Genomic DNA, 56,730 nt, shown 5'->3' on the forward strand with positions numbered 1-56,730 from the left:
GACCCCGCTGCCCCTCCACCACCCGCTGCGCGGGCGGTCCCCCTCCCCCAGCAAGCTGGGGGAGGATTGGTTGCGCTCATTCCTGCGGCAGGCCGTCGGCGATATCGTAATAGTCGCCCTTGTGCGCGGTGAAGATATGCACGTGCAGATGCGTGTCGGTGGGCGCATCGAACGCGCCCATCGCGATCGCCATCGAATCGCGATGCGGCGGGTCCCAGAACAGGAAGCTGCCACAGGTCCCGCAAAAGCCGCGCCGCACCTTGGGGCTGGACTGGTACCAGCGGACATGCTCCTCGCCGGTGATGGCAAGGTCGCTGCGCTGGACGTCGGTCGAGGCCCAGTAATGGCCCGATTGCTTGCGGCACTGGCCGCAATGGCACGCATCGGGCTCCTTGAGCGGGGCGGAGACGGTGAAAGCGATCGCACCGCACAGGCATGATCCGGTGTGCATGAAAGGGCTCCGTATCTGCACGCAGGCGCACCCAGTCCCGCTCAGCCTGAGCTTGTCGAAGGCCTCGTGATGTCGGTTGCCGGATATAGCCCGTTAGCCTCGTCAAAGGCAAAAGCAAATGCTGCCGCAGGGCGCGGGGCCTTCGACAGGCTCAGGCTGAGCGGACGTGGTTAGCGATGGCCCGCATGAAATCCTCCCCGAGACAAGCTCGAGGAGGATTTTTTAGCTTATAGCATATCCTCGAGCATCAGCGTCGCGGTCGCCTTGGCGCTGCCGACCACGCCCGGAATGCCTGCGCCCGGATGCGTGCCCGCGCCGACGAAATAGAGGTTGGGGATCGCATCGTCGCGATTGTGCGTGCGGAAGAACGCGCTTTGCGTCAGCAGCGGCTCGAGGCTGAAGGCGCTGCCAAGATGCGCGTTGAGATCGGTGCTGAAATCCTGCGGCGTATAGTGGAAGCTGGTGACGATCCGCTCGTGAATGTCGGGGATCAGCCTGTGGCCGATCTCGTCGAGAATGCGCTTCTCGTAGATCGGGCCCATTTCCTTCCAGTCGATCGGCAGCTTGCCCTGATGCGGCACCGGCGAGAGCACGTAAAAGGTGCTGTGCCCCGGCGGTGCCATCGAGGGATCGGTGACGGTCGGGTGGTGCAGGTAGAGCGAGAAGTCCTTGGCCAGCACGCCATGATCGTAAATGTCGTCGAGCAGCCCCTTGTAGCGCGGGCCGAACAGGATCATGTGGTGCGGAATGCCGGGCCAGTCGCCCTTGATGCCGAAATGCGCGACGAAAAGCGAAGGCGAGAAGCGCTTGCGCTTGAGGCTCGCCGCCGCGCGCTTGCCCCGGCCCGACTTGCCGAGCAGGTCGCGATAGCTGTGCATGATATCGGCATTGCTGGCGACCGCGTCGAAGCTTTCGCGCCAGCCGCTCTTGGTCACCACGCCGGTGACCTTGTCGCCCATGGTCTCGATCTCGGTGACCGGGTCATTGAGGCGCAGCGTGCCGCCGATCCGTTCGAAATGCCTGACCATGCCCGCGATCAGCCGGTTGGTGCCGCCTTTGGCGAACCAGACCCCGCCGTCCTTTTCCAGCTTGTGGATGAGCGCATAGATCGAGCTGGTCTTCATCGGATTGCCGCCGACCAACAGCGTATGGAACGACAGCGCCTCACGCAGCTTCTCGTTCTTCACGAACGAGGAGACGATCGAATAAACCGAGCGCCAGGCCTGATATTTCATCAGCGCCGGTGCGGCCTTGATCATGCTGGCAAAGTCGAGAAACGCCTTGTGGCCGAGCTTGAGATAGCCCTCGTCGTGCACGCCCGCGCTATAGTCGAGGAAGCGGTCATAGCCGGCGACATCCTCGGGGTTCAGCTTGGCAATCTCGGCGCGGAGACTCGCTTCGTCGTTCGAATAGTCGAAATTGGTGCCGTCGGGCCAGTTCAGCCGGTAGAAAGGCATGACGGGGACGAGGTCGACATCCTCGCTGATATGGTGGCCGGTCAGCGCCCAGAGTTCCTCCAGGCAAGGCGGATCGGTGATCACGGTCGGGCCGGCGTCGAAGGTGAACCCGTCCTTTTCCCAGAAATAGGCACGGCCGCCGGGCTTGTCGCGGCTTTCGATGACGGTGGTGGCGATTCCGGCGGATTGCAGGCGGATGGCGAGCGCCAGCCCGCCGAAGCCGGACCCGATAACTGCAGCTTTTTTCACTAGGTGTAAGGCCCCTGATTGCGACCCGAATGCGCGGGCAGATTGTGCGGCACTATAGCGTTACGTTTGCAATGTGCCAGCAGATGCGCGCATCGGGGGCAAAACCGCCTCTATTGCGCCGCAGCCGCCATCGCCGCGCCCACCGAGGCTGCGATTTCCTCGGGCCGCGGATTGCGCCTGAGCGTCAGCCCGCCATTGGCCTGGATGTTCTGCCCGGTCACGAAGGTACGATCGTCGCACAGCCACAGCACCGCGTGCGCGATATCGTCGGCGGTGCCGATCCGGCCCAGCGGATATTCCTTCGCGAACGCCGCCTCGAGCCCGGGCGTCGCCACGGCGGCGGCCGCCATCGGCGTCGCGGTCAGCCCCGGCGAGACCACATTGGCGCGGATGCCCATCGGCCCGTACTGGTTGGCAAAGCAGCGGATCAGCGCCTCGGACCCCGCCTTGGTGCCGATATAGGCGGCATGGTCATGGATCAGGCATTGCGTCGTGGCCGACGATATCTGGATCACCGATCCGCCGCCCGTCATGGTACGCAGACAGGCGTTCAGCATATGGTGCACGCCGGTGAACTGCAGCGCGACCATCGCCGCCAGATCCGCGTCGGTGACATCGGCCCAGGGCTTCATCAGCCCCCAGCCGGTGGCGTTGATCGCGATATCGACCTGGCCATGGCGTGCCGCGACGCCATCGAACAGCGCATCGACATCGGCGCGCGATGTCAGATCGCAGGACACCGCCTCGCCGCCGATCTCGCTCGCCAGCGCTTCGAGCGGGTCGCGCTTGCGGCCCGAGACGATTGTCTTCGCCCCGGCGGCGGCGAGCGCCCGCGCGATCACCTGGCCCATGTTATGATCGCCCGCGGCACCGATGACGATCGCGGTCTTGCCCGTGAGATCGGTCATGCTGCGGCCTCGCTCAGAAAGCGTGCGGTGGCGACGCCATCGGGGCCATAGGCGGGTTCCTTCAGGTCGAACCGGTATTTGCGCGTATCGGCATTGAGGATCGTGAACTGCGACAGATGCCCGAGCATGCCGCGATAGGCCTCGCCCTCGAGATGCGCCTGCAACTCGTCGGCGCTGTCCCATTCCTCGAACACATGCACCCGGCCCGGATCGTGCGGATCGGCGCTCCAGGCATAATGGCGGCAGCCCGGTTCGGCGAGCGCCATATCGATCAGGGCTCTCGCGCCCGCCAGCGCCGCATCGCGGTTCTCGGGAGGGAAATCGACTTCGCCTGCAATCACGATGCTCATTTCGCCTGGGTCTCCTTGAGGATGCTGAAATGCCGCTCGGCAAAGCGCCAGCCTTGGGCGGTGCGGGTATAGACATCGAGATACTGGCCGATCGGACGGCTGACCGATCCGTCGGCAAGTTCGAGATATTCGTGCGTGTAAACCCGGCCCGTGGCATGATCGCCGGTGATCGCGAGCTGACCGATCTGCGCGAAAAAGGCCACGAAGGGAAAGCCCGCCATCGCCTGGGTCCACAAGCCGACGATCGCCTCGCGCCCGCGCACCTCGGTGCCCATCAGGTTCCACAGCGCATCTTCGGCCCAGGTCGCACCCCAGGCCTGCGCATCGCGGCGGAACACCGCGTCACTATAGCTGTCGATCAGCGCACGGATCGCGATCTGGTCTTCTGCGGGGCCCTGGAAGGTCATTCAAATCTCCGTTTGTCCCGAGCCTGTCGAGGGACCTTTCACAACCCTCTCCGAATACGTCCCTCGACTTCGCTCGGGACAAACGGAGGTGGGGCGTTTGGGGGCTTGGAGCAGTGCCGCCATTTTCAAGGCAATTGCCCCGCCAGATACTTGTCCATCGTCTGGTGAAACTGGCGAATTCGCCCCTCCTGATAGCGGCCCAGCTCGACGCGGTTGTTGGCAGACGCGATCAGGCCCTCCTGCACATAGGGCAGGTTCTCCATGTCCTGGTCGAACACTTCGCCCAGCGCGCCCCATTCGGTGACCGTGGCCCACGGCTCATCGGGGGTGAGGAAGCGCATTTCCGCCGCTTCGGGCATTGCGCCATCCTTGGGCTTGCGGCCCAGCAGGCGCACCTCCATCAGTGTCGCATTCTGGTCGGGCCAGGGCCGCCAGCGATAGACGATATTGGGCACGAACCCGCCCCAGGGCGAGAGGTTGGGGAAGATGTTGTAAGTGAACGCGTCGAGCATCTCGCTGTCCGAAATGCCCGCACTGTCATAGCCCAGCGCATCGAGGAAATTGGCGCGGTTGATCTCCGCCATCGCCTTGCGCGCAGTCTCGCCCTGCTCGAGCTTGCGCCCCTCCAGCGAGGCCGAGCGGCCCGAGGTGCGGCTGAACGCGGCGATGATATCGTCTTCGGACAGGTTGTCCGCCGCCAGATGCGGGCTGGGCAGGCCGAACGGGGTCAGCGCGAGGTTCGCATGGTCGCCCCACATCGAATAGCGGGTATTGGCATCGCCGGTATAGGGCAGGATCTGCGGGTGGGTGACGATCGAGTGCCAGGCCTCCATGAACGCCTCGGACACCGCCTTCCAATTGGCGTTGATCACCTTACCGACCCAAAGGGCAGTATAGCATTCGTCGAGCCGCCAGCGCGCGAACCGGTCATAGACTTCCGCGCCCATATAGTCGCGCAAGCTCACCTGCTTGCTGCTTTCGGTGACGAAGATGAAGCCCTGCCAGCGCTCGACGCGCAGCTCGGGCAGGCTCATGTCGCGCTCCTTCAGATGCTGGAAATCCCATTCGCATGGGATGTGCTTCAGGCCGCCATCGGTCTTCCAGGCAAAGCCGTGGAACGGGCAGGTGAAATCGTCCGCCGATCCGCTTTCGGTGCGCAGCTTGCGGCCGCGGTGCAGGCAGACATTGTGAAAGGCCTTCACTGACCCGTCATCCTGCCGGACGATCAGATAGGAACGCCCGACATTGTTGTAGACGACATAATCGCCGGCTTGCAGCAGCTCGTCCTCGCGCGCGGCCATCTGCCACACGTTCGGCCACATGTGCTTCTTTTCCGCCTCGAAGAACGCAGCGCTCGTATAGCGCTCCGCGGTGACCGGCTCGGTGCCCAGATCGCGCCAGCTGTCGCCGCGCACCTCGGGCGGTACCTCGCGGCTGTCGAGATCGAGAATCTCGTCGACGGTGATCGCTGGGCAGCGGTCGGCGGGGTAGGGCCGGCTCGCATCTTCCATGGGCTTGCTCTCCTGTTTCATTTTTGCCGGTCCCCCGCCTTCGCGGGGGACCGGATAAGTGGACTACAAAGGCATCCCGATCGCCTCTGCAATATGCTGGTGCACCGCTTGGGGTGCGCTTTCGTTGGCGCCCAGCACGACGTGGAAGTCCGCAGGTGCCGTCAGCAGATTGGCATAGCCGTGGCTGGCGACGCGATAATCCTCGGTCTGCACCACGGTGGCGGTGGCATCATAGGCCATCTCGCACACGCCGCGATAATCCTCGTCGATGATCCCGAACGGCGCATACACGCCAAACTGGCAGCGCGTCTTGCCGACGCCATCGGGAAACAGGCGGAACACCTGCGTGAAATAGACGCCGGGGGTCACCGCGCCGAAGAAGATGACCGTGTTGGGGAAGAGATATTGCACCCCGCCATATTCGGTATCGGGCCATTCGGCCTCATCCTTGCCGACCAGATCGCCGATGGTCTTGTCGGGAAAGCTTATGCGGTGATGGCGGCCGAAGCGTTCGAGCACCGAAATGTCGTTATAATGCGTCTGGCCGATGGTCGAGCTGTGCAGCGCAGCGAAATGATAGCCCTCGCCATAGGTGTCGAGCGCGAATTTCCAGTTCGAATCGGCGGTCAATATGCCCTTTTTCACCGGCACTGCGCGGGTGAGCTCGATCAGCGCGAGCTGGTCGGCAAACTCGCCCAGATGTGCCGCGGCATCGATTGGCTCGCCCTCGGACGCGCACACGAAGATGAGGCCCAGATATTCGCTGCACGGCAGTTCGAGCAGGTCGCGCGCGCCGATGGCGCAATCGGCAAAGCCTGGCTTGCCCGGCTGGCCGACGAGCCTGCCCAGATTGTCGAAGGTCCAGGCGTGGAACGGGCAGGAGATGCGGCTGGCCTTGCCGGTGAACGGCTCGGCCTGCTCGACCAGCTTCGCGCCGCGATGCGTGCACAGGTTACGGAAAGCGCGGACGACGCCGTCCTTGCCGCGAATGACCAGCATCGAGGGACCGGCGGCATCGAACACCAGATAGTCGCCGGGATCGGGAATGTCGCCGGAAAGCCCCGCGACGAGCGGCTGGCCCAGGAACAGATGCTCGCGCTCGGCTTGAAAGCGTGCCTCATCGATATACACCGATTTGTGCAGCGGCAGCGGCGCATCGGCCATGTCGGTAGTTCGGTTCGCCACATTGGCCACGATCTTGCGGCGGATCTCGCGCGCCCGCAGCTTGCGCGACGCCGCCCAGTCCGGAGTCAGGCTGTCGGAAGGATCGCGTTCGGCCATCGGGGCCTCCCAATTTGGACAATGGCAATTGCGGGCACCATGCCAGAAGAGGGAAGGCCAAGGACACTATTGGTTTAGTGAGGGGAAGGAGTGCCACCATGCGCAACGCCACGATCGCCGCGATCGGCAAGCCGATGCAGATCGCCTTCGTGCCGGGTGATTTCGATGCGGCGCTCCGCCACTGGACCAGCAACATCGGCGTGGGACCGTTCTTCGTGATGGAACGGATTCGGCTGGAGGACGCGCGCTTCATGGACGAACCGTCCGACTGCACCTTCACCATCGCGCTCGCGCAATGGGGCGATGTGCAGGTGGAGCTGATCCGCCAGGACAATGACGCGCCTTCGATCTACCGCGGCGATTACTGGCCGGGCGGGCAGGCGATGCACCATGTCTGCCTGCTCACCGATGACATTGCAGCCGCGCGCGCGGCGGTCGAATCGGGCGGCGGGCTGGTGCTGGTCGAAGGCAAGGTGGGTGCGGACGGCGCGGTGATCTATGCCGATTGCGGCCCCGCCGCCACACGGCCCAATGCCGGGGCCATCGTGGAGATATTGCAACCGGCGAGCGGCAGCGATGGCTTTTTCGGGATGATTGCTGAAGCGGCGAAGAGCTGGGACGGAAGCGACCCGGTGCGGGTGTTGGGGTGATGCAACATAAAATCCTCCCCCAGCTTGCTGGGGGAGGGGGACCGCCCGCGTAGCGGGTGGTGGAGGGGCAGCGGGTTTGCGCAAGTCATAGGCAAATGTGCCATCCCGCTTCCCCTCCACCCCGACCTTCGGTCGGCGGTCCCCCTCCCCGAGACAAGCTCGGGGAGGATTTGGAAGGCTAATCGCTCGCCCCCAGATAGCCCAGCTGCCCGGCCTTGAAGATCGTCTGGCTGCGGTTGACCGCGTCGAGCTTCTCGCCCGCGCGGTGGATGTGGTAGCGGATAGTCGCGTGGCTGCGGTCGAGGATCATGCTGATCTCCTTGTCGGTCTTGCCGATCGCCGCCCAGCGCAGGCATTCGACCTCGCGCTTCGACAGCATGCAGTCCGCCGGCATCCGCCGCTTGGTGCGCATCACCATCACGTAACCTGCGATGAAGCGGCGGGTCATCGAGGCCATGAGGTCGGCATGCTTTTCGAACAGTTCGGATAGGTCGGTGAGCGACCGGTCCATCGGCGTGAAGCTGACCGCGGAGATCTGGCCAAAGGGCAGGTGCACCGGCACGACGATCGCGGCATGCACCAGCGAGCGCTTGCGGAAATCAGAGAGGTCCATTTCCTCGAGATATTCGTTGCGCCAGCGGCCGTACATGCCGGTTTCGTTGCACCAGAAGGGCTCGCTCTCGTAGCGACAGGCGCGCGGCAGCGGCGAGTTGAGCGCGAGCCGGGTATCCTCCCACCAGCGTTCGCCATCGGCCATCCAGCCGAAGATCTCGCCGTTGATGATCGCGCCATCGGCATCGACCATCGGTTCCTTGGACGAGATGTCGTCGCAGGCTGCCACCCGGAACCCGCGCGCCTGCGCCATTTCGTGCAGCGCGATGGCGGCGTCGCGGATATCCTCGACCCGGCGTATGGTGACCCGCTGCGCCAGCGTGTTGAACGGGCTGTTGCGAGCCTCCAGATTCTCGCTGAATTTGGCATGTGTCTCGATCATGGTGTTCCCCTTGATTCGATCCGTCTCTCCTGTGGGTGAGACTAGGTGAGGATGCGGGCTAACGCTACGGATTGCGAGGCAGACGGGTGCTTTTTGCGGCCAGTGTGACAAAAGGTCCGCACCGGCCTTATCCTGTCGTCCGCGCTGCCTTGTCCTTGGCGTTCGCGCCGCGGATCATCGCCGCCATGTCCGCCCATTGCTGGTCGTCCATGCGCGAGAGGCTCTGGTAGAAATTGCCCGAATTGGCCTGATAGCCCGCGCCGTCGATGGCGATGGTCTGGCCGTTGATATAATCCGCGCCGCGTCCCATCAGCAGCACCGCGAGGTTCGCCAGCTCGTGCATCTCGCCCACCCGGCCCATCGGGTTGCCGCGATCGGCATTCTGGCCCTGCAGCCCCTGCGAATTGCCGGGCGACAGCCGCTCGGTCATGCCCTTGGTGGGGAAAGTGCCCGGCGCGATCGCGTTGAAGCGTAGGCCATAGCGGCCCCATTCGGTGGCAAGGCTTTGCGTCATCACGTTGATCCCCGCCTTGGACATGGCCGAGGGCACGGTGAAGGGCCCGCCGTTCCACACCCAGGTGGTCAGGATCGCGAGGAAATTGCCGCGAATGCCTTCCGCGATCATCCGCTTGCCGACATTGTGCGTGATGTAGAACGTGCCGCGAAACACGATGTCCGAAATCGCGTTGAAGCCATTGACGCTGAGGTCCTCGGTACGGCTGATGAAATTGCCCGCGGCGTTGTTGACGAGGCCGGTGAGCGGCCCATGCTGCGACCAGATGGCGCTCACCATCGCATCGATCGAAGCGGCGTCGCGAATGTCGCAGACATGCGCAGCCACGGTGCCGCCATGCTTCGTCATCAGCTCGTCCGCCGTCGCTTCCAGCACCGCGCCGCGCCGCCCGCAGATATGCACCTCGGCCCCCAGATAGAGGAACGCTTCGGCCATCACCTTGCCCAGCCCCGTGCCGCCGCCGGTGACGAGGATGCGTTCGCCCTGCATCAGGCCGGGGCGGTACATGATCTGCGTGATGTCCATTCAGGGGCTCTCCTGTTTGTTCTTGTCTGCACTCAACACCGCTCAGCCTGAGCCTGTCGAAGGTCACGCTAGATGGGCAGCGTGGTCGCGGGGCCTTCGACAAGCTCAGGCTGAGCGGAGGGGTTTGGGCGAGTGTGGCACGCCTGGGTGCCGCCTCACAACCCCAGCACGTTCACGGGCCCAGCACGTTCACAGGCCCAGCACGTTCACAGGCCCAGCACGTTCACAGGCCCAGCACGTTCATAGGCCCAGCACGGTCTTGGCGATGATGTTCTTCTGCACCTCGTCCGACCCGCCGAAGATCGTCCAGGCGCGCGAATTGAGATAGCGGCCCGCCGCCATCTGCGCCTCGACGCTGCCCACCGGCTCGGGCGCTTCGTTGCCGTAGAGCGGGCGCTCTGCGGGCAGCTGCAACCCGGCGAGCCCGTGGATTTCCATCGCCAGCGTGTCGAGCTCCTGCCTGAGATTCGCCGAGAACAGCTTGACCAAAGAGGTCTGCGGACCCGGCGGGCGGCCCTTGGCGATCTCGGCCAGGATGCGCAGTTCGCTGATCTCGAAGGCGCGCGCCCGCAGCCGCAGCGAGGCGAGCTTGCGCGCAATCTCGGTATCGTGGATCAGCGCACCATTGGTGCCGCTGGGCACCTTGGCGGCGGTGAGCGCGAGCTGGTCGATATCGGCGATCAGCTTGGGCGCGAAGCATGATCCGCCGCGCTCATTCTCGAGCAGGAACTTGGCGATCGTCCAACCCTGGCCCTCGTCGCCGATGCGGTTGCCGACATGGCTTTTCGCATCGTCGAGGAAAACCTGGTTGACCTCATGATCGCCCGCCATGGTGACGATCGGGGTCACGGTGACGCCAGGCTGGTCCATCGGCACGAGCAGGAAGGTGATGCCGCGCTGCGCCGAGACCTCTGGATCGGTGCGCACCAGGCAGAACATCCAGTTGGCGTAATGCGCGTGGGTGGTCCAGATCTTGGAGCCGTTGATGCGGTAGCTATCGCCTTCCAGCACCGCGCGGGTCTTCAGGCTGGCAAGGTCCGATCCCGATCCAGGCTCCGAATAGCCCTGGCACCAGTAATCCTCGGCCGAGAGGATGCGCGGCAGGAAGCGCGCCTTCTGCTCGGGCGTACCGAAGCGGCAGATTACCGGACCGACCAGCTTCAGACCCAGCACCGCCAGCGCCGGTGCGCCCGCCAGCGCGCATTCCTTTTCGAAAATATAGCGCTGCACCGGGGTCCAGCCGGTGCCGCCATCCTCTTCCGGCCAGTGGATGGCGAGCCAGCCCTTTTCGTGCAGGATGCGCTGCCATTCGAGGCCGATATCGGGTTCGACGAACACGCCGGGGGTGCGTTTCGCTCCCTCGATCAGCCGCGCGTTCAGATGCGATGCAAGGAAGCTGCGCACCTCGACCTGAAAGGCAAGCTCGTCGGGGGTGAAGTCCATGTCCATCAGTCAGATTCCGCCAGTTCCGGTCGCCCAGGCGATGCCGCGGCGCAACAGTTCGTAGTAAACGGGATAGTTCCACGCGCATTTTTCCGGATGCGGGTAGAAGTCCTGCATGCCCGGCAGGTCGTAATGCCCGCGGCAGTGGCCGAGCGTATTGTACAATATGCCGCCCTGGCCGATCGCGCGGGTATAAATGACGGGCACCACGGTCTCGGGCCAGTGTGCATCGACAAAGCCGGTGGCCTCGCCCGCGAACCGGGTCTGCGCGAGCGTGCGGATGTCGCTCATCTGCTTCATCAGGTACAGCTCGTCGACCACATCGAAATCGTCGATCCCGCGCGTCACGTCATGCTCTGCATCGACGATCTCGACGGTGAACGGCGCGCCGATCGGCGGGTGCGCCTTGAACTGGGTGCCCAGCATGTCCATCACGTCGGGCCGCTCTTCGGGGCTGTCGACACCGGCATCGGTAAAGCGCAGGATCGAGTTCGTCCCGTGCAGCGCCAGCCAGCGCCCGCCGCGCTCGAGAAAGGCGCGGATCGCCGCCGCTTCGGCCTCGCTGGGCATCAGGTCGCAGGTATAGGTGACCAGAAAGCGGCAGCCGGCGAGCCGCTCCTCGACGCCGTGATAATCATGCGCCACCGTGGTGCGGATATGGTCATGCTCGGCGAGCAGCTTGAGCACCTCCAGCCGGGCGAAGTCGATATCGTGATATTTGCCCGCCGCGACGAAATGCGCATCGATCCGTTCTGCCATGCTGCGCTCCCTTAGCTGCGGAAATGGCCGCCGCCATCGACGGTGAAATCGACCCCGGTGGTGAAGCTCGCCTGATCGGAGAGCAGGAAGACAATCGCATTGACCACCTCATCTGCCTCGCCGACGCGGCCCATCGGATGATTGGCGGCAAACATCGCCTCGACCTCGTCCGCCGTGCCGGGAAGAGCCTCGAGATAGCGTTCGAACATCGGCGTGCGGATCGCGCCGGGGTGCACGGTATTGGCGCGGATGGGCAGGCCCTTTTCGGCGCAGTCGAGCGCGATCGTCTTGGTGAGCGCCGTCACCGCCGCCTTGGACGCGCAATAGGCGGCAAAGCCGGAGCCCACGCGCAGCGCCAGCATCGATCCGATATTGACGATCGCCCCCGGCTCGTTTGCTGCCGCGATGGCGGGGATGGCGACACGGCAGCCGTTGAACGTGCCGTTCAGGTTGATGTCGATGGTCCGCTGCCAGCTGTCGAGGTCAACATCGACCACCGCGCCCGGCTCCGAAATGCCGGCGACATTGACCAGGTGCGTGAGCTTGCCGAAGGTCGCCTGTGCGGCCTGGACGGCGGCTTGCCATTGCGCAAGATCGCGGACGTCGAGCGAGACCGCCATCGCGCGTTCGCCGAGGTCCGACGCCAGCGCCTTGGCCTTTTCGAACTGCACATCGCCCAGCACGACGCTGCCGCCTTCCTCGACGATCCGCCGCCCGGCAGCGCCGCCAATGCCTTCTGCCCCGCCCGACACCAGCGCGACCTTGCCCTGCATCAATCCCATATCCTAACGCTCCAGTATCGCGACCGCGGACAGGCCCGGCGCGCCATAGACATGGCTGTAGGCGGTCTTCGGATTGCCCGGCACCTGCCGCGCAGCCCCGCGCCCGCGCAGCTGTACCACATTCTCATAGACCTGCCGCAGCCCGGACGCCCCAATCGGCTCTCCGCAGGCCAGACAGCCGCCATCGGTATTGACCGGAAGCTGCCCGTTCAGCTCGGTACGGCCTTCTGCGAACCATTGTTCCTGCTCGCCATCCTTGCAGAAGCCGTTCTCGGCCATGTGCATGATTTCCGCGCCCGATTCGGTGTCCTGCAGCTGCGCGACATCGATATCCTCGGGGCCGATGCCTGCGGCTTCGTACGCCGCCTGGCTCGCCAGCTCGGTCGGCTTGCCGCCGCGCTCGACGCTGATTGCAGGCGCGAACACCTCGAACGACCCGGGCGGACGCGTGCGCACCGCAATGCTGGCGATCTTCACGCCGTCCGCGCCCAGTTCGCGCGCCTTTTTCTCCGACGCGATGATCAGCGCGACCGCGCCCTCGGCGGGCGAGCAGAACATGTATTTGGTCAGCGGATCGTTGACCATTGGCGCATTGAGGATCGTGTCGAGATCGACCGGCGAGCGCCGCCAGGCATGGTCGCACAGGGTGCCGTTGCGGAACGCCTTTTCCGCGACCTTGCCGAGCGTCTCGCGGCTGATGCCGTGCAGCTGCATGTAGCGCTGGATCTTGAGCGCGAAGAATTGCGTGGTCAGCATCATGCCCGTTTCGCCATACCATTCGGGCAGGCCCCAGTCGCCCGGCTTGGCGTTGAACGCGCCGCGCGGGTGCTTGTCGAACCCGACCGCGAGCGCGATGTCGCACTGGCCCGAGGCGACCGCATTGCGCGCCGAGGCGAGCGCACTGCCCCCCGTCGCGCAGCCGTTCGACACGTTGATGAAGGGAAGGCCGGTCAGCCCCAGCTCGTTGACCATGATATCGGCATTGCCCGCCGCTTCCGAGCCGCCATAGGCGCATTCAATATCGGTCCATGCTAGCCCCGCGTCGGAAAGTGCCCGCTGCACCGCAAACACGCCCTGATCGCGGCCCGAACGGCCATCGGTGCGACCGAACGGGTGAATGCCTGCGCCGATTATGTGGACTTGGGTCATGGAAAGAGGGCTCTCGAGCTTTTCCGCGTTCGGGACAAACGGGAGGTGGTGGGCTGGATCATGCGGAAGGCCTGAACGCGAAGGTGGTCCGCCCCGGCGCGAACTCGGTCAGCACCAGCTCCATCGGCATTCCCAGCCTGAGATCGCTGAGAACCGCGCCCTCGATTCGCGTCTCGACGATCACCTCGCCGGGCAGCTCGACATAGCCGATGAGGAAGGGCACGAACTGCTCCGGTCCGGCGTAAGGCGGCGATTTGGGGCGGAAATCCTGGCTGGTCCACGACCACAAGGTCCCGGTGCGCGAGAGCGGCACCGGCGCAAAATGCTGCGCAGCATCGCCCCCAGGCATCGGAAAGACGATCTCCCCAGTCTGCGCATGGCGACCGCCGATCAGGCGCGGCTGCGGCTCGTCGGTCCACAGACCCTCGGCGACCGGAACCGCACTGCTCATGCTGCAGCCCTTGTCGCGACCTGCACATAGGCATCGAGCCCGCTCGCTGGATCGCCCAGCCATTGCGACAGCAGAAGGACGCGCTTGTGCGCATGGCCGATCTCGAGCTCGTCGGTGGTGCCCATGCCGCCGTGCAGCTGCACCGCCTCGCGCCCGATGGCCAGCGCGGCCTCGGCGACGATGGCTTTCATGCCCGCAATCTCGCGGGCCTCGCCCGATGTCACCGCCGCGATCAGCGCGCTTTTCGCCTGATCGACGCGGGCATAGGCCTCGACCATGCGGTGCTGGATCGCCTGAAACCGTCCGATCGGTTGGCCGAATTGCTCGCGTTGGCGGACATAGGCGAGTGTATCGTCGAACAGCCGCTGCGCCAGCCCCGCCATTTCGGCGGCTGCGACCAGCTGCGCGGTGGCGAGCGCGGCCTCGACCGCCTCCCATTCGAGCGCCAGCCGTGCCTTGGCTCCAACTTCGCAGCCCAGCAGTCGCACTTCCGCCGCCTCGTTGCCGTCGACCACGCGATAGCCTCGCCGGTGCACGCCGGGCGCATCGGAAGCGATCAGAAACAGCGCGGGTCCGCTCTCAGTCGCGGCGCTCACCAGCAGCCAGTCCGCCGCCATGCCCCCCAGCACGAAGCTCTTTTCGCCTTGCAGCACGAAGCCGCCGGCAGTGGTCTTGGCGGTCGTGCTGCGCGGCAGCGTGACATGCCGCCCCTCGGGCTCGAACAGCGCCAGCGCGGCAATCGCCCCGCCCGAGGCGAGCGCGTCGATCCGCGCATCGTCCCGAGCGAGGCCTGATCCTGCCAGCAGCATCGGAAGAACGGCGTTTTCCAGCCAGTTGTCCGAAGAGATGCGCAGGCCGAAGCTTTCGCCCACCGCGACCAGATCGAGCAGGCTGCTGCCGAGACCGCCCTTGTCCTCGGCGAGCGCCATGGCGGTCAGCCCCAGCTCGGCCATGGCCTGCCAGCGCGCACGGTCGATGCCGCCTGGCGCCGCGCGCTGCGCCTTGCGCGCAGCAATGTCGCTGCCCTCGAGAAACCGCTCGACCGAGGCGCGATACAGCAGCTGGTTCTCGTCATAATCGAAATTCATGCGCGCGGCTCGAAACGTACCGGCACGGATACGGGTCCGCGCAGCATCATGTTGGGGGGATAGGCGATGGCCGCCTCGTCGGTCAGCGTGATGCCCGAAATACGCGGCAACAGCTCCTCGAACGCCACGGTCATTTCCTTGCGGCTGAGCATATTGCCGACGCACATATGGATGCCGCGCCCGAAGGCGAGATGCGTGCGGGCATTGGCGCGGTCGGCGAGGAATCGGTCGGGCTCATCATAGCGTTCGGGATCGCGGTTGGCCGCAGCATAGCGCATCATCACCATCGCGCCCTTGGGCAGGGTCACGCCGCCCAGCTCGGCGTCCGCTTTCATCACCCGCCAGATGCCGGACGAGGCGCTGGCCAGCCGCAGCATTTCCTCGATCATGTTGGGTATGATCTTCGGGTCCGCCTTGGCCTTGGCGAGTTCGGAGGGATTGCGCGCGAGCAGGATGATGCCCTCTGCAAGCGTCGCGGTGGTCGTCTCGTTGCCCGCAACCAGCAATTGCTGCACGATCGAGAGCAGCTCGCCATCGTCGAGCGGGCGTTCGCCGTCGATCTCGGCATGGACGAGATCGGAGAGCAGATCGTCGGTCGGACTGGCGCGGCGCTGGTCCATCTGCGCCTTGATCGCGTGCTGGAATTCGACCACCTCGCGTGCGCATTGCAGCTCGCGCTCCTTGGGCACCATGCCGCCGAGCCGGTCGACAAAGGCATCGGTCCAGCGCTTGATCGTTTCCGGCGGCACATGGGTGAGGCCAAGCTGTTCGGAGATCATGCGGATCGGCAGCGGCATCGCGAAATCGCGCACGAACTCGATTTCGTCTTTCGCCAGCATCCTGTCGATCAGGTCTCGCGCGATCTCGCGGATATGGGCCTCGAGCTTGTTCACGCGCGGCGCGGAAAAGGCGAGGTTGACCAGCTTGCGAAAGCGCGTGTGCACCGGCGGATCGGCGGTCAGCAGCGTATCGACCTGCGGCCAGCCTTCGTCCAGGATCGCCTTGACCTCAGGGTCCTCGGACCGCGCGCCCGAAAGCACCGCCTGGAAATTGTTGGAGAATTCGTCCGTCCGCGACGTCGCCTCGCTCACCAGTCTGTGGCTCAGCACCAGATACAGGCCGGTCGCCTTGTCGTGATAAACCGGCTCGGTCGCCAGATGCTCCTGATAGAAGGCGAAGGGGCTGGTCAGCACTTCGGGATGGAAAAAGCTCTTTTGCTCCGCCGCCACCGTCATGCCCTGCTCCCATGGTGCTGATGTGCCATGAAACCGTCATAGCCCGCGCTCGCCTGCGCCCGCGATAGTCGAAAATGCTAGGGCGGTCTGTGCAAGCCGCGATAACGAAATTTGTGCATTTTATGTTATCGTGCTAATCTTGCGCGTCTCTGGTGCAAGGAGGAACTGCGATGAACGTATCGATCGGCGAACGCTGGGAAGGCTATGTCGAGGCGTTGCTCAAGACCGGGCGCTATGCTTCTGCGAGCGAGGTGATCCGCGAAGGCCTGCGCCTGGTCGAAGAGCGCGAGACGAAACTTGCGGCGCTGCGCGAGACAGTTGATGCAGCGATTGCCGAAGACAAATGGTATTCGCTGGAAGAGGTTGAGGCTCAACTCGAAGCCGATCTGGAGGGTTGAACAACAGGCTGCGGAATGATGCGGACGCTCCGCATCAGTGCGCGAGCGCAGCGACAGCTTCGAGAAATTTCAGCCTATATTCTCCGCGAAAGCGGGCATCGTGAAGTCGCGACGGCCTTTCGCAGGCGATTGGTGGCCAAAGCACGTCAACTGGCCGAGCTTCCAGGCACGCTCGGAACCGCGCGCCCCGAATTGGGTCCGGGCATCCGGAGCACGCCGATGGGCAATTACATTCTTGTGTTCCGGTACGCGCAGGGCACGGTGGATCTGCTCGCCGTGCTCCACGCCAGCCGCGATGTCGCCAGCCATTTCGACCCCGACTGACGACCGCCGTTCCGCTCAGCTGTGCGTCATCACGCCGCCATCGGCGATGATGCCCTGGCCGGTGATGAAGCGCGCGTCGTCGCTGGCGAGAAAGGCGATGACATCGGCAATGTCCTCGGGCTGGCCGAGCCGCTTGAGCGCCGATTTCTCGCGATAATATTCGGCCGCCGCGCCATTCTCCAGCATGCCGCGCGTCATCCCGGTGACGATGCAGCCGGGCTGGACGCAGTTGACAGTGACGCCATAGGGGCCAAGCTCCATCGCCAGCGATCTGGTGAAACCGAGGATCGCATGCTTCGACGAAGCATAAGCGCCAAGCCCGGCATCGCCATAGCGCGAGAGGATTGATCCGGTGTTGATCACCCGGCCCGCCGAGGACGCCTTGAGCAGCGGCAGGCAGGCCTTGGCGAGACGCGCAGGGGCGAGCAGATTGACATCGAGCCCGAACTGCCACTGATCGTCGGTCAGGTCCTCGAGCGTGCCCACCGGGCAGACGCCTGCATTGTTGACCAATATGTCGAGCCCGCCGAGCTGGCTTTCGGCGGCGGCGGCGAGTAGCGTGATCGCCTGCGGATCAGCAAGATTGGCGACATGGTTGAAGGTGCCCGCCATGCCCTCGCCGCTGATATCGCAGGCGAGCACCGTCGCGCCGTCGGCGAGAAGCCGCGCCACCGTCGCCGCGCCGATGCCCGAAGCGGCCCCCGTCACCAATGCCTTGCGTCCCTTGAGTCTGCTCATGCCTGCCTGTCTCCCATTCCTTCCGGTGTAACGTAATCGAGCGCATTGGCCAGAACTTGCCGCACATGCGGATTGGCATAGGCCGCCGGCCCGTCGCCGAATTGCAGATAGACCAGCTGCCCCGCTGCGACCGGCTTCGTCCAGCCGATCAGATGGCTTCCGGGCGAATGCGGCCATTCCGAATTGTCGAACATCCGGCCTGCCACGGCATGCGCGGCAGAGTAAAAATTGTGCGCAGCAAATTCGTGATCCGCTGCGATCAATGGTGTCACCTGCTCGGCGAAAATCTCGGCAAGATACAGCTCGTCGACCATCGCGAAACGGGCGGGCAGTCCGCGCGTGACCGGATGGTCCGCGAGCACGACCGCGTCATAGGCGACATCATGCCGATAGCCCGAATCGAGACATTCGCGGTCGCGCAGCGTCTCGCGCCGATAGAGGAACTTGCCGCCAAGCATCTCTGCCCATTCGGGCCAGTCCGCCCATCCCGCGAGCGCATGGTGCAATGCCACTGCGCCCCTGCCACGCGCAAAATGTGCCTTGATCGCCGCGATGAAGCCGGGCGATGGGGGCCGCGTCGTTACCATATCGTCGGCAAAGGTGAAGCCGGGCATGTCGTAGAACAGCAGCGCATCGGCTTTCTCCGCCGCGCCATCTGCCACCGCCGCTTCCGCCTCTGGATGCATCAGATGCTCCACCCGCCAGCCACCCAGGCTGGCGAGCAGCGCGGCAAAGGGCGTGGCCTCATAGGGATGGCCGCCCGACAGGACCAGCAGGTGCCGCACGCTCAGGCGATCTTCAGGATCATCTTGCCCTGGTTCGACCCCTCGAACAGCCGCAGAAAGGCAGGCAGCGCATTGTCCAGCCCTTCGTCGATATGCTCGTCGACGATCAGCTTGCCCGCTGCTGCCCATTCGCCCAGTTTCGCGCCGCCCTCGGCAAAGCGCGCGACATAATCGGCGACCAGCAGGCCCCGGATCGAGGCGCGGTGCACGATCAGCTGCCACAGGTTGCGCGCGCCGACGGGCTCTGGCGCGTTATACTCGCTGATCAATCCGCACAATCCGATGCGCGCGCCGTGCCTCAGGTTCATTAGACCTGCGTCCAGTATGTCGCCGCCGACATTCTCGAAGATCACGTCGACGCCATCGGGCGCGACCGCGCGAATTGCCGCGTCGAGCGCGCTCACATCCTTGCCGCGATAGTCGATCGCATGGTCGAAACCATAGCGTTCGGTCAGCCGCGCGCATTTTTCCGGGCCGCCGGCGATGCCGATCGCGGTGCAGCCCAGAATTTTCGCGATCTGTCCGACCAGCGATCCCACGGCACCGGCGGCGCCCGTCACCAGCACGACATCGCCTGCTTCGGGTTCGCACACGTCGAGAAAGCCGAAATAGGCGGTCATGCCCACCGCGCCGAACAGCGAGAGGTAATTGGTCACCTGCGGCACCGCGTGCGGGTCGATCGGCTGGGTGAAGCCGCCCAAAGTGCCGACCGAATAGTCCTCGATCGCGTTCAGGCCCATCACCCACTGGCCCTTGGCAAAGCCCTCGGCGCGGCTTTCCTCGACCACGCCGATCGTGGTCGCGCGCACCGGTGCGCCCAGGGGGATCGGCGGCATGTAGCTGTCCGCATCGGACATCCATCCGCGCTGCGCGGGATCGAGCGAGGCATAATGGTTGCGGATCAGAAACTGGCCTTCCTCCAGCGCGGGCAGCGCGGAGGTTTCGAGCGCGAAATCCTCGGCCACCGGCGCGCCATCGGGGCGGCGCTTGAGGATGAACTGGCGGTTCTGGGTCATGGGATGGGTCTCCGTGGAGGGAATGGAAAAAGGATCAGTCCGCACCGCGTCCGCCATCGACCAGCATCGCGGTGCCGGTGACCATGCGCGAGGCCGAACAGGCGAGGAAAGTGGCGGCGCTGGCGATATCCTCGGGCGTGCCGACGCGCTGCAGCGCGTTGCCGTCCATCACGAAGGCTTTCACCGCATCATTGTCGCCATAAGCGCCGGTGATCATCTCGGTATAGATCACGCCGGGGTTGAGCGAATTGACACGGACCTTGGGGTCCATCTGCGCGCCTTCCAATGCGGCGACCCGGCTGAAATGCGTCACCGCCGCCTTGGCCGCGCAATAGGCGGCGCAATCCTCCAGCCCGATCAAGCCGGCGAGCGAGGAGATGTTGACGATCGACCCGGCGCTCCTGGTATCACGCATCATGCGAAAGCCGTATTTGGTGCCCAGCACGACACTCTCCACATCGGCGGTCCATAGCTCGCGGAAATCCGCGAGCGTGGTGTCGGGCAGCGCTTTGGTGAAGAACGATCCGGCGGAGTTGATCAGCGCATCGACCGAAGCATGACGCGCGGTCACCGTCTCGGCGAACGCGGCCCAATCGCTTTCCGAGGTGACGTCGAAGCTGTGGAACTCGGCACTGCCGCCCGCCGCCTCGACCTGGCGGACGGTCTCTGCGCCGCGCTCCGGATTGCGGCCAGTGGCGATGATGTGAAAGCCGGCCTTGGCGAGACGGATGGCCGTGGCGCGCCCGATTCCCGAGGTCGCGCCGGTGACGATGGCGGTCTTGGTCATGTCAAACTCCATCCGCCATCGACCACCATCTGCGTCGCGGTCATGAACGAACTCTCCTCGCTGACCAGGAACAGGATGCTCTCGGCCATGTCTTCGGGCTCCTGCGGCACGCCCAGCGGCACGTCGGTCCAGTGCGCGGGATCATCGAGCGCGCCCGGCGGCATCGCGCCTTCGAGCAAAGGCGTGCGCGTCGGGCCGGGGCAGAGCGCGTTGACCCGGATCATGTCGCCCTTGCGGCCCAGTTCCACGCCGACCGCGCGCGCCATATTGGCCATCGCCGCCTTGGCGACCGCATAGGCCGAGATCGCGGGCGCGGCGCAATTTGCCATGACCGATGCGGTCAGCACGATGCTGCCCGTCGCGGGCGCGCCGCCGGCCTGCGCGCGCATCTGCGCCACCGCCTTTTGCAGACCCAGGAAGCTGCCTTCGACATGCACCTGACTGAGCTTGCGGAAGCGCGCCATGTCGAGATCGATGATCGGTTCGTAATTGACGATCCCCGCATTGCTGACCAGCGCATCGAGCCGCCCGTAATGGTGCACGGCAGCGGTGATCGCATTGTCCCAGTCGTCGCTCGAGGTGACATCGTGCTTCAGCCCGATGCACTGGCAATCGGCGGCGACGCCCTGAATGCGCTCGCCGTCCACATCGGTCGCGATCACCTTCGCGCCGCGCGCTGCCGCCAGCCGCGCGGTGGCAGCGCCGATGCCCGAGGCCGCGCCCGTGACCAGCACCACCTTGTCCTTCACGTCGAATATCATGCGTCGCTATCCAGTTCGATCATCCCGTCCTTCTCCCGCACCGGCCAGGTCCGGATGCCGCAATGCGCGGGCGGACCTTTGGCTGCCCCCGTGCCGATTTCGAAGCGCGCGCCATGGTGCGGGCAGAGCACATGCCCGCGCCGCACGCGTGCGCCCTCCAGCGGCAGCAGCGCATGGCTGCACAGCCCGTCAAGCGCGTGGAGCGCACCATCGCCATCGCGCACGACCAGAAATGCTGCACCCTCATGCTGCACAAAACGCGTGGATCCTGGTGCAATATCGGCAGGCGTGACGGGGGTGAAAGTCATGGGGTTAGTGATGCCCAAACATGCTGGAGACCGCAATCCCGCGCGTGTCCCGGCGCGATGGAACGCGACATCAACCACGCAGCACCCTGACCGGGATCGCGCTCTGCAGCGCCTGGCCGGTGATCGGATCATAGCCCTCCGTTTCGCTGACCAGGCGGTTAGTCGAGCCCCCGCGCAACGGCACCTGGTCCGGCCCGTAATCGGGGTCGCCATAGCCATGCGCCATCGAGATCACCCCGCGCCGCAAGGCCGCCGATGCCTTGGCGAGCGCGTGCACTTCGCCATGCGGCGAGGCGATGCGGATCATCTCGCCGTCCTCGACGCCCAGTCCGGCGAGGTCGTCGGGATGGATATGCGCCGGGTTGGTGGTGCGCTTGGCCTTGAGCGCGGAAAGATGCCCGCCGGTCGAGTTGAAGCGGTGGCGGCTGCGGCGCGAGATCAGCCGGAACGGATAGCCCTGTGCGGCGGGGTCGTCCCGACCGTATCGCATCAGCTGCTGCGGCATCGCGCCAGCTGCCAGATCAAACCGCGCCTCGTGACCCGGTTCGGCCGGTTTGACGATCGGATGCTTGTCATGATAGATGACCGGGCGGCCATCGGGGCTGTCGGCATGGACCTGGCTGGGGGGGACGACGCAGCCTGCGACGGCGAGGTCGAGAAACGTCTCCTTGTCCGGGCAGGCATCCATCGGGCAAGGTCCGCCCGCGAGCGGCAGTCCGGTGCCGAGCCGTTTCGCCAGCCCCCAGAGCATCTCGTATTCGTCGAGCAGATCGCCCGGGCGCGGCAGGATCGCTTCGGTATAGCGGGCATAGGGAATTTCGTACCACCATTCGGACAGCGACGAGATGTCGTCGCGTTCGAGGCTCATCAGCGGCGCGAGGACATAGTCGCTGCGCCGCGCGGACACGCCCTGGCTACGGATATCGACGCTGACGAACAGGTCGAGCGCTTGGATCGCGCGCGCCATCTTGTCCTGGTCGGGAAAGGCGAGCATCGGGTTGCCGCCGATCGAGATCAGCGCCTTCACCTGGCCGGGCCCGGGGGTCAGGATCTCGTCCGCCAGCACGTTGCACGGCATCTCGAACATCAGATGCGTCAGGCCCCGGAAGCGTGAGGCGGGATAGCCCTGGCCCCACAGCTTCATCGGCGGATTGACCTGCGCGCGGCGCGGCGTGACCGGCGTGAAGATGCGCGGGATCGAGCTCTTCTCGCCCTCGCGGCAAAAGCGCCCGCACAATATGTTGAGGCTGCTCACCAGATATTGTGTCAGCGTGCCGTTGCCCGCCATTTCCGGCCCGGTACCGGTGCTGGCCGAGCCCTTGGTGCCGCCCGCGAACATCCGCGCGGCGGCGACCAGATCCGCCTCGCTGACTCCCGCGCGCGCGGCGGCGACCGCGGGCGGGAAGCCAGAGACCGCCTCTTTCAGCTCGGCCAGGCCATCGACATGCGCTTGCACGAACGCCTCGTCGTAGAGCCGCTCCTCCAGAATGACATGGATCATGCCTGCGAGCAGCGCCGGGTCCTCACCGGGCTTGACCGGCAAATGGATGTGCGCGAGCGCGGCAACATCGCTCTCGCGCGGATCGGCGACGATCAGCTTGAGCCCGCCGGCGATCGCATCGCGCAACCGGCGCGAGGGCGAGAAGGGCGGAAGGCCGCCCGGCGGGCCGTAATGCGAAACGATGGGATTGTTGCCGAGGAAGAACGCGACATCGGCCTCGCCGAACACATGCCCGCCGCCCGACCAGCTGCCATATTGCGCCGCCGTATAGACTTTGGCGGGCTGGTCGAGCGTGACGCTGGTATAGAAATGCCGCGTCCCCAGACCCTGCGCGAATGCCATGGCCGACGCGACCCCGGCGCTGTTCTGGAACGCATAGGTGCCCGCATAGATCGCGACGCTGTCCGGCCCGTGCTCTTCGATCAGCGGCTTCAGCCGCTCCGCGATCTCGTCGAGCGCGGCCTGGGTGGCGATCGGCTCGAAGCCGTGTGCGCCCCTTTTCTGCGAGGACATCAGGCGCTCGGGATGATGATGCGCTTCGGGCAATTGGCGACCCTTGATGCAGGTGTAGCCGCCGAACACCGGGTCCTCGGCATCGCCCGACACGCGCACCACGCGGTCGCCCTCGGTCTCGACCAGGATCGCGCAATTGGCGTGGCAGAACCGGCAGAAGCTGCGCTGGACGGGCATGATCGAACCTCCCCTGGACACAGGTTTGCGGGCCGCGCGAACGGGCGCAGCATAGGGTCGGAAGCCCGACCTCATGCTTGCTACCCTAAAGCTTGCCGTAGGGTCCGCGACTGTCACTTTTGACACTTGAGGCATTGTCGGCCCCGGATCATTTTCGCGCAGCATAGGAAAAGGTGCGGGCCGAAAAAGGCCGCAGCATTGAGGGGAGGTTTGTGATGAGGGTGTCCACCTATCTGTCGGCATCAACCTTCGCATTGGGGCTCGCGATGCTCGCGGCGCCCCAGGCGGCCATGGCGCAGGAGGCCTCCGATCAGGCGGCCAGCGCCGAGCAGGCCGAGGAGGGGGGGCTTCGCACCATCGTCGTCACCGCGCAGCGCCGCGAGGAATCGCTCCAGGCGGTGCCGGTCGCGGTGTCCGCGATTGACTCCCAGGCGCTCGCCACCGGCGCGGTCGACGATCTTCGCGACTTTGCCGGGCGCGTTCCCGGGCTGGTGGTCGATCCGGTCAATGCCGGCCCTTCGGCTGCCGCGATCGCGATCCGCGGCATCAGCTTCGAGGATATCGAGAAATCGTTCGATCCGGCGGTGGGCGTGGTGGTCGACGATGTGTTCATCGGCACTAACACCGGCCAGCTGCTCGATGCGTTCGACCTCGAATCGATCGAGATCCTGCGCGGGCCGCAGGGCACCCTGTTCGGCCGCAACACCATCGGCGGCGTCATCAATGTGCGCCGCAGCAAGCCGACCGGCGAATGGGGCGTGCGTGCCTCGATCGGCTATGCCGAATATAACACCGTGCGCGGCCGACTGGTCGTCAACACCCCGATGATCGGGGATTTTCTGGCGTTCAAGGGCTTCTTCTTTTACGACAATACCGATGGCTATCTGCGCAACGTGACGCAGGGCAACCGCCGCACCAACGAGTACGAGGTATGGACCGCAGGGGTGACCGCACTGATCACGCCGACCGACGATATCGAGGCGGTGATCACCTATGAGCATATGGAAGAGGATGGCGAGGTCGCCACCGCGAGCGTCTCGAACGATCTCGACCTGATCTGCCTTCAGGTGCCGGTGCCGGGGGTCGGTCTGGTTCGTGCCTTCCAGATTCCGGGCAACCAGTGCAACCGCACGCCCACCAACAGCAAGCTGCTGTATCAGGTGTTCGGTAACATCCAGACCCCGGTGCGCAACAAGACCGACGCGATCAGCGGCACGATCAATATCGAGCTCGGCGATTTCACGCTCACGTCGGTTACCGGCTGGCGCAAGAACAACGAAAGCGTGCGGCAGGATTTCGATTCGGCATCGATCAACTTCTTCGATACGCTGCGCATCCAGCGCTACGAGCAGTTCAGCCAGGAAATCCGCTTTGCCGGTGACGTCACCGACTGGATGGATATCGTGCTGGGCGCCTATTATTTCGACAGCCAGTACACGCTGCGCCAGACCTCGTTCTTCGGTTTTCTGGGCCCCGGTGCCAGCGCCTTCCAGCTTTCAGTCGGCGACTCCAAATCCTATGCCGGTTTTGCCGATGCGCGGTTCAAGCTCTCGGACAACCTGACCTTTGGCGTCGGCGGCCGCTACACCAAGGATGAAAAGGCACTGGTCACCAATTTTGCGCTCAGCCCCACCGGCGCCTGCCCGGTCGGTTTTGCCGGTATCGTCGCCGCCAATTGCCGCGGTTCGGAAGATTTCGGCGAGTTTACCTATCGCGCCAGCCTCGATTACCAGTTCGATGGCGGCCAGCTGGTCTATGCCAGCTATTCGCGCGGCTTCCGTTCGGGCGGCTTCAACGGTCGCGCCGCGACCCCGACCGCGATCGGCCCCTATCAGCCCGAAATCGTCGATGCCTATGAAATCGGCCTGAAGGCGGACTGGCTCGACCGCCGGTTGCGCACCAATATCGCGATCTTCCAGACCGATTATTCGGACAAGCAGGAAGAGCTGGTGCGCGCGACGCAAGCGCCCTTCAACGCGATCCAGGCGCAGGAAACCATCGTCGAGAACGCCGCTTCGGCGCGGATCAAGGGTGTCGAGCTCGAGATCGTCGCGCTGCCTTCGGACGACCTGGCGTTCAACTTCTCCGCGACCTATCTGGATGCCAACTACCAGAATTTCGTGCGCGGCGGCGTGGACGTGTCCGATCTCGACCTGCGCCGGGCACCGAAATACGCCTGGTCGGCCGGGTTCGATTATACCCGGCCGGTGGGCGATGGCGAGTTCCGCTGGAGCACCATCTTCCGCTATGTCGACAAGTACACCACCTGTATCGTCGCCGATCCCGCGCTGCAGGCGCAGGGCATCATTACTAACGACCGCCGCTGCGAAGCCTCGGAGCGCGAGATCCTCGATTCGACCCTGTCGTACAAGCACGATTTCGGCGGTGCGCAGGCGACGTTCAGCGTGTTCGGCCGCAATATTCTCGACAATCGCGGGCTTTCGAGCACGTTGCCGGTGGCAGGCCTGTTCGCCTTTGCCGGTGTCCGTCCGCCGCGGCAATTCGGCGCGGAACTGATGCTGGAATTCTGATAGCCTCTTGCTGGCCCGCCGTCCTTTGCATCGGGGCGGCGGGCCTTTCCTTGCAACGCCCAACGGGATCGCAAAAGCTTAGACATGGCCAGGCCCTTTCCCCCGCATCCGTTCCTGCACGGGCACCATGCCCCGAACCGCTTCGAGGCCGATGCGCCCGATCTGGTGATCGAGGGCGAGATTCCCGATGATCTGGCCGGGGTCTTCTATCGCAACGGGCCCGAGCCGCTGCACCCCACGCGCGGCGACGAATATCACTGGTTCGACGGCGACGGCATGGTCTACGGCTTCTTCATCGAGAATGGCCGCGTCGCGATGCGCAACCGCTGGGTCCGGACCGAGAAGTTCGAGCTGGAACGGGCGGCGGGCGAGCGCCTGTTCGGGGTGTTCGGCAATCCGATGACCGCCGATCCTTCGGTGCAGGGCAAGCGTTACAATACCGCGAACACCAACATCATCGTGCATGGCGGCAAGCTGCTCGCGCTGATGGAAGGCGCGCCGCCGGTGGAGATGCACCCGCGCGACCTCAGCACCATTGGCGAGGAGCATTATGGCGGGACGATCTCCACCACCTTTTCCGCGCATCCCAAGATCGACCATGCCACCGGCGAGCTGATCAATATCGGTGCGATGATCAACGGGCCGATGGGCGCGGCGGAAATCCGCTATGACATTATCGACCGCACCGGGGCGCTGACGCACAGTGAGATCATTCCCGTGCCCCACATGAGCCTGATGCACACGTTCTTCGTCACCGAGAACTGGGTGGTGTTTCCGGTGCTGCCGATCGACACCGATCTTGGCCGCTTCATGCGCGGAGGGCCGATGACCGCCTGGGTCAACGATCGCCCGTCCAAGCTCGCGGTGATGCCGCGCCGTGGCAGTGCCAGTGACGTGCGCTGGTTCGAATACGAGCCGCGCCACATGTTCCACGAGCTCAACGTCTGGGAAGAAGGGGGCAGGATCATCGCCGATGTCGCCGCCGCCAACGGCACCGCTTTGTTCCCCGATGAGACCGGGGTGCGCGCGACGCATGCCGGCACGCGCCAGAGCCTGCGCCGCTGGACCATCGACCTGAATGCGAACACCGACATGCTGCGCGAAGAGGTGATCAACGAGCGCGACCTGCAATTCCCCCGTCCCGACGACCGGCTGATGACGCGGCGGACGCGCCAGGCCTTTGCCAATATCAACCTCGAATCGCGCGATGCCCGGGCCGAAGGGCTCGATGCGGTGCTGCGCTTCGATACGCAAACCGGCGCCGAGGATATCTATCATTTCGGCAAGGGCGCTGCGGCGGGCGAACTGATCTTCGCGCCGCGTCTGGGAGCGAAAACGGGGCCGGAGGGCGAGGCCGACGGCTATGCGATGACCCTGGTCCATCGCGCCAATGCGCCGGGCAGCGAGCTGGCGATCTTCCACGCGCTCGACATCGCCTCGGGCCCGATCGCGCGGGTGCACGTGCCGTTCCGCGTGCCAAGCGGCTTCCACTGCAATTTCTACCCCGCCGATGGCGATCTCTACGCCCAGGCGATGGCGCATTGAGGCCATGAGCATGATCGCCGAGATGGTCGCGCGCGGGGCCGCTGCCACGCCGCACAAGAACGCGCTGATCCAGGATGACGAGGCGCTGAGCTATGCCGAGCTCCATGACCTGACGTGCCGCTGCGTCGCCGCGCTCAAGGCCAGCGGCATCGGCAAGGGCGACCGGGTGGCGTTTCTGGGCCTCAATCATGTGGATTACGTGATCCTGCTGATCGCAGGCTTGCGCATCGGCGCGGTGACCGTGGCGGTCAACTGGCGGCTGGTGCCGCGCGAGATCGCCTATATCATCCAGGACGCGGGCGCGCGCTTCCTGCTGACGCAATCGGCGGTGCTGGGCAACGCGCTGGCGGTGCGCGCCGAGGCGGGTCTCGAGACGATCCTGCTCAGCGATGGCGCATTCGAGGGGCGACCCGCGTTCCGGCAATGGGTGCAGGGCTTTGCGCCGGATGACAGCGTTGCAGCGCTGGAACCGGCGGACGTCGCGGTGCAACTCTACACCTCGGGCACCACCGGCCATCCCAAGGGGGCATTGCTCACGCACGGCAGCCTTACCGCCTCGCTCAGCCAGGGCAGGAAGATTGGCGAGGACTGGGCAGCCTGGTGGCCGAGCGACGTGTCGCTGGTGGCGATGCCGCTCTTTCACATTGGCGGCACGGCCTGGGTGATGCAGACGCTGAACGGCGGCGGCACCGGCGTCATCCTGGCCCAGCCCGATGTCGCCGCGATCATCGCAACGGTGCAACGCCATGGCATCACCAAGATGTTCGCGGTGCCTGCGGTGCTCAACATGATCCTGAACCATCCCGATGCGGCAGGGGCGGATTTCTCCTCGATGCGGGTGCTGCCTTATGGCGCGTCGCCGATCCCGCTCGATGTGCTCAGTCGATCGATGCAGCTGTTTCCGAACGCTGAGTTCGTGCAGATGTACGGCGCGACCGAGACCAGCGGGACGATCGTCTATCTGCCGCCCGAGGACCATGATGTCGCGGGCACGCCCCGGATGAAGGGCTGCGGCAAGCCGTTTCCCGATGTCGAGATTCGCATCGTCGGCGAGGACGGTCAGGACCGGGCGCCCGGCGAGGTCGGCGAGGTCTGGGTCCGCGCGCCGCTGGTGATGGCGGGCTATCACAACCTGCCCGAGGCCAATGCGTCGGCCTTTGTCCAGGGCTGGTACCGCACCGGCGATGCGGCCTATCGCGATGCCGACGGCTATCTATACCTGTATGACCGGGTGAAGGACATGATCGTATCGGGCGGGGAGAATATCTATCCCGCCGAGGTCGAGAACGCGCTGCACCATCACGCGTCCGTGGGCGATTGCGCAGTGATCGGCGTGCCCGATCCGCGCTGGGGCGAGGCGGTGAAGGCCATCGTCGTGCTGCATCCGGGCGAGAGCGTCAGCGCCGACGATCTGATCGCCTTTGCGCGCACGCAGATCGCCGGGTTCAAATGCCCCAAGAGCGTGGATTTCGTATCCGAACTGCCGCGCAATCCTTCGGGCAAGATACTCAAGAAGGAATTGCGCAAGCTCTACTGGCAGGAGGGCGAGCGGCAGATTGGTTGATTTCGATAGCCTAACCACGGCCGTTTGTCCCGAGCGTGTCGAGGGACCTTACGCCACCCTTTACAAATGCGTCCCTCGACTTGAGTTTACCCTGAGCGGCTGGCTTTCCAGCCAGTCGAAGGGCTCGGGACAAACGGGAGGGGCAGTTTTGAGAGAGGAAGAACCATGACCACCACCCGTCAATGGCTGATCGCAGGCCGCCCGCGCGGCCGTCCGGTCGAGGACAGCGATTTCGAACTCGTCACGCGCGAGCTGCCGCCGCCCGCTCCGGGCCAGATGCTGCTGAAGACGCATTATCTGGGCTTCGATCCGGCGCAGAAGGGCTGGATGGAGAATATTGCCGATTATGTCGCGCCGACCGAGATCGGCGAGGTCATGCGCGGCTCGGGCATTTCCGAGGTGATCGAATCGAACCAGGCCAAGTTCCCGGTCGGCACGATGGTGATCGGATCGACCGGCTGGACCGAATATCACCTGTCCGACGGCGAGGGGCTGGTGCCGTGCGATCCTGACCTTCCGCCGACCGCGATGATGTCGGTGCTCGGCACGACGGGGCTCACCGCCTATTGCGGGCTGTTCAAGATCGGCAAGCCCGTGGCGGGCGATACCGTGCTGGTTTCCGGCGCGGCGGGAGCCACCGGATCGGTGGTCGGTCAGCTGGCGAAGATCGCCGGGTGCCGCGTGGTCGGCATTGCCGGCGGGGCGGACAAGTGCGCCTGGCTGGTCGAAGAGGCAGGCTATGACGCCGCGATCGATTACAAGGCGGGCGGCGTGCGCGAGGCGATCAAGCGCGAATGCCCGCGCGGCGTCGACGTGATCTTCGACAATGTCGGCGGCGCGATCCTCGACGACATGCTGAGCCAGATCGCGACGGGTGCGCGCATCGTCATCTGTGGCGGCATCAGCCGTTACGAGACCGGGCAGATGCCCGCCGGGCCGCAGAACTATTTCAACCTGATCTTCCGCCGCGCGACGATGACCGGCTTCATCGTGCTCGACTGGGCAGCGGAGTTCCCCGCCATCCGCAAGCGGCTCGCGGGCTTCGTGCACGACGGGCGGCTGACCTATCGCGAGGATATCCAGCACGGCTTCGAGAATGCGCCGCAGACGATGCAGCGGCTGTTCTCCGGCGCCAATCGCGGCAAGCAGATGCTGAAGCTGTAGCAGCACCCCCTTCCCGTTTGTCCCGAGCGTGTCGAGGGACGTAGGTACTACCCCGTGCCAATCACGTCCCTCGACTTTAGTTCACCCTGAGCGGCTGGCTTGCCAGCCAGTCGATGGGCTCGGGACAAACGGATAAGGTGTCATGTATCCCGAAAGCTCAGCTATACATGCCAAAAGCGCAACTTTGTTGCGATGCACAACTCCTAGTGAGGTTATAAGGCCTTGAAATTCAACGATGCATAAGCCTGATTGCGAAATTTGCATCTATCCTAGCGAAAATATCATTCGCAAATGCAGCATTGCGTATTGAAACCTATCAATCGCGCGCTTAAATGGCCCTCACAAGAATACCGCCCATAAGGGGCCAACGTCCTCCCCCGCGATTGAAAGGAATGCCATCATGAACCTTCGTTCCGCACTGCTCGGCGCCGTTCTCCTGGCCGCCACCGCCGCTCCCGCCTTCGCGCAGGACGACGCCCTGATCTCGAAGAACCAGACCATCTACGACGCCGAAGGCAAGCGCGTCGGCAAGGTGACCCGCGTTCTCGAAGACGGCTCGGCCCTGGTCATCTACAAGGGCAAGGTCGTGCGCATCGGCGCCTCGACCCTGACCGCCGCCGAAGGCAAGGTCACGACCTCGCTTTCGAAGAAGGAACTTGCCCGTCTGGATTGATCCTCTCGATCCATGACACCCGAAAAGGCCGGGGAAGCACACCGCTTCTCCGGCCTTTTTCGTGCGCGCATCGCGTGCTGCCAAGCCTGCCGTAGCGTCAGGCGAAACCCCCGCCCAAAGCCACTTTTCTTTTGCGCGCAAAGCCGCTTAAGGTTCGGGCATGAAACCGACCGGACCTTCTTCGCAGACCTATTTCTCGCAGCGGCTGCGGCTGCATTATGCCGATTGGGGCAATGAAGATGCCCCGCCGCTGATCCTCGTCCATGGCGGCGAGGACCATTGCCGGTCGTGGGACTGGGTGGCGAGCGAGCTGCAGGCCGACTGGCACGTCATCGCGCCCGACCTGCGCGGCCATGGCGATTCGCAATGGACCGCCGACGGCAACTATCCGATCATGAACTTCGTCTACGATCTGTCGCAACTGGTCGAGCAGTTCGGCTATGATCAGGTGACGATCGTCTCGCACTCGCTCGGCGGCAACACTGCGCTGCGCTATGCCGGGCTTTACCCCGAAAAGGTGCGCAAGATCGTCGCGATCGAGGGGCTGGGGCCAAGCCCGAAGATGATCGAGGAGCGCAACGCCACCCCTGTGCACGAGCACTGGCGCAAATGGTATGCCGACAAGCGCGCCAAGGCGACGCGCAAGCACCGCGAATATGACAGCTTCGAGGAAGCGCTGTCGCGGATGCACGCGGAAAACAGCTATCTCACCGCCGATCAGGCGCGGCATCTGTGCGAACATGCGGTGATCCGCAACGAGAACGGCACCTATAGCTGGAAGTTCGACCCGCATATCCGCATCTGGCCGATCCTCGACATTCCGCCCGAGCACATGCACCAGCTCTGGCAGCGGATCACCTGCCCGACGCTGCTGTGCTGGGGCGAGAAGAGCTGGGCCTCCGATCCCGAGGCCGATGGGCGGATGGAGCTGTTCCAGAACGCGCGGCTCGCCAAGTTCGCCGATGCCGGGCACTGGCTGCACCATGACCAGTTCGATCGGTTCATGGCCGAGCTGAAGGGCTTTCTGTGATGCAGCAGTCGAGCGATTTCCTCACCGAATGCGACCGGATACACGCGCTGGTCGCGCCGCTCGACGAGGCGGTGCTCGCGACGCCGACCGCGTTCAAGGGCTGGACGATCAGCGATGTCATCGGCCACTTGCACGTCTGGAACCAGGCGGCGCAATTGTCGCTCAAGGATGAGGACGCGTTCAAGGCGTTCATGCGACAGGTCGGCGGTATCATCGCCAAAGGCGGCGATCTCAACAGTTTCGAGCGCGTGTGGCTCGATGGCCTGACCGGACAGGCGTTGGTTGCGCAATGGGCCGAAACCTATCGCGCGGTCGCCGCCGATTTCGCCGAGGCGGACCCTGCGCAGCGCGTGCCCTGGGCCGGGCCGAGCATGAGCGCGCGCTCCTCGATCACCGCGCGGCTGATGGAAAGCTGGGCGCATGCCCAGGCGATCTTCGACGTGCTGGGCCAGGAGCGCGAGAATGGCGATGCGCTGAAGAATATCTGCGTGCTTGGGCTCAACACCTATGGCTGGACGTTCAAGAACCGCCGTCTCGAGCCGCCGCAGCCGGTGCCGCAACTGCGCCTCACCGCGCCGTCGGGTGAGTTGTGGGTGTTCGGCGAACCGGCGGACGGCGAGCTGATCGAGGGCGATGCGGCGGAATTCTGCCAGGTGGTGACCCAGACGCGCAATATCGCGGACACGGCGCTCAAGCTGACCGGGCCGAACGCCACCGCCTGGATGGCCATAGCGCAATGCTTCGCCGGCGCCCCGGTCGACCCACCTGCGCCCGGTGTGCGGCGGAAGGCGACGGTTTGAAGCAAGGCGACTGCAAACTGTGGCATCGCGATTAACCCATCCCGTCACCCTGAACTTGTTTCAGGGCCCATTTCTCCACACGCGGCTTCGGCTGATCGGGCACGATGGGTCCTGAAACAAGTTCAGGATGACGGACTTTTGAGCCGCTGAGAGTAGCGCGAGGCACCCACATCGCTCAGGCTGCGCGATGAGCAGCGGATGGGCTCCGCGCGACCCGCACCACCAGACTCCCCTCCCTGAAAGGGAGGGGCAGGGGGTGGGTCATCCGCGCGCGCTTCGATGTACCAATGCGCGCGACCGCGCACCCACCCCTAACCCCTCCCTTGCAGGGAGGGGAACGTGCATCGCAACGCCTCTTATTGAACACGCCCGCCTTCTTCGCGCCTTCGCGTCTTCGCGTGCAAAATCACGTTCACGCGAAGCCCGCGAAGCCGCGAAGATGCCCGATACAATCGCGAAGCTCCGCCGCACAAACAACCCGCTCCCCTGCGAAGGCAGGGGCCCATCTCCCAAGCGGTGTGCCGGGGGACGAGGGCAGGAGATGGATGCCTGCCTTCGCAGGCAAGCGGTTTGGGGGAAGGATGCAGCTTGACCGTGATAGGTCGAATGTTCGCCATCAACTTGGAACGAAAAAACAGTCTTTGGGATTGTGCCCCCTTTGCAGGCATCGTTTCCTAGCGCTTCTTCGGCCACCACCAGAACCTGACCAGGGTATCGCTTGTGCCGAAGCTGAGGCCAAAGTCAGCGTGATCGACTGATACATCCCTTACAGCTTCCGAGAGATTGGAGATGTCCACCGGTCTGAGAGGCATGACAAAAACATCGTTGGAAAGGCCAATTGATCCAGTTCCGTCAAGATCATTGCCAAGGCGAAGTTTTGCGGGAACTTCAAGCTGAAGGTCGTGATCACCAAAAATGCGGTCTGCTCCAACCTTTTGGGGATGTGTGACCGAGAGAGTCCGATACGCGGGTTCTGTCGCACCGCAAAGAATATCGAGTAGCTTTATAAGGCAAACACAGGCCTCTTCATCTGCTGAAAAGTGCCAGCCGTCATGCATCTTGCGGGCCTTGCGATACCGCCAAAGGCTAACACGCCCATCCTGCCGCCATGACCCGAGAGCTTCTTCCATAACGGCATGGTAGCACTTGAACGACCGATTTCCACCCAATACCCATCGCTCCGGCAACCTGCCTACTCTCTCAAAACACAGCCCTCACCCCCGCCGCGGCATCCGGAACGGCAGCATCAGCTTCACGATCCCCTTTTCCAGCCGGTCGAGCGACAGGCTCTCGTGCACCGCCTCGGCGCTCTCGCCGAACAGCCGGGTCTTCAGCGCGGTGCGTGAATAGAAGGGCGTGTCCTCCCATGTCCGGCGGATCTCGACCGGCGCGCCCGCATCGGCCCGCGTGATGCGCGGCATGCGCCACAGGGTCTTGGGCAGCACGCGTTCGGGGGGCAGTTCGACCTCGCTGATCGTGCCGTCCTCGGCGAAGCGCAGGCCCATGGCGAAGCGGCTGGCGTCGCGGCGCTGGCCTTCATAGAGCACCACCGAATCGCGGCCGAGATGCGCGCGCGACCAGTGCCAGTCGGAAAAGCCGCGCTCGAGCGGTTCGATCCCGGCATTGCTGTCGATATAGCCCTCGCCGCGCCAGCTCAAACCGGGGCTCTTCATGTCGACCTCGATCGCCGCGCGCGGCGCGATCGGGCGCCAGGCATGGTGGCCTTCGAGGTCCAGCGGCCAGGCGGTCTGCGGCATCATGTGCGGATAGACGCGGATCGTGCCGCGCACCTTGCGCGGGATCGGTGCGGTGATTTCCATGAGATCGATGCGCAGGCTGGTGCCGTCCCAGTGCATCGAGCTGGGCCCGATAACGAGATGGTCGTGATCGCGCGCCAGATGCTTCGATCCGCGCTCGGTCATGCACCAGCCGCCGCCGGGGCCGTAGAGCGCGACATTCATCGCGATATGGTTGTTGGGATCGCCGCGCCCCGACCAGTGATAATAAGGCGAGAACACGCTGCCGATGAAGGCGATGATGGTGAGGCCGTGTTTTCCGTCGTCGCTCAGCGCGTCGATATACCACCAGGCATAGCCGCCCGGCGGGACGACCGCATCGAAGGCAGGTCCGCAAGCAGCCGCTCTGCCGCCAAGCGGCCGGAGAGGCTCGCCATCGGGATCCCGGCGCCGGGGTGAATGCCACCCCCGGCCAGATAGAGCCCCGGCAGGCGGCTGGCTGATCCGGGCCGCTGGAAAGCCGCCTTCCACCCATGGGTCGCCCGGCCGTAAAGGGCGCCGCCCGTCGCCGGGAAAAGTCGCTCGTAATCCGCCGGGGTCACCAGATGCGAATTGTCCGGCGAACGGTCGATCGTCAGGCCACAGGCCTCCAGGAAGCCGAAAACTTGCCTCTCGCATCGGTCGATCTCCGCCTGTGAACTCTGTTTGGTGTCGCCATTGGCTGGCGCGTTGACGATGAGCTGCAGCCGCTCGGGCCCCGGCGGCGCGCGCGCGCTATGGTCGTCGCGGTCCTGCGCGCAGATATAGATGGTGGGGGATTCGGGCACCGCGCCGCGCCCGAAGATCGCGTCGAACTCGGCACGATAATCGTTCGAGAAGAACACGCTGTGGCGGACCAAGGGAAAACCGGCGGTCTTCGCGTTCATCAGCCAGGTCATGCTGGAGAGCGAGCGCTGTTTCGGCGGCACCGGCGGCACCGCCTTGCGCGCCGCCTCGCCCAGCCTGCCGATGTTGAGCGCAGCGGGATCGCCGTTGAACACCACCGCACGGCCGCGGATCACCTCGCCCGATTCGAGCCGGACGCCGGCGGCGCGGCCATGTTCGGTGACGATCTCTGCTATCGGTGCATCATAGCGGAACTGCGCGCCGTTGCTGCGCGCAAGATCGGCGATGGCCGTCGCGATCGAGTGCATGCCGTTATCGGCGAGCCACACCCCGTCCTGCTCGACATGCGCGATCAGCATCAGGGTGGCGGGCGCGACGAACGGCGACGAGCCGCAATAGGTGGCATAGCGCCCGAACAGCTGCTGCAGCCGGGGATCGTGGAAATGACGGCCCAGCGCCTTCCACATCGCCTGATAGGGGCGGATCGCCATCGTCTCGGGCAGGCGCCTGAGGCCGATGCGCGTGACCAGCGAGAGGGGTGTCGGGGCAGGGGCCTCGAGATAGGGCTTGCGCAGCACGTTGAAGATGCGCGCGGCCTCGGCGCAGAAACTGCGGAAACCGGCGGCATCGCGCGCGCCGAAATAATCGCCGATCGCGGCTTCGCTGTGCGCCACATCAGCAAACAGGTCGAACGGCGCGTCCGGCCCCCAGGCATGGCGCGCGATCAGGCTGGCGGGGGTGAGCGGGATTGCCGAGTCGAGATCGCCGCCGCAATCCTGGAACAGCCGCTCGAACACCCAGCGCATCGTGAACACCGTGGGGCCGCCATCGACCGGGCGACCCGCCGCCATCACTTCTCGCAGCTTGCCGCCCGGGGTCTTCTGCCGCTCGACCACCAGCACCGGCTCTCCCGCCGCAGCCAGCAAGGCCGCTGCGCTCAATCCGCCCATGCCAGCGCCCGCGACGATGATCGGTTCATGCCGCATGGAGTGGCCAATCGGGAAAGCGCCGGGTCATTGTGCAATGCTAGCAGGTGTCCATAATGTTTGACAGATGTTTGTCACATTATATGGACATGACGCGATCGCGGATTGGCACAGTTTAAAGCCCTCCCCCTTGATGGGGGAGGGTTGGGTGGGGGCGATCTCTCCGAATGGCGCGAAGGGCGAACCGTTGCACCCAGCCGAACCATCACCCTCGCCGCTGCGGCTAGGCTCCTGCGTCGCCAAGTCTCGCTGCCTCTCCCATCAAGGGAGAGGCGTGACCAGGCGCCAAATCTCATATCGGTCCCCCGCGAAGGCGGGGGCCCATCATCGGACGGTTGCGAGAGGAAGCGGCGGAAGCGTGAGCGGCGCGCGCAGGAGATGGGCCCCTGCATGCGCAGGGGACCGGTTAGGGCGCGCGTTTGCTCAGCATCCCGCGCCGCCCGAGATCGGCCAGATGCAGCGGGAAGGACAGGACCAGTGGCAGCGCGATCCAGGGCCAGGCGGCGCCGGTGAGCGCAGCGCGCAGCGCCAGCATCATCAGCACCGCCGCGCTCAGCCCCAGGCCGACGTCCATCGCGCGGTTGCCGCGCATCACCAGCCAGACGAATTCGGCGGCGAGCACCGCCAGCACCAGATCGACGACATGGCCGCTGGCGAACAGGGCGCGCACGACCTCCATCAACCGAACGGCCCGTTGAGCTGGACGATCGCATAGTTGAGCGCAGCGGCGACACTGACCCAGGCGATATAGGGCAGCAGCAGCCAGGCCGAGAGCTTCGAAAAGCGCCCGCAATAGACGATCAGCCCGGCGATCGAGAGCCATAGCAGCGCCACCTCGGCGAGCGCCCAGTCGGGCCGTTGCACGCGGAAGAACAGCAGGCTCCACAGCACATTGAGAAAGCCGTTGAACGCGAACAATCCGATGACATTGGTCCGCGCCTTCACCGTCGGCGCGGCACGCCAGGCGGCGAGCGAGGCCATGGCGGCGAGCGCGAAGATCAGCGTCCAGGCGACGCCATAGAGCCAGCCGGGCGGCGCCCAGTCAGGCTGGGCGAGCCCTTGGTACCAGGGGCCGAGATCGGTGATCGTCGCGCCACCAGCGGCGACGACCAGAGCCGCCATCGCTGCCAGGATGACCGGCAGCAAGCCTTCACGATGCATTCCAGCCTCCCAGCTGCGGCCTCTCGGCCTGTGCGTCCGTCAACAGTTATGCCCGCGACAGGCCGAGCAGATGCCCCATGTCCTTCACGAAGATCTTGGCATGCGCCACCGGTTTGCGGCGCACCAGCTCCTTGTGCATATAGCTCTGCCAGGTGAGGTACTGCACGTCGGGGTCGGCGCACATCTTGACGAAGCGCTCGCGGCGCTTGTCCGACGAATACCAGAAATATTGCATGATCCCCAGGATCCAGAAGACCTTGCCGTGCTTGCTCATGAACGCCTTGCGCGCCTGTTTGAGCGCGGCAGGCTTGCCGGTGGCGAGGAACTGCCAGACCGCATCCGCCGCGAGCCGCCCGCAGGCCATCGCGTAATAAATGCCTTCGCCCGACGCCGGTGCCACGACGCCCGCCGCATCGCCCGCGACCACGATGTCGCGGCCATTGTCCCAGCGTTTGAGGGGTTTGAGCGGGATCGGCGCGCCCTCGGTGCGGATCGTCTCGCAGCTGTCGAGGCCGACCTGCTTGCGCATCAGCGCCGTGGTCTCGCGCAGGGCAAAGCCCTTGTGCGCACTGCCCAGGCCGATGCTCGCGGTCTCGCCATGCGGGAAGATCCAGGCATAGAAATCGGGCGAGAGATGGCCCTGATAATAGACGTCGCAGCGGTCGGGGTCGAAATCTGCCGCTGCGGCCACCGCCGGTTCGGGCGCCTTGACGATCTCGTGATAGGCAAAGACGCATTTCACGTCCTTGGCACCCGGAATATTCTGTTTCGCCACGGCAGAGCGCGCGCCGTCCGCGCCGATGACGGCGCGGACGCGCAACCGGCGGTCGGGTCCGCCGCGCTCTTGCCGATAGACCAGCACCGCCATGCCGTCGCTGTCCCGATCGATCCGCTCATAGCTGCCGGTGATCCGGGTCGCGCCATTGGACCGTGCGCGCTCGCGCAGCCATTCGTCGAACACGTCGCGATCGACCATGCCGACAAAGCCCTTGCCCTCGGGCCCATCGCCCACCGGCATGTCGACCTCGCGGCCCGAAGGCGCGATCATCCGCGCCGCGCGTGCCTTGGCGACCAGCAGTGATTCGGGAATCTCGAAATCCTTGAGCAGCCGAGGCGGGATCGCGCCGCCGCATGGCTTGATCCGCCCGTTGCGGTCGAGCAGCAGTACCTTGAGCCCGCGCCGCGCCAGATCGTTGGCCGCTGTCGCCCCCGAGGGTCCGCCGCCGATGACCGCCACGTCGAAATCCGCCTGTGCCATTGCGTCCACGCTCCTTCAAGTCCGGCGCTCAGGCCGGTGCCGCCACCATAGACGGACTGGCGCTGCGCATGGTCACGCGCACCCCAAGCAGGGCGGCGAGGACGAACAGCCCCGCTTCGCCCGCAAAAATCAGCTGGAACGCTGCGCCATCGCTGGCGAGAGCCCCACGCGCTGCATCGACGCCGAGCGCCCCGGTCAGCCCGCCGAGGCCGAAGGCGATCGCCTGCGCCGCGCCCCACACGCCCATGCGCACGCCTTCTTTCGATTGCTGACCCGCGCCTGCGAGCCCCATCATCGCGCCGATCGCGGACACCGCGAACAGCCCATTGGCAAAGCCGAGCAGGCCGACATTGACGCGCAGCGGCCAGTCGCCGCCGGTCGTGGCGGCAAAGGCGAGGCCCGCAAGGGCCAGTGCGCTGCCACCACATCCGGCGAGAATCCACCAGCGCAGGTCCGATGGTCGCCGTCCGGCAAAGGCGCTGCCACCGATTCCGGCGACGATCATCCCCGCCATCACCCCGCCATGCTGCAGGCCTGCAAGCTTGGTCGATTCGCCCGGGCTCATGCCGAAGACAAGGCCGGCATAAGGTTCGAGGATCAGGTCCTGCATCGCATAGGCGAGCATCGAGACGAAGACGAAGATGGTAAAGCGCCGCGCGGTGCCATCGGCCATGATCTCGCGCAAAGCTTCGCCGAACGAGGCCGAGGGGGCATCGTCATTCTGGTGTGCGGGTGCGACCAGGCGGCGTTCTATCCCTGAAATCGCGGCCCAGGCGAGCAGGAAGGCGCTCAATGCGACGCCGCCCGAGACGGTCGCGAGCCGCTGTTCGCTGAACGGATCGATCAGGCTGCCCGCGGTGGCGGCGGCCATGACGATCCCTGCGACCATCATGATCCAGGTGATCGCTGCGGCTGCCGCACGCCGCTCGGGCACCACGCCAGAGGCGAGCATCGCGAGCAGCGAGGTCCCGGCCGCGCCCACGCCTGCGCCGATCATGCTGAAGGCGAGGATGGCGAGCAACGTGCCCGGAATCGCGGCATGCGGCAGCAATATCGTCGCATTGACCGCGACGATGCCGCCCAGCGCCAGTATCCCCATGCCGCCGATGATCCAGGGCGTGCGCTTGCGGCCCTTGTCCGATCCATGGCCCCAGAGCGGCCGCGACAATTGCACCGCATAATGCCAGGCGACCAGGCCTGCAGGCAGCGAGGCGGGCAGCGCATATTCCACCACCATCACCCGGTTGAGCAGCGAGGTCGCCAGCATCACGATCGCGCCGATGCTCGCCTGCACCAGGCCCATGCGCATGATATCGGTCCAGCCGAGGCCAATCTTGACGGGGGCGATGCGCGCGGCGGTCATATCCAGCCCCCCAGGCCGAGCGCGGCGGCGAGCATGCCGAGCACATAGGAGGAGACGCCGGTGGCATTGTACCAGGGCGCGAATCTGTTGGGATCGGTGAGCAGGCGGCGCATGAACACGATCTGCATCGCCAGCAGCAGCGTCACCGCGATGGCGGAGATCGCCAGCCCCCATTGGAACAGCAAGGCGATGACGATCAGCTGCGGCACCGCCATCACCGCGCAGGCGAGCTTGGCGGCTCTCGCGACGCCCAGGGTCACCGGCAGCGAGCGCACGCCCATCGCGCTGTCGCCCTCGACCGCCTTGAAATCGTTGAGTGTCATGATGCCATGCGCGCCCAGGCTGTAGAGCAGGATCACGACCAGCACGCGCGCATCGGGCAATCCACCCGTCATCACGCTCGCACCGGTGAACCAGCTCAGCCCCTCATAGCTGAGGCCCACAACCGCAGGACCGATCCATCCGCTCATCTTGAAGCGGAAGGGCGGCGCGCTGTAGCCCCAGGCGCAGAGCAGGCCGACGATGGTCGCGACGAACACCCAGAAGCCGAGCGCCAGCCCGAGCAGCAGCGATAGTGCAGAGCCGATCAGCGCGACATACAGGCCCCAGCGTCCGGCAATCCGGCCCGAGGGGATAGGCCGTTCGGGCTGGTTGATCGCATCGACATGCCGGTCGAACCAGTCATTCACCGCCTGGCTGGTGCCGCAGACCATGGGCCCCGCCAGCAGCACGCCGCCGAACAGGAACCACCAGCGTCCGTCGAGACCCGCGCCCGACGACATCACCCCGCAGAAGAACGCCCACATCGGCGGAAACCAGGTCACCGGCTTCAATAATTCCAGCACGTCGCGCGGATGCGGAATCGGCGCGGACGGCGACATGTTGGCGGAGCGATCCATGACATGAAGGCTATGCCTGACGCTGCAGAGTGTCAATCAGAATGGACAGCCTCGAGTGTCGAGCCGGGACGTCGCAAAGCCCATAGGCGCGCCTGGCTGGCTGATCGATGTCACAAAAGCGTTTTGTTTAATTCACAAAATCGACATAAAACCTTCATATTGGCGCAGCCGAACCGTCGCGGCAGGGCGCGGCATTGCCACAGGCGCCTGAACATGACTCTTGCTCGCACGGCATTTTTCCGAAGGCCTCTGGTCGCGATCGCGCTGGCCAGCGTCGCAACACCCGCGCTGGCCCAGGGCGTTCCAGCGCCCACAGCCGCGCAGCCAGACTATCTCGGCATCATCGCCGATCTCCAGCGCCAGATCGACGAGCTGAAAGCCACGGTCAATGAGCTCAAGGCGGAAAAGCAGGCCGCAGCCGCCCCCGCGCCAGTTGTCGCCTCCGCCCCGCCCGTCCTAGCTCGGGGCACCTCGCCCGCGCCTGCGGCACCCGCTGCGGCTGCTCCACCCGCGCCCGCCCCGCAGGTCGCCGATGCCAGCCCCAAAAAGGGCAAGGCCTGGTATGAAAAGCTGCAGCTGCGCGGCTATACCCAGCTTCGCCTCAACACCATCGTCTCTGGCGATGCCGAGGCGCCGGCGGGCGTCTCCCGGCTGCGCACCATCGGCGATGGCGATGTGCGTTCGGACAATAATTTCAGCTTCCGCCGCGTCCGCCTCGTGCTGCAGGGCGATGTCAGCGATTATCTTTCGCTCTACCTCCAGGCGGACATGGCATCGGCCGTCTCGAACCAGTCGGCGGGCGAGCGCCGCGAGGGCTTTGCCCAGCTGCGTGATGCCTATGCGGATGTGTTTCCGACCAGGGACAAGAGCTTCCGCATCCGCTTCGGCCAGTCGAAAATTCCCTATGGCTGGGAAAACATGCAGTCCTCGTCGAACCGGCTCGCGCTCGATCGCAGCGACGGCATCAACACCGGCGCGCCGAGCGAGCGCGATATCGGGATCGTCGCCTATTATACCCCCGATCACGTCCAGGACATCTGGGACCGGCTGGGCAAGGACGGACAGAAGTTGTTCGGCAATTACGGGGCGTTCGGCCTCGGCGCGTTCAACGGCCAGGGGACCAACCGCACCGAGACCAATGACAATGTGATGATCGTCGGCCTTGCCACCTGGCCGTTCGAGCTCGACGCGCTGGGGCTCGAGGGGCAGGTGCTCGAACTGGGCGGCTCCTTCTATCGCAACCGCGTCAATCCGGAGATCCGCACCGGCGGGGTCAGCCCGATCGATTACAAGGACAACCGCATCGGGGTGCACGCCATCCTCTATCCGCAGCCATTCGGGCTGCAGGCGGAATGGAACTGGGGCAGGGGGCCGGAATTCGACCCCGCCACCGGCCGTATCGCGGAACGCCCGCTCAACGGCGGCTATATCCAGGCCATGGCCCGCGTGCGGCGCTCGCCGCTCGGCCCCTTCTATCCTTTCGCGCGCTGGCAATATTATCGCGGCGGCTTCAAGGGCGCGACCAATGCCCCCCGGCTGGAGACCGAAGAGCTCGAATTCGGCCTCGAATTCCTGCCCACCCCCGCGCTCGAGCTGACCGTGACTTATGGCTTCGCCTCGCGCAAGGAGGCGGACGAACGCCGCTTCGGCCAGGCCGAGGGCGAACTGCTGCGCATCCAGGCGCAATGGAACTATTGACCATTTCTGCACGCCTTCCAGTATAGACAGGGCGTTTCGGGAGAGGTTTCATGGCGCTGCACCGACTGGCGATGCTGATGGTATTTGCGCCGCTGCTGCTCTTTTCGTCGGCCGAGCGCGCCTCGACTGCGCCGCCGGTGCGGCTTGAGACGGAGGCGCTGACGGGGGATGCGGATGTGACCGTCGCGGGGCAGGTCGCCGCCGCGTCGCAGGCCACGGTCCAGCGCGACGACCGCGTCTATCCCTTCTACATGCCGATGCAGGGCCTGCGTCCCCCTGCCGTCATCATGCGCGTGCGCTGCGATGCCTCCCGCGCGGCGGGCCGCGAAGTGTTCGACCGTCCTTCGGCCGCAGCGATCGAAGGCCGGATCGAGGGCGGATACGAGTTCGTCTACGAGGCCTATGACGGCGCGGGCCGTCCGTGCGTCTATCCCTTCGCCCCGTCGATGCCGCAGATCGTCGGCCAGACCAACGGCACGCAATATATCTTCCGCTCCTCGGTTCCCGGCGTGCAGGTGACCTTCCGCACCAATGATGCCTGGGCGACGATCAACCCGCGCCTGTTCGAGCTGGGGCCGCAGCGCATCCATTTCGAAATGCGCGACATCGCGCTTGATTTTCCGGGCGCAGGCGAGGCCAAGGGCGCGGTGCATCTGGAGGTGCTCGATGTCACGCGACCGGGCCTGATCACCGCCGTGATCCGCCGCTCCACCATCTTCGGCGGCAAGAACGCGATCTTCGTTCCTGGCGGCGAGACCATGGTGCTGATCGAGGACAGCATCATCCGCGGCAATGTCGGCGACAGTGTCGATCAGGAACATGGGACGTACATCAACGGCACGCTGGTCACGCATGTCCGCAACAGCACGTGGTACGGCCAGAAGGGCTGGATCGATGTCGCCAGCGGGCACCAGCTCAAGGACAAGGCCTATTTGCGCGTCTACGAGAATGTCACGGTCGCCAATCTGCCGGGCGCCACGGTGCCCTCGGCCATGCCGCTGGTCGATATCTCGGCCTTCGGTTTCACATGGTCAAACAACCTGCAGTTGAAGCGCGTTCCCCCGGCGCAGGACGTTCGCGATTCGCTCGTCGATCTGCGCACCGAGATCGTCTACGGCGCGCCCGACCATTATCCGTGGAACATCATGGTCGATCCCGGCTGGCGGATGCCCGCCAATCCGCTCGGCGCGCTCGATCAGGTCTATCTTTCGGTGTTCCAGAACACCCTGGTCGACAGCTTCCGCAGCGAACCCCATGTCTTCCGGCTCAACATGCAGGGCCTGGGGGTGGAGCCGGGCACGCCTACGGTGATCGGCAACGAGCAGACGACCAGAGCGCAGCAGCGTATGGTCTCGCTCGCCTTCAACACCCGCGGTACGCTGCGCCGGGCCTATACCAACGAGGGTTGGACCTATTCCGATCCGGTTCTGCCGCCCGAGATGCAATGGGTGAAGGACCGCGACGCGTTCATCCGCCATGCCCTGGGGCTGATCGGGCGCTAGCGGCCCGAAACGTCAACTCAGCTCGTCCTTGCGGCCGATGAGGTTGCCCAGGCCGTGGCGATGGAGCTTCGAATAGAGGCTCTGGCGGCTCAGGCCCAGGATTTCGGCGGCAGAGGCGCGGTTGTCCGAGGTATAGGCAAGTGCTGCCTCGATGCACATCCGCTCGATCAGATCGGTCGATTCGCGCACGATCTCGCGCAGCGGCATGCGCCCGACCAGCTCGGTCAGCTGATCGACCGAGCGCGGAACGTCGCGGTCGGCCGAGGGCAGGTCGCGCACGCGTCGGCTGACGGTGCGGATGGCAAAGCCGTAATGCCCGCCCTGCGCATCGGTCTTGACGCCCGAAACCTCGATCGCTTCCTCGATCGCGTCATCGGCATGGACGATGGTGGTCGCGTTGCGCACCTGGCCGTGATCGTCGAGTTGCTTGCGCATCAGGTCGACATCGATGCCGGGGCGTCCGATAAAGCGGCCCAAGGGCTGCCCGGCAATCGCTTCCTTCGAGCTGCCATGCACCAGATCGACAAAGGCCGAATTGGCGGTGACGATCTGCATCTTCGCGTCGGTGAGCACGAACGCATCGGGCATCCGCTCGATCAGCTCGACCATCGGTCTGCGGCCGCTCGCATCGTCTGCCGATGCACTGTCGCGCGACAGGCGGATCATGAACTGGCGGCCGCTGTCCTGTCGGAAAGGCATCGCGGTGAGCGTCATCGGCGGTTCGCCCTCGCCCATGCTCACTTCCATCTGGCAATGTTCGCCGGTGGCGGTCGCTCCGCCCAAGGCAGCAATAAGATCGTCGCGCGAGATTCCGCCGATGACATTGGCGAGATCGCGATTGTCGAGGCTGCCCGGCTTGGCGCCGAACAGCTGATAGCTCGCCGGATTGGCCGCGGTGATCCGCCGCGTGGTCGCGTCGATCACCAGCACAGGGTCGGAGATCATGTCGAACAGCAGGCGGAACCGCGCCTCGGTCTGGCGCAGCTTCAGATAATCGCGTTCGAGCGACTGCTGCGTCTGCAACAGGCGCTGCTGCAGGCTGGCCCAGGCGCGGACATCGCGGCCGATCGCCATGCGCGGCTTGCCCTCGCCCAGATCGACGAGCCGGTAATGGATCGGCAGATTGCCGTCGGGCCCGGGATGGTTGACCTGGCGCCAGCGGCCGGGCGTTTCCGACGGCGCGCTGGTGAGCATCTCGTTGATCTTGGGACGGCTGTCGAGCGCAACCGTGTCCTCCCAGCGTCGGCCTATCCAGCCGCTGAGGTCGGGCATGTCGTCTGCACTCACGGAAACATCGCTGATGACGCCATTTTCATCCAGCGCCAGGGCAATATCGCCTGCGGCGAGCACCAAAGCGAGTGCTGCGCCGATTTCCAGAGTGCCGACAACGCCTTTGAGGTCGCGGAAAGGCATAGCAGCTGCTGAAGGCTCGTCCTTGTTCATGCCGCGCCGGGTGCGGTCTTCAAAGCGAAAGCGCGGTGCGCTCTACCCCGGCAGAAACCAGTTCGTCGGCCAATGCGAGCGCGGCGGCGGCATCGGCAGCGGTCCCATCCGCCCCCAGCTTGCGCGCAAGTTCGGGATCGTAGCCAATGGCCGGACCGCCGATCATGATTGCCAGTTTGGGATTGCAGGACACGCTTCTCATCGCCGTGAGCAGTTTGGGAACCTGCGCGATATAAAAGTCAGTGGTTACTGTCAATCCGACGACATCGAAGGATGATGAGCCGAGCGCGAGCAGGATTTCCGACTGTTCGGGCTCGATCAGCGTCTCAACATCCCAACCTGCGCGCTGGAAGCACTCGCCGATCATCAGCGTGCCCAGGCTGTGCTGGTCGCGCGGCATGGTGGTGAACAGCGCGCGGTGCGTCCTGAGCGCCCAGCCATCGGGCGGGGGAGCCCAGACCGCGATCGTCCGCAAGAGCAGCTGCAGCCGCCACAGGCCCATGGTCACGTCGACGAAATCGCATTCGTCGCGGTTCCATTTCTCGCCCAGCTCGCGCGCGGTAGGCGCGATCAGCTGGATGAACAGGGTTTCGGGCGCGACCTCGCGGTCGAGATGACCGATGATGATGTCCGCGAGCGTGTTGACCTCGTGCGCCAGCACCTCGTCGGCAAATGCGCGGATCGCCGCCTCGTCGAACAGAGGCGCCATGGATGCAAAGCCTCTGCTGCCTGCGCCCGGACGCTGGTTGTCGTTCGATTGTGTACCTGAAGTGTCGCGAAAACCATCGCCGCCATCCTGCGCGTGCATGGCGGGCGTCACCATGTCGGCAACAGAATCGGCGGGGAAATGCGCCATGCGAGGGTCATCCTGATGCACCATCAGCAGCCGGGGGATGATCTCGTGCTCCACCAGGCGGCCAACGTCGTCGTTCGGCATATGACGAACAACGCGGCTCTGCCCGGTCTGCTCGCCGTCCCAGGGCGACGTCTTCTTGCGCAACCGTGCGTTGCGGAAAAGCTCCGTCGTAGACCTGATCAAATCGATCCCAAAAAACCGAGGCCATTCAGACTCTCCAAGGTCTTGTCGGTGCATCGGGCACCGGCCTCATGGCTGGAAACGTTCTATGCGCTCACCCTCGCCAGGCCATGACCCTACGCCTGTCCAGAAGGCCTGACAACATAAGTTTTGTCAAGAAAACTATACGTCAATTTATCTTGACACTTTTGCCGACCGGGGCGTAGGTTTCCTGACTTGAAACGGGAGGCGTTCAAACGCTCATGCCACTGGAAAATCAGCCTGGAACTGCGGAGAACCGCAAGCTTGAGGGCGGTCCGGTGGGTCGTTCGCCCCGGGCCATCCCGGTTACCCTCTACACCCCCGAAGAGCGGCAACGTCGCGATTCGAGCGTCTGGACGCTGGTTCAGGGCGTGCTCGCTCCGGTGCAGTTCCTGGTCTTTCTGGTCAGCCTGGCGCTGGTATTGCGCTATTTCGGGACAGGTGAGGGCGCATTCGCCGCCGATGCCTCGATCGTCATCAAGACGCTCACGCTTTACACGATCATGATCACCGGCTCGATCTGGGAGAAGGTGGTGTTCGGCAAATGGCTGTTCGCCCCCGCCTTCTTCTGGGAGGACGTCTTCTCGATGCTCGTGCTGGCGCTGCACACCGCCTATCTGGTGATGCTGTTCGCGGGCCTGGGCACGACCGGCGAGCGCATGGGCGTCGCGCTGGCGGGCTATGCCGCCTATATCGTCAATGCGGGCCAGTTCCTCTGGAAGCTGCGCATGGCGCGGCTGCAGGGCACGGGCACATCCGAGTCGCAGCCGCGACTGGCGGTGGCGCGATGATCGCCGCTGCACCCCCCGTGCTCGACCAGGGTTGCGCTTCGGCGCCGGTGCTGCGCGAGCGCGGCCAGCGCGAGGTGTTCTGCGGGCTGACCGGCATCGTCTGGCTGCACCGCAAGATGCCCGATGCGTTCTTCCTCGTGGTCGGATCGCGCACCTGCGCGCATCTGCTGCAGTCCGCGGCGGGCGTGATGATCTTTGCCGAGCCGCGCTTTGCGACCGCCATCATCGAGGAACGCGATCTGGCGGGCCTTGCCGACGCGAACGAGGAACTCGACCGCGTCGTTCGCCGCCTGCTGGCGCGCCGCCCGGAGATCCGTACGCTGTTCCTGGTCGGCAGCTGTCCGTCGGAAGTGATCAAGCTCGATCTGGCGCGCGCTGCACAGCGGCTCGCTGGGGCGTTCCTGCCCGATGTCCGCATCGTCAACTATTCGGGCAGCGGCATCGAGACCACCTTCACCCAGGGCGAGGATGCCTGTCTCGCCGCGCTGGTGCCGTTCATGCCCGAACCGGCCATCGACGCCGAACCCGAGCTGCTGATCGTCGGCGCATTGCCCGATATCGTCGAGGACCAGCTGCTGCGGCTGGTGCGCGATCTTGGCATCGCCCGCGTCTCCTGCCTGCCCGCGCGCGAATCGCGGGAGCTGCCTGCGGTGGGGCCGAACACCCGCTTCCTGCTCGCCCAGCCGTTTCTGGGCGATACCGCGCAGGCGCTCGAGGACCGCGGCGCGGTGCATCTTTCCGCCCCCTTCCCGTTCGGTGCGGAGGGCACGACCGACTGGCTGCACGCTGCGGCGCGCGCGTTCGGCATCGACGAAATGCACTTTCGCAGCGTCGTCGCGCCGGGCCGCGAACGCGCCAAGCGCGCGCTCGAACACAGCCGCGCGCAGCTCGAAGGCAAGAGCATCTTCTTCCTGCCCGATTCGCAGCTCGAACTGCCGCTCGCGCGCTTCCTGCACCGCGAGCTTGGCATGGTGCCGGTCGAGGTCGGCACGCCCTATCTGCACCGCGCGCATATGGCGCCGGAGCTCGCGCAGCTGCCCGAGGCGACCGTGATCAGCGAAGGCCAGGATGTCGATCGCCAACTCGACCGGGTGCGCGCGTCCCGGCCCGACATCACTGTGTGCGGCCTGGGCCTGGCCAATCCGCTCGAGGCGGAAGGCTTCACCACCAAATGGGCGATCGAGCTGGTCTTCTCGCCCATCCACGGGTTCGACCAGGCGGGCGATCTTGCCGAATTGTTCGCGCGGCCGATCCGTCGCCGCGACGTGTTGAGGGTTTAGGGCCATGCAGCTGTCGGTCTGGACCTATGAAGGGCCCCCTCATATCGGGGCGATGCGGGTAGCGACCGGCATGGCAGACGTGCACTATCTGCTGCACGCGCCGCAGGGCGATACCTATGCGGACCTTCTGTTCACGATGATCGAACGGCGCGGCAAGCGTCCGCCGGTCACCTATACCACCTTTCAGGCGCGCGATCTGGGCAAGGACACGGCCGAGCTGTTCCAGTCCGCCGCGCGCGATGCGGTGGCGCGCTTCCAGCCCGCCGCCATGCTGGTCGGGGCCTCGTGCACCGCCGAACTGATCCAGGACGATCCTGCCGGAATGGCGCAGGCGATGCGCCTTGATATTCCCGTCATTCCACTCGAGCTGCCCAGCTATTCCCGCAAGGAGAACTGGGGAGCTTCGGAGACTTTCTATCAGATAGTCAGAGCTCTCGCGGTCGGGGATTCCTCCCGCCCCGCACCGTGCCAGGCAGGTTCTCCGCGTCCCAAAGCGAACCTGCTTGGGCCGAGCGCACTGGGTTTTCGCCACCGCGACGATATCGTCGAAGTGTCGAAGATACTCGCTGCGCTCGGCGTAGAGATCAACGTCACCGCGCCGCTGGGGGCGAGCGCGGCGGACATCGCCCGGATAGGGGAGGCCGATTTCAACATCGTGCTCTATCCGGAAATCGCCGATACGGCGGCGCGCTGGCTGGAGCGCCAGTTTCGCCAGCCGTTCACCAGGACCATCCCCATCGGCCATGGTGCGACGATCGACTTCATCCACGAGGTTGCAAGGCTTGCCAAGGTCGATCCCGCGCCGGCGCTCGACATGGCCGAGGCGCGGATGCCATGGTGGAGCCGCTCGGTCGATTCGACCTATCTCACCGGCAAGCGCGTCTTCATCTTCGGCGATGCAACGCATGCCATCGCTGCGGCCCGCGTCGCCCGCGACGAGCTCGGCTTCGTGGTCTGCGGCCTGGGCTGTTACAACCGCGAATTCGCGCGCGACCTGCGCGCGGCTGCGGCCGATCATGGCATCGAGCCGCTGATCACTGACGATCATCTCGAGGTCGAGGAAGCGATCGCCGCCGCGCATCCCGAGCTGGTACTGGGCACGCAGATGGAACGGCATATCGCCAAGCGGTTGTCGATCCCCTGCGCAGTCATCTCCGCGCCGGTGCACGTGCAGGATTTCCCTGCGCGGCACAGCCCGCAAATGGGCTTCGAAGGCGCGAACGTGCTGTTCGACAGCTGGGTGCACCCGCTGGTCATGGGGCTGGAAGAGCATCTGCTGACCATGTTCCGCGACGATTTCGAATTTCACGACGGGGCAGGGGCCAGCCATCTGCACGGCAGCGCGCCGAAAGCTGTTCCCCTCCCCGACCAGGGAGGGGCTAGGGGTGGGTGCGAGCCGCAAGGCGAGCCTGCAACCGCTGCTGCTGCCAACGCACCCCCAACCCTTCCACTGGCAGGAAGGGAAGCCATGGCAGGCCAACTCCTCGAACGCACGCTCTGGACCGCCGAGGCCGAGGCCGAGCTCAAGAAAATCCCGTTCTTCGTGCGCGGCAAGGCCCGCCGCAACACCGAGCGCTTCGCCGAGGAGCGGGGCCTTGCCACCATCTCCCTCGAAACCCTGTATGATGCAAAGGCGCATTATGCCCGGTAAAGCCAGCAAAGCACCGGCCCAGGGCCGCAATGCCGCGATCCGCGTGGTGTTCATCACGCTCGACAACCATCTGTCGGGTGCGGTCGACCGGGCGGAGGCGCTGCTGGTCCAGGACATGCCCGGCCTGTCGATCGGCTTTCATGCCGCTGCCGACTGGGGCCGCGATCCGGGCGCGCTCGATGCCGCGCGGGCCGACATTGCCCGCGCCGATATCGTCATCGCGACGATGCTGTTCCTCGAGGATCATGTCCGCGCGATCCTGCCCGCGCTCGAGGCGCGCCGCGAACAGTGCGATGCGATGCTGGGCCTCATGTCCGCAGGCGACATCGTCAAGCTGACCCGCATGGGCGGCTATCGCATGGATGCGCCCGCACGCGGTCCGCTGGCGCTGCTCAAGAAGCTGCGCGGCCAGAATGGAAAGGGTGCAAAGCCAGGCGGCAATTCGGGCGCGGGGCAGATGAAGATGCTGCGGCGTCTGCCCAAGATCCTGAAGTTCATTCCGGGCACCGCGCAGGACGTGCGCCATTATTTCCTGACGCTGCAATACTGGCTGGCGGGCAGCGACGACAATGTCGTCTCGATGATCCGCGGGCTGATCGACCGTTATGCCGCGGGCGAGCGCGCCGCGCTCAAGGGCACCACACCCGCTCAGGCCCCGCGCGACTATCCCGAGGTCGGCCTGTATCACCCCGGCCTGCCCGAGCGCATGACCGAAGAGGCGGCGCGCCTGCCGCGCAGCGTCGAGGCTCGGGGCACCGTCGGCGTGCTGCTGCTGCGCTCCTATCTGCTCGGCAAGGATGCCGGTCATTATGACGGCATGATCGCGGCGCTCGAGGCGCGCGGGCTCAATGTCGTTCCGGCCTTTGCCAGCGGTCTCGACGGACGCCCGGCGGTGGCGAAATATTTCGTCCGCGATGGCCGCCCGCAAGTCGACGCGGTGATCAACCTGACCGGCTTCTCGATGGTCGGCGGCCCGGCCTATAATGACGCGGCGGCAGCCGAAGAGGTGCTCGCCGGGCTCGACCTGCCCTATATCGCCGCGCACCCGATCGAGTTCCAGAGCCTCGAGCAATGGGGTTCGCGCCACCAGGGGCTGCTGCCGCTCGAAGCGACGATGATGGTCGCCATTCCCGAGCTCGACGGTGCGGTCATCCCGCATGTCTTCGGTGGACGGTCCGACGGATCTGGCGAGCCATGCCAGGGCTGCGCGCGCAAATGCGTGTTCACCGCGCCCGATGCGATGCGCGCGATGCAGAGCTGCCCCGAGCGCGCCGAGTCGCTGGCGGCCAAGGTCGAGGCTCTGGTCGCGCTGCGCCGGTCGGAGCGCGCGAAGCGCAAGCTCGCGATCGTCCTGTTCAATTTCCCGCCCAATGCCGGGGCGACGGGCAGCGCGGCGCATCTCGCCGTATTCGAATCGCTCCACGCCACGCTGCACCGGCTGGCGGCAGAGGGCTATGACTGCAACCCGCCCGCCACCGTCGATGGCCTGCGCGATGCGATCCTCAAGGGCAATGCCGACCGGTTCGGGTCGGACGCCAATGTCGCGGTGCGCATCTCGACCGACGATCATGTCTGCAACGAACCGCATCTGCGCGCGATCGAGAAGCAATGGGGCCCCGCGCCGGGCAAGATCCAGAGCGATGGCTGGTCGATCCATGTGCTCGGCAAGCAGTTCGGCAATGTGTTTGTTGGCGTCCAGCCCAGCTTCGGCTATGAGGGCGATCCGATGCGGCTGCTGTTCGATGGCGATTTCGCCCCGACGCACGCCTTTGCCGCCTTCTATCGCTGGATCCGCGAGGAATTCCGCGCCGATGCACTGCTGCATTACGGCACGCATGGCGCGCTCGAGTTCATGCCGGGCAAGCAGGCGGGGCTGTCGGGCGATTGCTGGCCCGACCGGCTGCTGGGCAACATCCCCAATTTCTACCTCTATGCCGCGAACAACCCGTCCGAGGCGATCATCGCCAAGCGGCGCTCGGGCGCGACGATCGTGTCGTACCTCACCCCGCCGCTCGCCCAGGCCGGGCTGTACAAGGGATTTTCGGACCTCAAGGCGTTGGTCGAACGCTGGCGCGCGCTCGCGGGCGAGGGTGTCGAACGCGCCGCGCTCGAGACCATGATCCGCGATGCGGCCAGTGCGCTCGACATCGACGGCAGCGATATCGCCGCGCTGGCGGGCAACCTCTACGAGCTCGAACGCGCGCTGATCCCGTTCGGCCTGCACGTGCTCGGCAGCCAGCCCGAAGGTGCGGAGCGCGAGGCATTTCTTGATGCGCTCACCGCGGCCGATGGGGGCGCTGGCCGCGCCGAGTTGGACGCGAAGCTCGCCGCCAATGACGAGCTCGGCGCGCTGATCCATGCGCTCGACGGCGGCTACGTCCGCCCCGCGCCGGGCGGCGACATATTGCACAACCCGCAAGTGCTTCCCACCGGACGCAACACGCACGGCTTCGATCCCTTCCGCATCCCCAGCGCCTTTGCCTGCGTCACCGGCGCGGCCCAGGCCGATGCGCTGCTCGCCCGACATGTCGAGGCGGGCGAGGCGCTGCCGGAGAGCATCGCGATGGTGCTATGGGGCACCGACAATCTCAAGTCCGAGGGCACGCAGGTCGCTCAGGCGCTGCACCTGATGGGCGCGCGCCCGCGCTTCGATACCTATGGACGGCTCGCTGGCGCCGAGCTGATCCCGCTTGGCGAGCTGGGCCGTCCGCGCATCGATGTCGTCGCGACGCTCTCGGGCGTGTTCCGCGACCTTCTGCCGCTGCAGACGCGGATGATTGCCGAAGCCGCCTGGCTCGCCTCTACCGCCGAAGAGCCCGAAGCCTTGAACTTCATCCGCAAGCATTCGCTTGCCCATGCCGCCAAGATGGGCTGCGACATGGAGACCGCAGCGCTCCGCGTCTTTTCGAACGCCGAGGGCGCGTACGGCGCGCAGGTCAACATGATGATCGACGGCGGTGCATGGGCCGATCCGGACGAGCTTGCCGAAGCGTTCGAGACGCACAAGGGCTATGCCTATGGCCGCTCGGGCGCGCCGATGAAGCAGCGCGAGCTGCTCGAAACCGCTCTGGCCTCGGTCGAGTTCACCTATCAGAATCTCGACTCGGTCGAACTCGGCGTCACCGATATCGATCAATATGTCGATGCGCTTGGCGGGGTCAGCCGTTCGGTGACGCGCGCGCGCGGCGGCAAGGCGGCACCGGTCTATATCGTCGATGCGACCGAAGGCGCGGCCAAGGTCCGCACGCTTGCCGAACAGATCGACCGCGAGACGCGCACCCGCATGCTCAACCCGAAATGGTACGAGGGCATGCTGCGCCACGGCTTCGAAGGCGTCCGCCAGATCGAGGGACATGTGACCACCACCATGGGCTGGTCGGCGACGACCGGCGAGGTCGCGCCCTGGGTCTTCCAGCAGATCAGCGAGACTTATGTGCTCGATGCAGAGATGCGCGCGCGGCTTGCCACGCTCAACCCCAAGGCTTCGGCCAGGGTGGCGGAGCGGCTGCTCGAGGCATGCGACCGCCGGCTTTGGGAACCGGATGCCGCAACCCTGGCGGCGCTCCGCGCCGCTGCGGACGATATCGAGGACAGGCTGGAAGGCCTGATTGCAGCAGAATGACGGGAGAGAGTTGATATGAGCCTTTTGGACCATGGCAGTGCGCCGCCAGCCTTTGGCGAAGGCAGCACCCAGGTCGCGCTCGACCCGCGCGACGAGATTACCGGGGCCAAGGTGTTCGCCATCTATGGCAAGGGGGGCATCGGCAAGTCGACCACCTCGTCGAACCTCTCGGCCGCGCTGTCGCTGCTCGGCAAGCGCGTTCTCCAGATCGGCTGCGATCCCAAGCATGACAGCACCTTCACGCTGACCAAGAAGCTGATGCCGACGGTGATCGACGTGCTCGAAACCGTCGATTTCCACCACGAGGAGCTGCGGCCCGAGGACTATATGTTCGAGGGCTTTAACGGCGTGATGTGCGTCGAGGCGGGCGGTCCGCCGGCGGGCACTGGCTGCGGCGGCTATGTCGTCGGCCAGACGGTCAAGCTGCTGAAACAGCACCATCTGCTCGAGGATACCGATGTCGTGATCTTCGACGTGCTGGGCGATGTAGTGTGCGGCGGCTTTGCCGCGCCGCTCCAGCATGCCGAGCGCGCGGTGGTCGTCGCCGCCAATGATTTCGACAGCATCTTCGCGATGAACCGCATCGTCGCGGCCATCAAGGCCAAGTCCAAGAATTACGAGGTCCGCATGGCGGGCGTCATCGCCAACCGCTCGGCGGCGACCGACGAGATCGACCGGTTCAACGAGGCGACGGGCTTGAAGCGCCTCGCGCATTTCCCCGATCTGGACGCGATACGCCGCAGCCGCCTCAAGAAATGCACGATCTTCGAGATGGATTCGACCCCCGAGATCGAGGCGGTGAAGAACGAATATCTGCGCCTCGCCGCGACGCTCTGGGCGGGCACCGATGCGCTCGACGCGATGCCGATGAAGGATCGCGACATCTTCGAATTTCTGGGCTTCGAGTGATGGCGAGCCAGCCATCCCCTTCCACCTATGACGCCTATCGCGGGCGGCTCGAGGATTATTTCGACCGCACCGCGCGGCAGAACTGGGTCGATCTGACGAGCGACACCAAGGTCAGCGGAATCCGCGCCACCGTGCGTGCGGGCCGCGACCGGATGCGCGCGATGCTGCTCGACTGGCTGCCCTATGACCTCAAGGGCAAGCGCATTCTCGATGCGGGCTGCGGCACCGGCGCGCTCGCCGTCGCCGCTGCGCAGCTCGGCGCAGAGGTGGTCGCGATCGATATTTCGCGCGGGCTGGTCGATGTCGCGCGCGAGCGGGCACCTTCGGGCCTGAGCATCGACTGGCGCGTGGGTGACATGCTCGATCCGGCGCTGGGCCATTTCGACCATGTCGTCGCGATGGACTCGCTCATCCACTATGAAACCGGCGATATCGTCGATGTGCTGGCGGCGCTGGCCGACCGCGCGCCATCGATCGCCTTCACTTTCGCACCGCGGACACCCTTGCTCGCGGCGATGCATGCTACCGGGAAGCTCTTTCCCAAATCCGATCGCGCACCCGCGATCGTCCCGGTGGCCGAAGCGAAGCTGCAGAGACTGCTTGCCCAGCGTCTCCCCAGTCATGGCATCGCCGCGAGCGAACGCATTGTCAGCGGCTTCTATACCAGCCACGCGATGCTGGTGGCGCGCGGATGAGCCTACAGGGCGCCTCGACCCGGTTCTTTGCCGGACTTGGAACGCAGTTCCTGCCGTTCGCCGACGCGGCGAGCGCGGAACTGCCGATGGGCCGTTTGCTGCGCCTGTCGCTGTTCCAGGTGACGGTGGGCGTGGCGACGGTGCTGCTCAACGGCACATTGAACCGCGTGATGATCGTGGAATTGGGAACGCCGGCCTGGCTGGTGGCGCTGATGATCGCGATCCCGCTGCTCGTTGCGCCCTTCCGCGCGCTGATCGGCCACAGGTCGGACTATCACAAGTCGATGCTCGGCTGGCGGCGGGTGCCCTATATCTGGTTCGGCTCGCTGCTGCAGTTCGGGGGCCTCGCGATCATGCCCTTCGCGCTGCTGCTGCTGTCGCGCGGCGACACCTTCACCATCGGGATGATCGCAGGCGCGCTCGCCTTCCTGTTGACGGGGCTCGGCATGCACACGACGCAGACCGCAGGCCTGGCGCTGGCGACCGATCTTGCGCCCGAGGATACCCGCCCGCGCGTCGTCGCGCTGATGTTCGTGATGCTGCTGGTCGGCATGATGGGCGCTGCCTTCGTGATGGGCTCGCTGCTCGCCGATTTCAGCGCCACGCGGCTGGTCGCGATCGTGCAGGGCGCAGCGATGTTCACAATGGCGCTCAACGTCATCGCGCTTTGGAAGCAGGAGGCGCGCGCGCCCTCGACCACCCGGCCCGAGCGCGAGACGCCGAAATTCTCGGTCGTCTGGCGCGAGTTCACCTCCGAGGCGCGCAATGCCCGGCTGCTGCTCGCCATCGGCTGCGGAACGGCGGCGTTCAGCATGCAGGACGTGCTGCTCGAGCCGTTCGGCGGCGAGGTGCTCGGCATGTCGGTGGGGGCGACCACCTCGCTGACCGGGCTCTGGGCATTCGGCATGCTGGCCGCCTTCGCCCTTGCCGCGCGGCGGCTGAGTGCAGGCGCCGACCCGCTGCGGCTCGCCGGTT

Annotated in this window: 52 protein-coding genes (1 of these 52 only partly in view); 19 read left to right on the forward strand and 33 right to left on the reverse strand. The window is 65.3% G+C overall.

Annotated features, from left to right (window positions below; all coding sequences use genetic code 11):
- Positions 1-76 precede the first annotated feature (76 nt).
- The 7 genes from AX725_RS00845 to AX725_RS00875 form a co-directional block, all read right to left on the reverse strand.
- Entirely contained in the window at positions 77-451 is a 375-nt protein-coding gene (locus AX725_RS00845; RefSeq protein WP_066043972.1) for a GFA family protein, read from the reverse strand.
- 227 nt (positions 452-678) lie between these two features.
- Complete coding sequence (locus AX725_RS00850; protein ID WP_060980189.1) at positions 679-2,157, reverse strand: phytoene desaturase; 1,479 nt, start codon at positions 2,155-2,157, stop codon at positions 679-681.
- Positions 2,158-2,267: 110 nt separating this feature from the next.
- On the reverse strand, positions 2,268-3,065 hold the full coding sequence (locus AX725_RS00855; protein ID WP_060980188.1) for an SDR family NAD(P)-dependent oxidoreductase: 798 nt from the start codon (positions 3,063-3,065) through the stop codon (positions 2,268-2,270).
- Positions 3,062-3,415 (reverse strand): putative quinol monooxygenase, encoded by a 354-nt coding sequence (locus tag AX725_RS00860; RefSeq protein ID WP_060980187.1) that lies wholly within the window; start codon positions 3,413-3,415, stop codon positions 3,062-3,064. Before AX725_RS00860 ends, AX725_RS00855 begins: the two co-directional genes overlap by 4 nt.
- The gene (locus tag AX725_RS00865) at positions 3,412-3,822 is read right to left on the reverse strand and encodes a YybH family protein (protein WP_066114771.1); all 411 of its coding nucleotides are present in this window, start codon (positions 3,820-3,822) and stop codon (positions 3,412-3,414) included. Before AX725_RS00865 ends, AX725_RS00860 begins: the two co-directional genes overlap by 4 nt.
- A gap of 125 nt (positions 3,823-3,947) precedes the next feature.
- Positions 3,948-5,333, reverse strand: coding sequence for an aromatic ring-hydroxylating oxygenase subunit alpha (locus tag AX725_RS00870; protein WP_066114769.1), 1,386 nt, complete (start codon positions 5,331-5,333; stop codon positions 3,948-3,950).
- Positions 5,334-5,396: 63 nt separating this feature from the next.
- Positions 5,397-6,614 (reverse strand): aromatic ring-hydroxylating oxygenase subunit alpha, encoded by a 1,218-nt coding sequence (locus AX725_RS00875; protein WP_066114767.1) that lies wholly within the window; start codon positions 6,612-6,614, stop codon positions 5,397-5,399.
- A 98-nt stretch (positions 6,615-6,712) separates the two neighbouring features.
- On the opposite strand from AX725_RS00875, the gene AX725_RS00880 reads away from it, so the two are divergent.
- Positions 6,713-7,264 (forward strand): VOC family protein, encoded by a 552-nt coding sequence (locus AX725_RS00880; RefSeq protein ID WP_060979348.1) that lies wholly within the window; start codon positions 6,713-6,715, stop codon positions 7,262-7,264.
- 178 nt (positions 7,265-7,442) lie between these two features.
- Here the strand turns inward: AX725_RS00880 and AX725_RS00885 are convergent, their stop codons facing one another.
- From AX725_RS00885 to AX725_RS00925, 9 genes are all read right to left on the reverse strand, one after another.
- Positions 7,443-8,258, reverse strand: coding sequence for a helix-turn-helix transcriptional regulator (locus AX725_RS00885; RefSeq protein WP_208597773.1), 816 nt, complete (start codon positions 8,256-8,258; stop codon positions 7,443-7,445).
- Between the two features lie 127 nt (positions 8,259-8,385).
- A complete protein-coding gene (locus tag AX725_RS00890) occupies positions 8,386-9,297 on the reverse strand; it encodes an SDR family oxidoreductase (protein ID WP_060976895.1) in 912 nt (303 codons plus the stop codon).
- Between the two features lie 240 nt (positions 9,298-9,537).
- Complete coding sequence (locus AX725_RS00895; RefSeq protein WP_060976894.1) at positions 9,538-10,746, reverse strand: acyl-CoA dehydrogenase family protein; 1,209 nt, start codon at positions 10,744-10,746, stop codon at positions 9,538-9,540.
- A gap of 3 nt (positions 10,747-10,749) precedes the next feature.
- Positions 10,750-11,499, reverse strand: coding sequence for a ThuA domain-containing protein (locus tag AX725_RS00900; RefSeq protein ID WP_060976893.1), 750 nt, complete (start codon positions 11,497-11,499; stop codon positions 10,750-10,752).
- An 11-nt stretch (positions 11,500-11,510) separates the two neighbouring features.
- On the reverse strand, positions 11,511-12,281 hold the full coding sequence (locus AX725_RS00905; protein WP_060976892.1) for an SDR family NAD(P)-dependent oxidoreductase: 771 nt from the start codon (positions 12,279-12,281) through the stop codon (positions 11,511-11,513).
- Positions 12,282-12,284: 3 nt separating this feature from the next.
- Positions 12,285-13,430 (reverse strand): thiolase family protein, encoded by a 1,146-nt coding sequence (locus AX725_RS00910; RefSeq protein WP_060976891.1) that lies wholly within the window; start codon positions 13,428-13,430, stop codon positions 12,285-12,287.
- Between the two features lie 58 nt (positions 13,431-13,488).
- Positions 13,489-13,881, reverse strand: a complete 393-nt coding sequence (locus tag AX725_RS00915) for a Zn-ribbon domain-containing OB-fold protein (RefSeq protein ID WP_060976890.1) — start codon at positions 13,879-13,881, stop codon at positions 13,489-13,491.
- On the reverse strand, positions 13,878-14,969 hold the full coding sequence (locus tag AX725_RS00920) for an acyl-CoA dehydrogenase family protein (protein WP_060976889.1): 1,092 nt from the start codon (positions 14,967-14,969) through the stop codon (positions 13,878-13,880). Before AX725_RS00920 ends, AX725_RS00915 begins: the two co-directional genes overlap by 4 nt.
- Complete coding sequence (locus tag AX725_RS00925; RefSeq protein WP_060976888.1) at positions 14,966-16,204, reverse strand: cytochrome P450; 1,239 nt, start codon at positions 16,202-16,204, stop codon at positions 14,966-14,968. Before AX725_RS00925 ends, AX725_RS00920 begins: the two co-directional genes overlap by 4 nt.
- Before the next feature lie 170 nt (positions 16,205-16,374).
- Here AX725_RS00925 and AX725_RS00930 point away from each other — a divergent pair, with 170 nt between their 5' ends.
- A complete protein-coding gene (locus AX725_RS00930) occupies positions 16,375-16,602 on the forward strand; it encodes a type II toxin-antitoxin system ParD family antitoxin (protein ID WP_060976887.1) in 228 nt (75 codons plus the stop codon).
- Positions 16,603-16,620: 18 nt separating this feature from the next.
- Positions 16,621-16,926, forward strand: a complete 306-nt coding sequence (locus AX725_RS20220; RefSeq protein WP_099046455.1) for a type II toxin-antitoxin system RelE/ParE family toxin — start codon at positions 16,621-16,623, stop codon at positions 16,924-16,926.
- Between the two features lie 15 nt (positions 16,927-16,941).
- On the opposite strand, the gene AX725_RS00940 is transcribed toward AX725_RS20220, so the two are convergent.
- From AX725_RS00940 to AX725_RS00970, 7 genes are all read right to left on the reverse strand, one after another.
- Positions 16,942-17,664 carry an SDR family NAD(P)-dependent oxidoreductase gene (locus AX725_RS00940; RefSeq protein WP_060976885.1) on the reverse strand — a complete coding sequence of 241 codons (723 nt, stop codon included), beginning with the start codon at positions 17,662-17,664 and terminating at the stop codon, positions 16,942-16,944.
- Positions 17,661-18,449 (reverse strand): ThuA domain-containing protein, encoded by a 789-nt coding sequence (locus AX725_RS00945; protein ID WP_060976884.1) that lies wholly within the window; start codon positions 18,447-18,449, stop codon positions 17,661-17,663. The genes AX725_RS00940 and AX725_RS00945 overlap by 4 nt, the downstream gene beginning before the upstream one ends.
- A gap of 2 nt (positions 18,450-18,451) precedes the next feature.
- Positions 18,452-19,465: an NADP-dependent oxidoreductase gene (locus AX725_RS00950; RefSeq protein WP_060976883.1), complete on the reverse strand. Its 1,014-nt coding sequence runs from the start codon at positions 19,463-19,465 to the stop codon at positions 18,452-18,454.
- A 34-nt stretch (positions 19,466-19,499) separates the two neighbouring features.
- Complete coding sequence (locus tag AX725_RS00955; protein ID WP_060976882.1) at positions 19,500-20,252, reverse strand: SDR family NAD(P)-dependent oxidoreductase; 753 nt, start codon at positions 20,250-20,252, stop codon at positions 19,500-19,502.
- Positions 20,249-21,013 (reverse strand): SDR family NAD(P)-dependent oxidoreductase, encoded by a 765-nt coding sequence (locus AX725_RS00960; RefSeq protein ID WP_060976881.1) that lies wholly within the window; start codon positions 21,011-21,013, stop codon positions 20,249-20,251. Before AX725_RS00960 ends, AX725_RS00955 begins: the two co-directional genes overlap by 4 nt.
- On the reverse strand, positions 21,010-21,321 hold the full coding sequence (locus AX725_RS00965) for a Rieske (2Fe-2S) protein (protein WP_060976880.1): 312 nt from the start codon (positions 21,319-21,321) through the stop codon (positions 21,010-21,012). The genes AX725_RS00960 and AX725_RS00965 overlap by 4 nt, the downstream gene beginning before the upstream one ends.
- Positions 21,322-21,391: 70 nt before the next feature.
- Positions 21,392-23,512, reverse strand: coding sequence for a molybdopterin-containing oxidoreductase family protein (locus tag AX725_RS00970; protein WP_060976879.1), 2,121 nt, complete (start codon positions 23,510-23,512; stop codon positions 21,392-21,394).
- 215 nt (positions 23,513-23,727) lie between these two features.
- Between AX725_RS00970 and AX725_RS00975 the strand changes: the two genes are divergently transcribed.
- The 7 genes from AX725_RS00975 to AX725_RS01005 all read left to right on the forward strand — a co-directional run bounded on the left by AX725_RS00975 (position 23,728) and on the right by AX725_RS01005 (position 32,819).
- On the forward strand, positions 23,728-26,043 hold the full coding sequence (locus tag AX725_RS00975) for a TonB-dependent receptor (protein WP_060976878.1): 2,316 nt from the start codon (positions 23,728-23,730) through the stop codon (positions 26,041-26,043).
- Between the two features lie 84 nt (positions 26,044-26,127).
- Complete coding sequence (locus tag AX725_RS00980) at positions 26,128-27,588, forward strand: carotenoid oxygenase family protein (protein WP_060976877.1); 1,461 nt, start codon at positions 26,128-26,130, stop codon at positions 27,586-27,588.
- A 4-nt stretch (positions 27,589-27,592) separates the two neighbouring features.
- Positions 27,593-29,152, forward strand: a complete 1,560-nt coding sequence (locus tag AX725_RS00985) for a long-chain-fatty-acid--CoA ligase (protein ID WP_060976876.1) — start codon at positions 27,593-27,595, stop codon at positions 29,150-29,152.
- 165 nt (positions 29,153-29,317) lie between these two features.
- Complete coding sequence (locus AX725_RS00990) at positions 29,318-30,316, forward strand: NADP-dependent oxidoreductase (protein ID WP_060976875.1); 999 nt, start codon at positions 29,318-29,320, stop codon at positions 30,314-30,316.
- 400 nt (positions 30,317-30,716) lie between these two features.
- Positions 30,717-30,989, forward strand: coding sequence for a hypothetical protein (locus tag AX725_RS00995; protein WP_023838530.1), 273 nt, complete (start codon positions 30,717-30,719; stop codon positions 30,987-30,989).
- 160 nt (positions 30,990-31,149) lie between these two features.
- Entirely contained in the window at positions 31,150-32,019 is an 870-nt protein-coding gene (locus AX725_RS01000) for an alpha/beta fold hydrolase (protein ID WP_060976874.1), read from the forward strand.
- Complete coding sequence (locus AX725_RS01005) at positions 32,019-32,819, forward strand: TIGR03084 family metal-binding protein (RefSeq protein WP_060976873.1); 801 nt, start codon at positions 32,019-32,021, stop codon at positions 32,817-32,819. The genes AX725_RS01000 and AX725_RS01005 overlap by 1 nt, the downstream gene beginning before the upstream one ends.
- A 674-nt stretch (positions 32,820-33,493) precedes the next feature.
- On the opposite strand, the gene AX725_RS20800 is transcribed toward AX725_RS01005, so the two are convergent.
- From AX725_RS20800 to chlG, 8 genes are all read right to left on the reverse strand, one after another.
- Positions 33,494-33,877: a hypothetical protein gene (locus tag AX725_RS20800; RefSeq protein WP_156440438.1), complete on the reverse strand. Its 384-nt coding sequence runs from the start codon at positions 33,875-33,877 to the stop codon at positions 33,494-33,496.
- A gap of 156 nt (positions 33,878-34,033) precedes the next feature.
- Complete coding sequence (locus tag AX725_RS01010; RefSeq protein ID WP_498509584.1) at positions 34,034-34,897, reverse strand: carotenoid 1,2-hydratase family protein; 864 nt, start codon at positions 34,895-34,897, stop codon at positions 34,034-34,036.
- Positions 34,885-36,426, reverse strand: coding sequence for a 1-hydroxycarotenoid 3,4-desaturase CrtD (crtD, locus tag AX725_RS01015; RefSeq protein WP_066113908.1), 1,542 nt, complete (start codon positions 36,424-36,426; stop codon positions 34,885-34,887). The genes AX725_RS01010 and crtD overlap by 13 nt, the downstream gene beginning before the upstream one ends.
- 406 nt (positions 36,427-36,832) lie before the next feature.
- A complete protein-coding gene (locus AX725_RS01020) occupies positions 36,833-37,105 on the reverse strand; it encodes a hypothetical protein (protein WP_099046558.1) in 273 nt (90 codons plus the stop codon).
- On the reverse strand, positions 37,105-37,587 hold the full coding sequence (locus AX725_RS01025) for a TspO/MBR family protein (protein WP_060979788.1): 483 nt from the start codon (positions 37,585-37,587) through the stop codon (positions 37,105-37,107). The genes AX725_RS01020 and AX725_RS01025 overlap by 1 nt, the downstream gene beginning before the upstream one ends.
- 46 nt (positions 37,588-37,633) lie before the next feature.
- Positions 37,634-38,845 carry a geranylgeranyl diphosphate reductase gene (locus AX725_RS01030; RefSeq protein WP_060979787.1) on the reverse strand — a complete coding sequence of 404 codons (1,212 nt, stop codon included), beginning with the start codon at positions 38,843-38,845 and terminating at the stop codon, positions 37,634-37,636.
- 28 nt (positions 38,846-38,873) lie between these two features.
- Entirely contained in the window at positions 38,874-40,208 is a 1,335-nt protein-coding gene (locus tag AX725_RS01035) for a BCD family MFS transporter (RefSeq protein ID WP_060979786.1), read from the reverse strand.
- On the reverse strand, positions 40,205-41,107 hold the full coding sequence (gene chlG, locus AX725_RS01040) for a chlorophyll synthase ChlG (RefSeq protein ID WP_060979785.1): 903 nt from the start codon (positions 41,105-41,107) through the stop codon (positions 40,205-40,207). Before chlG ends, AX725_RS01035 begins: the two co-directional genes overlap by 4 nt.
- Positions 41,108-41,320: 213 nt before the next feature.
- Between chlG and AX725_RS01045 the strand changes: the two genes are divergently transcribed.
- Both AX725_RS01045 and AX725_RS01050 read left to right on the forward strand, forming a co-directional pair.
- Positions 41,321-42,805, forward strand: coding sequence for a porin (locus tag AX725_RS01045; RefSeq protein WP_082730759.1), 1,485 nt, complete (start codon positions 41,321-41,323; stop codon positions 42,803-42,805).
- A gap of 50 nt (positions 42,806-42,855) precedes the next feature.
- Positions 42,856-44,307 (forward strand): hypothetical protein, encoded by a 1,452-nt coding sequence (locus tag AX725_RS01050; RefSeq protein WP_060979784.1) that lies wholly within the window; start codon positions 42,856-42,858, stop codon positions 44,305-44,307.
- Positions 44,308-44,319: 12 nt separating this feature from the next.
- On the opposite strand, the gene ppsR is transcribed toward AX725_RS01050, so the two are convergent.
- Together ppsR and AX725_RS01060 are read right to left on the reverse strand one after the other, a co-directional pair.
- Positions 44,320-45,720, reverse strand: a complete 1,401-nt coding sequence (ppsR, locus tag AX725_RS01055; RefSeq protein ID WP_157759180.1) for a transcriptional regulator PpsR — start codon at positions 45,718-45,720, stop codon at positions 44,320-44,322.
- Positions 45,721-45,769: 49 nt separating this feature from the next.
- Positions 45,770-46,789 (reverse strand): cobalamin B12-binding domain-containing protein, encoded by a 1,020-nt coding sequence (locus tag AX725_RS01060; protein WP_196490503.1) that lies wholly within the window; start codon positions 46,787-46,789, stop codon positions 45,770-45,772.
- Between the two features lie 296 nt (positions 46,790-47,085).
- Here AX725_RS01060 and bchF point away from each other — a divergent pair, with 296 nt between their 5' ends.
- The 7 genes in view from bchF to AX725_RS01095 are tightly spaced (at most 15 nt apart) and all read left to right on the forward strand, a layout consistent with a single transcriptional unit that may run on beyond the window.
- On the forward strand, positions 47,086-47,598 hold the full coding sequence (gene bchF / locus AX725_RS01065; protein WP_067512711.1) for a 2-vinyl bacteriochlorophyllide hydratase: 513 nt from the start codon (positions 47,086-47,088) through the stop codon (positions 47,596-47,598).
- Positions 47,595-48,878 (forward strand): ferredoxin:protochlorophyllide reductase (ATP-dependent) subunit N, encoded by a 1,284-nt coding sequence (locus AX725_RS01070; RefSeq protein ID WP_060979780.1) that lies wholly within the window; start codon positions 47,595-47,597, stop codon positions 48,876-48,878. The genes bchF and AX725_RS01070 overlap by 4 nt, the downstream gene beginning before the upstream one ends.
- Positions 48,879-48,882: 4 nt before the next feature.
- On the forward strand, positions 48,883-50,529 hold the full coding sequence (bchB, locus tag AX725_RS01075; protein WP_060979779.1) for a ferredoxin:protochlorophyllide reductase (ATP-dependent) subunit B: 1,647 nt from the start codon (positions 48,883-48,885) through the stop codon (positions 50,527-50,529).
- The gene (locus AX725_RS01080; RefSeq protein ID WP_060979778.1) at positions 50,519-54,151 is read left to right on the forward strand and encodes a magnesium chelatase subunit H; all 3,633 of its coding nucleotides are present in this window, start codon (positions 50,519-50,521) and stop codon (positions 54,149-54,151) included. Before bchB ends, AX725_RS01080 begins: the two co-directional genes overlap by 11 nt.
- Before the next feature lie 15 nt (positions 54,152-54,166).
- Positions 54,167-55,060: a ferredoxin:protochlorophyllide reductase (ATP-dependent) iron-sulfur ATP-binding protein gene (gene bchL, locus AX725_RS01085; protein ID WP_060979777.1), complete on the forward strand. Its 894-nt coding sequence runs from the start codon at positions 54,167-54,169 to the stop codon at positions 55,058-55,060.
- Positions 55,060-55,755: a magnesium protoporphyrin IX methyltransferase gene (gene bchM, locus AX725_RS01090; protein WP_060979776.1), complete on the forward strand. Its 696-nt coding sequence runs from the start codon at positions 55,060-55,062 to the stop codon at positions 55,753-55,755. Before bchL ends, bchM begins: the two co-directional genes overlap by 1 nt.
- Positions 55,752-56,730 carry the 5' portion of a BCD family MFS transporter gene (locus AX725_RS01095; protein ID WP_060979775.1) on the forward strand. The gene runs 455 nt beyond the window's last position, so 979 of the gene's 1,434 nt are visible here — the first part of the coding sequence; the start codon lies at positions 55,752-55,754; its stop codon lies beyond the right edge, outside the window. Before bchM ends, AX725_RS01095 begins: the two co-directional genes overlap by 4 nt.

Source organism: Blastomonas sp. CCH9-A1 (assembly GCF_001557175.1).
Classification (GTDB): Bacteria; Pseudomonadota; Alphaproteobacteria; order Sphingomonadales; family Sphingomonadaceae; genus Blastomonas; species Blastomonas delafieldii_A.

Coding starts and splice junctions, on each gene's coding strand:
- AX725_RS00985 (WP_060976876.1), top strand. CDS start 27,593: ATGAGCATGATCGCCGAGATGGTCGCGCGCGGGGCCGCTGCCACGCCG.
- AX725_RS00960 (WP_060976881.1), bottom strand. CDS start 21,013: ATGATATTCGACGTGAAGGACAAGGTGGTGCTGGTCACGGGCGCGGCC.
- AX725_RS20220 (WP_099046455.1), top strand. CDS start 16,621: ATGCGGACGCTCCGCATCAGTGCGCGAGCGCAGCGACAGCTTCGAGAA.
- AX725_RS00995 (WP_023838530.1), top strand. CDS start 30,717: ATGAACCTTCGTTCCGCACTGCTCGGCGCCGTTCTCCTGGCCGCCACC.
- AX725_RS00890 (WP_060976895.1), bottom strand. CDS start 9,297: ATGGACATCACGCAGATCATGTACCGCCCCGGCCTGATGCAGGGCGAA.
- AX725_RS00865 (WP_066114771.1), bottom strand. CDS start 3,822: ATGACCTTCCAGGGCCCCGCAGAAGACCAGATCGCGATCCGTGCGCTG.
- AX725_RS00990 (WP_060976875.1), top strand. CDS start 29,318: ATGACCACCACCCGTCAATGGCTGATCGCAGGCCGCCCGCGCGGCCGT.
- AX725_RS00900 (WP_060976893.1), bottom strand. CDS start 11,499: ATGGCAGAACGGATCGATGCGCATTTCGTCGCGGCGGGCAAATATCAC.
- AX725_RS00955 (WP_060976882.1), bottom strand. CDS start 20,252: ATGACCAAGACCGCCATCGTCACCGGCGCGACCTCGGGAATCGGGCGC.
- AX725_RS20800 (WP_156440438.1), bottom strand. CDS start 33,877: ATGCATGACGGCTGGCACTTTTCAGCAGATGAAGAGGCCTGTGTTTGC.
- AX725_RS00975 (WP_060976878.1), top strand. CDS start 23,728: ATGAGGGTGTCCACCTATCTGTCGGCATCAACCTTCGCATTGGGGCTC.
- AX725_RS01070 (WP_060979780.1), top strand. CDS start 47,595: ATGATCGCCGCTGCACCCCCCGTGCTCGACCAGGGTTGCGCTTCGGCG.
- AX725_RS00845 (WP_066043972.1), bottom strand. CDS start 451: ATGCACACCGGATCATGCCTGTGCGGTGCGATCGCTTTCACCGTCTCC.
- AX725_RS00875 (WP_066114767.1), bottom strand. CDS start 6,614: ATGGCCGAACGCGATCCTTCCGACAGCCTGACTCCGGACTGGGCGGCG.
- AX725_RS00855 (WP_060980188.1), bottom strand. CDS start 3,065: ATGACCGATCTCACGGGCAAGACCGCGATCGTCATCGGTGCCGCGGGC.
- crtD (WP_066113908.1), bottom strand. CDS start 36,426: ATGCGGCATGAACCGATCATCGTCGCGGGCGCTGGCATGGGCGGATTG.
- AX725_RS00915 (WP_060976890.1), bottom strand. CDS start 13,881: ATGAGCAGTGCGGTTCCGGTCGCCGAGGGTCTGTGGACCGACGAGCCG.
- ppsR (WP_157759180.1), bottom strand. CDS start 45,720: ATGCCTTTCCGCGACCTCAAAGGCGTTGTCGGCACTCTGGAAATCGGC.
- AX725_RS01045 (WP_082730759.1), top strand. CDS start 41,321: ATGACTCTTGCTCGCACGGCATTTTTCCGAAGGCCTCTGGTCGCGATC.
- AX725_RS01030 (WP_060979787.1), bottom strand. CDS start 38,845: ATGGCACAGGCGGATTTCGACGTGGCGGTCATCGGCGGCGGACCCTCG.
- AX725_RS00920 (WP_060976889.1), bottom strand. CDS start 14,969: ATGAATTTCGATTATGACGAGAACCAGCTGCTGTATCGCGCCTCGGTC.
- AX725_RS00970 (WP_060976879.1), bottom strand. CDS start 23,512: ATGCCCGTCCAGCGCAGCTTCTGCCGGTTCTGCCACGCCAATTGCGCG.
- AX725_RS00860 (WP_060980187.1), bottom strand. CDS start 3,415: ATGAGCATCGTGATTGCAGGCGAAGTCGATTTCCCTCCCGAGAACCGC.
- AX725_RS00905 (WP_060976892.1), bottom strand. CDS start 12,281: ATGGGATTGATGCAGGGCAAGGTCGCGCTGGTGTCGGGCGGGGCAGAA.
- bchM (WP_060979776.1), top strand. CDS start 55,060: ATGGCGAGCCAGCCATCCCCTTCCACCTATGACGCCTATCGCGGGCGG.
- AX725_RS01005 (WP_060976873.1), top strand. CDS start 32,019: ATGCAGCAGTCGAGCGATTTCCTCACCGAATGCGACCGGATACACGCG.
- AX725_RS00950 (WP_060976883.1), bottom strand. CDS start 19,465: ATGACCCAGAACCGCCAGTTCATCCTCAAGCGCCGCCCCGATGGCGCG.
- AX725_RS00870 (WP_066114769.1), bottom strand. CDS start 5,333: ATGGAAGATGCGAGCCGGCCCTACCCCGCCGACCGCTGCCCAGCGATC.
- AX725_RS01025 (WP_060979788.1), bottom strand. CDS start 37,587: ATGCATCGTGAAGGCTTGCTGCCGGTCATCCTGGCAGCGATGGCGGCT.
- chlG (WP_060979785.1), bottom strand. CDS start 41,107: ATGGATCGCTCCGCCAACATGTCGCCGTCCGCGCCGATTCCGCATCCG.
- AX725_RS00930 (WP_060976887.1), top strand. CDS start 16,375: ATGAACGTATCGATCGGCGAACGCTGGGAAGGCTATGTCGAGGCGTTG.
- AX725_RS00910 (WP_060976891.1), bottom strand. CDS start 13,430: ATGACCCAAGTCCACATAATCGGCGCAGGCATTCACCCGTTCGGTCGC.
- AX725_RS00895 (WP_060976894.1), bottom strand. CDS start 10,746: ATGGACATGGACTTCACCCCCGACGAGCTTGCCTTTCAGGTCGAGGTG.
- bchB (WP_060979779.1), top strand. CDS start 48,883: ATGCAGCTGTCGGTCTGGACCTATGAAGGGCCCCCTCATATCGGGGCG.
- AX725_RS01020 (WP_099046558.1), bottom strand. CDS start 37,105: ATGGAGGTCGTGCGCGCCCTGTTCGCCAGCGGCCATGTCGTCGATCTG.
- AX725_RS00940 (WP_060976885.1), bottom strand. CDS start 17,664: ATGAGCAGACTCAAGGGACGCAAGGCATTGGTGACGGGGGCCGCTTCG.
- AX725_RS00880 (WP_060979348.1), top strand. CDS start 6,713: ATGCGCAACGCCACGATCGCCGCGATCGGCAAGCCGATGCAGATCGCC.
- AX725_RS01000 (WP_060976874.1), top strand. CDS start 31,150: ATGAAACCGACCGGACCTTCTTCGCAGACCTATTTCTCGCAGCGGCTG.
- AX725_RS00980 (WP_060976877.1), top strand. CDS start 26,128: ATGGCCAGGCCCTTTCCCCCGCATCCGTTCCTGCACGGGCACCATGCC.
- AX725_RS00885 (WP_208597773.1), bottom strand. CDS start 8,258: ATGATCGAGACACATGCCAAATTCAGCGAGAATCTGGAGGCTCGCAAC.
- AX725_RS00925 (WP_060976888.1), bottom strand. CDS start 16,204: ATGACGGTGGCGGCGGAGCAAAAGAGCTTTTTCCATCCCGAAGTGCTG.
- bchL (WP_060979777.1), top strand. CDS start 54,167: ATGAGCCTTTTGGACCATGGCAGTGCGCCGCCAGCCTTTGGCGAAGGC.
- AX725_RS01035 (WP_060979786.1), bottom strand. CDS start 40,208: ATGACCGCCGCGCGCATCGCCCCCGTCAAGATTGGCCTCGGCTGGACC.
- AX725_RS00965 (WP_060976880.1), bottom strand. CDS start 21,321: ATGACTTTCACCCCCGTCACGCCTGCCGATATTGCACCAGGATCCACG.
- AX725_RS01080 (WP_060979778.1), top strand. CDS start 50,519: ATGCCCGGTAAAGCCAGCAAAGCACCGGCCCAGGGCCGCAATGCCGCG.
- AX725_RS01050 (WP_060979784.1), top strand. CDS start 42,856: ATGGCGCTGCACCGACTGGCGATGCTGATGGTATTTGCGCCGCTGCTG.